This is a genomic window from Pedobacter planticolens, from assembly GCF_014172375.1.
Classification (GTDB): domain Bacteria; phylum Bacteroidota; class Bacteroidia; order Sphingobacteriales; family Sphingobacteriaceae; genus Pedobacter; species Pedobacter planticolens.
Map to the genome: position 1 here is coordinate 288,358 of NZ_WNXD01000001.1, position 57,671 is coordinate 346,028.

Sequence of the window (57,671 nt, forward strand, 5' to 3'; positions counted from 1 at the left end):
GTAGCTATACCTTTGCCAGCCGGAGCATAACTCGTACCGATAAAATGAAAGTGAATGTTTTCAAATAGCTCTGGTTCATTTTCTAGTCCGATTTTGAATGCTTTAAACAAAATTTCTATCGCATCTCGCATATCATATCCACCTCTGCCAACATATACAAGATTGATTTGATCAGTTGAAGTGGTGTAATACAATTTTAGCCGCTCGTTATTTGTTTGAGCAATTTTAAAATCGAGTTCATTTGCACCAAAAGTGATCACTTTAGTTGGGACATTTGCCAAATTAGCATACCTATCTTTTAAGGTATTTATATATTTTTCTGATACACTAATTAAACCGTCTGCATTTTTCATGGCAATTGGCTCCAAGAATTTATGTAAACGATAAGAAAACCAATATTTTTTTGGTCGTTCTGATTTTGGCTTATTTTGATAATAATCACTATGCCAAGGATCCTGCATATCAATTACATAAGGAATGTTAAATTTATTTTTCCAGTAAGAACCCAAAACACATACAGGAAATTCCGTTGTAGAAAAATAAATTAAATCGATTTTTTTACTTCTTAATAATTGATTAACCTTTTTACGATAAAACCATAATGAACGCAATGCTAAGCTTCCAAGCCCAATTTTGCTAGTCCATTTTTTAGAAAAAGCATTTACTTTATGAATGATGATATGACTAGGAATTGATTCCATCAAAAGAGAATCCTTTACCATATCTACATAATTTTCATTGACGGTAACAACTTCGGCTTCCCATTCAAGTTCTTTAAAATAAGGCAAACTCATTCTAATGCGTTGCATGTCCGCAGCATTTGCAGGAGGAAAGTGAGGCGAAATGATAAGAACGCGTTTCAATTTAAATTGTTTTTTTATAATTAATGGCAACGCGTTCTGTAAAGCAGTAAATTAGGTAAATGATGGGAGTAATTACTAAAATAGCTAATATAACATACCACAAATGATAGGGTATATCATGATTTGATTCAGAATTTACGATTATAGCCTTAAATAAACTTAGAAAAGGGGTATGAAATAAGTATAGTGAATAAGAAAATGTACCAATCCAAGTCATTTGAATTAGTAAACTATTGATAATAGAAATCTTTTCAAGTACAATTAAAGCTATAAAACCTGTAGTAATTAACCCAAAGCAAAGATCTAAAACCGGAAAATTGCTCTCTGTTCGCTTTACAAATGGATATAAAAAACATAGTAGTAATAAATAAGGAATATATTTTAATAACGCATAGGAATTTTTATAAGCTACTGCTAATAAGCTGCCTAAAGACCATACGGTCAAGGTATATGCGGCTGTACCAATGTAGGGAATACTGAAACCCAAAAAATAACTAAAATATAGACCTATTGATACAATAAAGGGCAAAAACGAGCTCTTATTAGCTAACCATAACAATAGTGGATACATCATATAGAAGAACCATTCATGCTTCAATGACCATACGGGGAAATTATTGCCCCATATGGGCGCATCGGGTATGAGGAATAAATTATATAAGAAACTGCTAAAGGTATATTTAGAGAAAATGCCTAAATTATCGGGTATAAACTTGTAAATTAAGAAATCTATCAACAGACACAATAAGAATGAAACCAGTAGTGTAGGATATATCCTTATTATTCTTTTTTTGAGGTAGGCTATTATTTTGAAATTCTCAAAATCATAATTGCTACTGGCCTGTTTTAAGTGAATAACAAAGCCAGAAAGTACAAAGAAAATAATTACAGCTTCATGTCCGAATTTAAAAAGGCCAAAGAAATAAACCAACAGTTTATCATACCATTCGTATTTTTCGGGATGCATAACTAAACCACTTTGATAGGATTGGGTTAATGCTAAACGAGCATGGTGAATTAATACATATAATGCACTCAAGCCCCGTAATCCATCTAAAGCTTTTAGAGAATCTTTCAAATTAAGATTTGATTAATTAATGTTAAAAATTTCGTTTTTTCATTATCCCAGTTTAAGGTTTCAAGAGCATAATACTTTGCCTTTGCTTGCTGATAAACCAAAAGACTTTCATCCTTAAAATAGTTGCTAATTGCTAAAGAGATCGATTGGGGATTGTTTTGATTATACACCGTTCCCATATTGGGAAAATTTTCTAATAATAATTTCTGCGCTCTAGTTGATGAGGCCAAAATGGCCAATCCTCCTTGGACATAAGTGAATATCTTGTTTGTTAAACAAATGTCCCGATTTTTAGGGGTATTGAGTTCAGTAGCCAATCCAATATCGAATTGTGAAGCGAAGGCAAATATTTCATCAGCAGGAATAGGTTTATAAAAGTGGATATTGTCTTTTTTAAGACCACTTTCATTAGCCAAGGCCATAAAATGAGTTTTTATGGCGTCATCATGATTTCCTAAAAGATGTAATTCAGCATTGAATTTACCAATTGCTCGGATTACATTTTCTAAACCCCTATTTGTACCAATGGTTTGAGAAAACCAAAATAATTTTAATACAGAAGAATCAGCCATTTTCTGTTTAATGATACTTTGTTTAGGAAATACATTTAATAAAGTTAATGGCTCTAAATTTGGATATAGCTTTTTATAGGCATTACTAATTAATGGACTTGCAGTAGTAAGATAATTTAACTGTGGAATATATTTATTTTCTATATGTGTTTTAATTATAACATCGAAATCGGTTAAATTATCACTTACTTCATTCCTGTGAAAATCTTCAGCATCGAATCCGCATTTAGCTTGATTTTTTTTGCCTGCTTTTATTGCAGCTGGCAAAGCAGCAAGGTTATGAGCAATATAAAGATCCGCTTTAATCGTCAATGCTTTTTTAATTAGGAGGGAAGTACATCTCCCAAGCGCCTGTTCTGCGAAAGTATTTAAACCAAAATTTTTAACAAAGAAGTTGGCAATTTTAAATTTAAATCTTGATTTTAGATAGAGCATTTTTTCAACCAATGGCGATCCACCGACAAGATGGTATTTCCATTTCTTGGTAGCCAATAGTTTTTTATCCAGATTTGTCGCCCAATCATTCCAGTATTGGTAAATTACAGTAACATCATATCCTGCATCGATAAGTGCATCAGCCTCTTTAACCAAACGAGGGTTAAGCGAGGGCTGCCCAGAAGTAATTAATACTATTTTTTTGCTGGTTATATCCACTTTGCTGATCATCTCAATGGATGATTTTCCTTAATAAATAAAAAATCTGATTGATAAAGTGCTTTGTCGTATGACCTATTTATCAAGGTGCAATTTTTTATGCTACCTAATTTCTTTATCACAATAGGTTTTTGTTCGTGTTTGAAGATATAATCTGTCGATATAGACTAATATAATCATTAATGATTTTTTCACTAGAGAATTTTTCTTCTACTGAACTTCTTACTGCAGCTCTTGAAATTTGATCTATTTGATGAATATAATTACACAATTCATCAAAATTATTTGCTAAAAAACCATTTACACCATGATTAATGATTTCGGGTAGGGCTCCTTTAACATGACCAATTACAGGAGTGCCACAAGCCATTGCCTCTATTGTAACGATACCAAAAGGCTCGTTCCAATCAATAGGCATTAATAATGCACATGAATTTCCTAAAATCTCATTTTTTTGTTGATCATTTACTTCTCCAACATATTGTATACTTTGAGATAAATGCGGTTTAATTTCAGTATCAAAATAACCTTGATATTCTGATGGGATATTGCCAGCAATGATGAGTTTTTTTTGAGTAGCAATTGCAGCTTTAATAGCAGTATGAGTTCCCTTAATTGGCTCAATTCTTCCTAAAAAAACCAAAGGCGCATCGTGCTTACAATTTTCTTTAAATTGATAGTATCGTGTATTAACGCAGTTATAAACAGTAGTTGCGGAGGCAAACGGCTTAATCTGATTGCTGATGTAATTGCTGCAGCCAGTGAAAAATAATGAATTTTTAGAAGAAATTTTCACTGCCTTTTTGATTTGGCTAAGTGTTGGCTCTCTTTGATAAGACATAATCTTTGGCACTTTCGATAAGGTAAAAGGAATGAGATAAGCTAACCTACTAAAACTATGAATAAGATCAGGTTTCCATTTTTTTAATTTGTTGATGGCATGTACATTTTTTAATGGCAACAATAAACTACTCTTCGATTTAGAATATATAATGAGTTCAGAAGAGACATTAGAATCAGGATGTGCTACTAAAATAACTTCATGCCCATTTTCAATTAACCCTTCAACTAACAAATAGATTATTCTTTCAATTCCTCCATAATTTAATGGTGGTACTGGAATAAATGGGTCGGCTGTTATTGCAATTCTCATTTTATTGATATCGAATTAATTATGAGCCATATACTTCTTTGATGATTTCGAGCATTTTTGATGCACTTTTTTCAAGAGATAAGTTGTTAATAACATAATTTCTTGGACTATATTCATGAAGCGTACTTTTGGCATAAAATTGATTAAATATTGATTTAAAAGATAGGAGATTATGAAATTTTTCACCACATTCTTCACTGAAATAAGGTGCTGATGATGCAGGAACCAATTCCTTTTCTCCCCAATCAAATCTATTCGAATCTAACCAAACTCCCTTATCCCAAGCTAAAATGGGAACATTCATAGACATTGCTTCTTGATAAGCTAGTCCTTGACTTTCATGTTCGCATAAAAAAATCATTCCTATGCTTTCTTGTAATAACTCTTTATAGTCTGTTAAACTATAGGAACCGTATCTAATTATTTTATAGGAAATCTGTTTGTCTTTTAAAAATAGCTCAATTGGTGCCAATAACTTGACTTCATTTTCTTCCTTGTTCCATAAAAATTTAACATAAAGTAGAAGGTGTTTTTTGGTTGAATTTTCTTTTGGCTTCCAGAAGTTTGTATCGATACCGGCAGGCCAAATTTTGCAATGATTTTCACCATACCATCGGTTATAAATAGCAGCAGTCCACTCTGAATGCTGAAGGTAAACCGAAATGGGGTATTCTTTAAAAAGATTTGGCCAATTAGAGGGATGGGTCATCAGGCCGATGCCTGCAATTATTTTATTACTTTTTTTATAACCTTTTAGTGCACTTTTCCCTATACCTAATGTAATGATTCTATCGTCTTTTCTAATTTTATGAAAAGGCAAGTTTTTGATGTATTCTACTTTTAGAAAATCAAATCCTTTGCATAAATTAATAAAAACCCTTTCTAAGCTACTCACCTTTTTTGGAAAGAGAATTTTCTTAATCAACAATATCAAATATCGATCCCCATAGATAAAAGAATCTTTTCTAGGTTCTTCTTTAAAGTAAATCAACAACCGATCTTTTTTCATTTATGCAAAAATCTAATTGATTTGGATAGCTTTAATGCTGGTTTTTCAATTAAAATATAGAATATATAAGCGACCAAAATACACCACACCATTATGATAAGGAATAGGGCAGGGATAGGAATATGATAACGCCTCAGGTATTCAAATAATAAAGCCCCAAAAAACATATGAACTAGATAGAGTGAATAGGATATTCGCCCTAAGAAATTAGTAATCGAAAATTGAAAATTTAAATAAAAAATTACCAATGAAGTAATGTAACCTAGTATTGCCGTATGAATAGAAATTGTTAGGGCAAGATACAGTGTTAATGAAAGAATTAAAATATGCCAAGTAATTACTGATATTTTATTCTTTTTTGCTAGAAGTGTAATTAAACCATATGCGAAAAAATGAGCATTATGAGTAATAAAGTAATGCGATCTTGGAACTTCGATGAAATAGCCTCCAGCGGCAATGAGTAAAATGATGGTAAGAACTATCTTGATATTTCCACTTTTAAAGACTGGAAATAACAATCCAATTATTAAATAGAATTGAAACTCAATTCCTAAAGTCCAAAATATACTTTGATACCAGAGATAAGTTGTAAAAGGAACAAAGTAGGTAATATGGCTAAGTAATTTTAAGATGTCTAATTGTTGGAGAGAAATAATTGACAATAAAATCATAACAAAATAGGGTGGATCAATTCTTAACGAACGCTTAAGGACATAAGAGAAGAAATTTTTGATCTCGTAATTTGAATTCCAAAGAGAATAGGGAATTATAAAACCTGATATTACAAGAAATGCAGCCACGCCATCTTGTCCAGCAGATAGGAATTTGAACTGTGGAAATTTTGAAAGGTTCGTTATATAATAAGTATGAACAGCACAAACACTTAAGCTCGCAATTCCACGAAGAAAATTTATAACTGGTATGAAATCTTTGGTATCTTTCAAAAATTAACCGATTAATTTATTTAGAATAGAAGGAATACTATGTTCGTTTAAAGCTTTTTGTTGACCAGCAGTTTTAATTCTTATTCTTAATTGTTTATCATTTGACAGGCGTTTACAATTTTCAATCAGTTCATCAGAAGTTTTAAAAGTTAATATCTCATGGTTGATATCATATAGATGATCAAGACCTGCAGTCCACTCAGTTAAATAGCATGCCCCAAGCATTGGAGCTTCAATATCTCTTAATCTAGAATATGTATTTGGCTTGTGAAGTGGGAAATTAAAACTAGGATATCTATTAATGCCTAATACAATTTTACTTTCCCTCGTTTTCTTAATATAATCGTTAAAATCTAAAGTAGATTGCAGTGCATTAGTTAATTGTAGACTTAGTAGCGCATTAAAATTATTCTGTTTTATTTTATTAAAATATGAACCTATTCCATGTTTGTTTAAATAACTAAATTGATTGCCAATTTTTTTGATAATAGAAGTTTGTTTAGGAGAGGGCGATTTAGTTGACTGCCATCCATTGCCATAAATTTTAATATCAAAATTGTTATCTTTTGTTAAAACGTCTTCAAAAAACAGTTGGCGTTGAATATCTTTTGATCCTATAAATGTGATTTCATCGTGTTCATACTCACTAATAGCTCTGTATTTTGGATCTACCCACATTGGCATTGGTAAATTGAAATAGGGCAGTTTAGCTTTTTGATATAATGGAATAGCTTTATATTCTGGAACCCAATTTTTATCAAAAACTTCAAATTCTTTAGGCAGTTTAGTAAATAAACGTACATGATCACAAAAAAAATTGATAGTTTGGATACCTAACTTTTTGATTGAATTGATAGCGTCTATATCAATCTGATTTGGATATAAATAACTTAAAAATACATCGGGAGTGTTATTTTTTAAATATCGAAGTGTTTTTTCCCAAGAATAGCTCTTCCAATCTGCTAATTCTTCTTTCGTTTGTGGCACTAGTCCTTTTGCCCAATCCACTTCATCACATTCTATCCATTCATAACCCGCTTCTTCAATTCCATTTTTAATATAAAATTCCCAAAAGCTATATGCTGGTATTGGGTGCTGTACTTTAGATTGTAAGAAAGAGAGGAAAATTTTCATTCGTTGATTATCGTGTAGTAAATTCCGTATTAATACAGCGGCTTTTTCTTAATAAGTTTAAATTTTTGCCCTATAACGGTATAAAAAAAGGAAACAAGTTTAACAAACGAGGTATTTCTTATGAAATTCCATTTTAAGAATACTTTTAGTATTCCAATGAAAGGATACCCAAGGATGTTCATTCTTAACAGAAATATTTTTCTGTTTCTCCATTCGATTTCTTTTTGCTGCTTTTTGGTAAGATCGCTTACTGGAAGGATATGTTTCCATTTTTCTGATAGTTTTATGGAATAATGAACCCAGTCTTTGTTTAGGCTTCCAGAAGAGAAATGTTCAATTAACATATCATTGAATACAAAAAGTTTAGCTTTTTGCCCAACTTGGATACAGAAATCGAGGTCGTAACAGTGAAATTTGTCGAAAGTGATCTCGTCAAAATTATTTTTAAGCCATGTTTCTTTGGTGGTAAATAAGAATACCCCATCTAAGGTTTTAACTTCAGAAAACTGATCAGCACTTTTTGTTGTATCCAATGTTACTGAATCATTATAGTGTTGAATTAAATTGAAATGATCTGTAGCATATAAGCCTTGATTCCAAGTGCTAGGTACAAGCGATTTATGAGCGGAGCCAGCAATTCCAATTACCCCAATATTTTTATGCTGTTCAAAAAAACGGATAATTTCTAAACCCCAGTTATCTGATTTAAATAATATATCCTCATGAATAAAGCATAGATATGGATTTTTAGCCCGATTTGCACCTAAGTTATAAGCTTTGCATATACCATAGTTTGTAATCGTATTTTCAATTCTAATTATTTCGTATTCAACTCCAATTGTTGCCATTATACTTTGAGCTACTTGGTCAAAGTTTTTGTTATCAATGGAACAAATAATAATAGAAATCATTTTAAGATTGAATAATGGTGGTATTCATAAATAATTTTCATTCATTAATTGCTGTTAAATTCTCAAATCCAGCAATCTGTCCTTCAATTCCAATGGTATCAATCAACTCTAATTTGTAGTTGCTATTTTTTAATACTCTCACAGCTGCAAATTCTATTGATGTATTTAATTTTTTGGAGAAAATAGGAAAAAAAATATTTTTTAATTGAAGGATTGAACTTCTCCAACCTACAAACCTACTTTGATAAATAAAGGCTTCATTTAATGTTTTTAGTAAAAAGTCTTCGTAAATTTCTTTGTTTTTTACAAAATAGCCTCTTGTAGAAATTGTTCCCCTTCTTTTGAAAAAGTTATAGGTGCGCAACTTAAAATCATATTCAGCATTAAATTCAAAATTAAATGACTCGTTTGGGAAATACCTGCCACTTATCTTAAAAATAGGCGTGTCTTTAGGGATTTCATCCAAAATGGTTAGCAACATTAGGAGTTCATTAATTCCTTTATTTGTAAATTGATATTGTTGAATATGTAAAATCTTAACATCATTATGAATTAATTTAATGCTATTAAAATCTACTTCATAAGAATTATCAATTAAAATAATTTGTTTAAATCCTGTAGCTTTAAGACGCTCTAAAGTGTATAAAGTTTGTTCTATTCTCTGTTTTAACGGAACAAAACTTCTAGAATTAGATGAAAGTTGTTTTGGATGAATACATGAAGTTACTATAGCAATCATTTTTTATAATATTGAATTAATCTTGCAATTCTCCATCCTAAAGTATTGGAAATGAAAAATAGGTTAGGTCCTCCGCTCATAATTGGAGTAAATTTATATTTGCCCAATTTTTTAACCTCTTTAATAATGGAGTTAGTAAGTTTTGAATATCTTGGATAAGCTTCAATAGCAATAGAAATGAGTTGACGTGCAATTGCCAATTTTGCATTATCGCTATTATTGTGCTTAAATAGTTCTTCTTGTTTTAATAATATAGATTGATAAGAATTATGTAATGCAGCATAACTTTTTAATGAACTGAGGCTGTTCCTTACAGCAAATTTCCTGTAATAATTTAATGCTTTTTCGGTGTATAGAATTCCTTTACTTGCCAAAATAATTCTACAAAAGTATTCTCCATCTTCATCTGGACATGGGGAAATACTGGTATTCCAAGGTCCTGCTCTTTTGATAACTGATATCGGTGTTAAAAAAGCATTTGGCTGGATCATTGAACCGCCATTTCCATTCCCACCCCAAAGGTTAATTAAAAATTCGACAGGATTATTCGTTGTATATAAATATTTTTCCTCGTGAGTACTGGGCAATTGTTCCAAATAATTTTGATGATATTCGAAATGAACTGTACTGCATACTGCTACATGATCTGGATGAGCTGTTAAAGTAGCAACCTGTATGGCGATTTTATCTTCACTCAAGATATCATCAGCATCTAAATACTGAATAAACTCACCATTTGCATGTTCTAATCCAATTTGTTTAGCCTTGCTAGCTCCTTCATTCTGCTTAGAAATAACTTTAATTCGCTCTGAATTTTGTGCATTGATGATTGCTACAGTTTTATCAGTTGATCCATCATCTACAACAATGATTTCTATTGGCGAATAAGATTGGGTCAATGCAGAATTAATTGTTTCTAAAATAAATTTTTCGGCATTATAGGCAGGTATAATAATGGAGACTAAGGCATTCATTTACTTAAATTATAATCTATTCTTCGTCTACTTAACCAAATGTAAAAAGCAACGCCAAAGAGTTTACTGATGTATTCAGAAAATAGTGTTCCTTTAATTGTACGAACTTTTGTTCTTAAAGCAAGATTAAGGGCTTTATTGCTTAAGTCGACTTCATTTTCTTTATAAAAATAATTGGAGAGCTTAGCGGCCTGCTCTCCAATTATTTCGAAATATTTAGGGTTTAATACGAGGTGATAGTGTTCTAAACATGTAAGCTTATCCTTCATACAGTGCAACCAATTTTGTACAGAAAATGAATCTTCACGAGTAATGTTTGTGACAAGCGCTTTATTTAAACAAATAAAATGAGCACCTACTGCCGCTAATCTTATATGTAGGTCAGGGTCTTCATTCCCTCTAATATCTTCTCTAAATCCACCTATCTTTTTAAGTAAATCTATTGGGTAACAGCCGATTAGAGCAAATCCATTGTTTTCTAAAAAATATTTAATCGCATCTTTTTCAATTTCTTCACTATTGTAAACAACTGTTGATTGAATTTCTTTATGAATGCCTCGTTTAACATCCATATTCGATAGATAGCAATTTGACTGTGTGTTTAAACTGTTTTGTATACTGTGTTTAAATTCTTCAACAAATGAAGAATCAATTAGATCATCTGCATCATGAAAATGGACCCAATTGCAGGTAGTAGCTTCAATTAATCTGTTTCTTGCAAATGCTGCTCCCTTATTTGTTATCCCCTTAATTACTTTTGCTCCTAATGATTGAGCAATTTCTGCTGAATTATCTTGACTACAATCATCATAACATATGATTTCATCAAAAAGTATAGATTGTGCATGTATCCCTTCGAAGAGATATGGAAGATAATTCTCTACATTATAACATGGAACTAAAATGGCAATTTTTATTTGTTCCAAGGTGATGGTCGTTTCCAAAATTTCTGAATAAATTCATATAATCTGGTGAATAAAATATATTTCACTCTCTTATAGCTTCTTGCTTGTGGTGGTGGGCCATGTCTTTTTTCAATAAGCATATCATCCATTCTCCAGGCTTTTTCCCATTTGTCATTGCTTGATTTTGATTCAGTATGATGCCTATAAACACCTAATGGATAGCGGATATATCTCTTTTTTTTACCTTTTAATAACCTAATCCAAAACTCTCCATCAATATTGCATTTCATCTCTTCCCATATTTCTTGATGAATTGTTTTGCTCCAGAAGGCGCTATGAGATGCGATAAGGCCACCGAATCTCAAAAAAGAATCTGCAACAAATTTTGCGTCAGTATAAGATGTATGCCCTTGATTTATTTCTAAGGAGTCTCCATAATAAAATCCAATGTTAGGATTAAAAGCCTCTGCCAATTTTAAAAAAGAATTTGGCGTATAATAATCATCACTATTTATCCATCCAAATAAATCTCCTGTAGACTTTCTAAATCCTTTGTTTATTGCATTTCCCTGCCCGTTATCGGATTCAGATACCCAATAAGTAAGTTTAGATTCGTATTTTTTTATAATTTCTATAGTTTGGTCTGTACTTCCACCATCAATTATGATGTATTCTAAATTCGGATAGTTTTGATTTAGTACAGATAGAATTGTTTCTTCGATAAAATCGCCTTGATTATAGCTGGGCGTAACAATAGAAATTTTGGGCCAGGTATTTTTTTTTGGTGATAATGGCATCTATAATTGGGACGATAAATTTTTATAATTAGCTAATTTAATAACCATTAATCGTTTATATATTTTCCTGATTTGAAAATTATACTTTAGAAAACTATTAGCTATGATGAACCAATTTCTCAAATGAATTATTTCAATTTTCCCTTCAGTACCATTAATTATTTTTGGCAAATAGAAAATTGCATATTTTAATACTCTACCATAATAAAAGAAACTTCGCTTTAGCCAATAAAACGTGCCAATTTTCTTTTCGTTTAAAACGGATTCATAAATATACAGTGGAACAAAGGCATGAGCAAAACCATCATGTAAGCGCACAAGATATTCCCATGTTAATCTACTTGCAGTAAGTTCATGTTTAAAGGATAGTTTTTCTGTATAAAACACTTTATAACCAAGTAATCTTGTTCTTAAACATAGTTCAGAATCGCCACCAGAAGAAAGCGTTTTACCTTCGCGGTCTTTCAATAAAAATGGTGTTGAAATGAATTTTGAATTTTTAACTGCACTTTTTCTTAGACCCATTCCCGCGCCATAAACTGTATTGAGGTATTGATCTTTTTCTGCTTGTTTTCCAACTGCATAACCACTATCAAATTGATCGAACCACCAAGGTTTTGTTTTTTCAAAAACAGGCTCACCTATACCCCCAACAATCGCAATGTCTGGGTTTGAATCAAAATAGGTACGTATAGTTTCTAAATAGTTTTCATTTAGCCAATTGTCATCATCGCAAAAAATAAGATAATCATATTTAGCCATTGCTATGCCCTTTTTTCTAGCATTGCTTAAACCTGGAGTTGGCTCAGCAACAATTAAAAGATGAAATGGACTGTGGTATGTCTGCCAAACTTTTTCTGCGAGAATGACCGTTTTATCAGTAGAATTATTGTTAACCAAAATTAGCTCGGCAGGTAATGAACTTGAAAGCTTTTGCCTAGCCAAATGAGCCAGCGTTTGTTCAATTCTATTTTCGCTATTGTAACAACAGATTATAACAGAAATGCCCACTTTCACCTAAAAATTTGTTTAACTTTTAACAATAATTTTTCTAATTATGGAAGATAACTTGATTTCAAATGGTTTTGGTTCATTTATGCTACCTCTATTTGAATCCAATTTTCAGGATAAATTTCAGGTGGTAATGTTTTGTCGATATGAAAACCTAAAAAGTATTTTGGAGCATAAACAATTTTATTGGGCTTGTTATTTAAATACGCTCCCCACCAACTAAAAGTGCTATTACTGATTATACAAATATCTGCGTAAATAAGATGTTGTAAATCAATTATTTCACTTTCATTTGAAATGTGTTTGTTTGGTAGGTACTCAAATTCTTTAATGATAAATGGAGTGTCATCGCTTATAAAAACGAAATATAAATTCGCATCTTTTTTACAAAGGTTTTCTATTAGATTGTGATAATAATTTAATGGAAGTGTAAGGTCATCATTACCGAGACCTAAAGTGCCAAGATTTTGATAATCTGTTCTTCTCACATGAATAACAGCAACTTTATTTTTAAGTAATCCCTTATATTTCTGCTGATATAGCTCCTTATATTTCCTTTTAATCGTTAATTTTTCTTTAATGTTAACTTCATGATCTTTAAAGAAAAGTGTAGATTGAAAATAGCCTTCATATATACTATTGTTTTTTATGGTTTTATTTACTTCGTCAAATGCTGCAGTAAAAGGAAATGAATAAATAGATTTATAATGCATCAAAAGTTTAATTGATTTATAAAACTTCTTCCTTAAATAAAGCGAAAAAAAACGTTTATAATCTTTGATTGAAAATAAGGTTTTATCCAACAGATTAAATGTGCCAGTACTAATATCAAAATATTTTATTAGAATACATTTTTCAATTTCCTGATCTAGGTAGTAACGAGTAGAAAGTTTCTTAGCTGTCGAATATGCAAATGCATACTGAAATAATTGATTACCTAATCTGCCTTGGAGTTTAACAACAATCATTGCTTCGAACAATTAAATTTGTCATTCATTAAGGGTTTTTCTTCCAATTTTCCCAAATAAAATCAAATTGATAAGTGGGCGTATGTGTTTTTTTTAATTTTTTACGGATACTTTCCATTTCTGAAATTGCATTAGGAACGAAATCATGGAATTGAATTTGTAAGTTGATAATATTATTTATTTTTCCAGAATCAATCAGATGGTTTAGTAGATTGTATTCTCCACCTTCAATATTTATTTTAATGAGATCTATTTGCTTTATTTCATTTTCATCCATAAAATTTGATGCTTTTTTAAGTTTGGCATCAACCATTATTTCTGCTTTTTTAAATGAAGAAGTACTTACCGTATCTATAGAAATTTGAATTGTTTCATCGATGGCACCAAGCCCGAAATCATAAACTTTTATTTTATCATTTAATCTGAATCTTTCTTTAATTTGTTTAGTGTAAGGTTGATAAACTTCAAAAATATAGAATTGACTCTCATAACGGCTAAATAAATCACTTGTAAATTCACCTTCATACCCGCCTACATCAAAAACAATTGAGTTTTTATTTAGGTCATAGGCATAACGTAATTCTTCTCCATTAGCTTTACAAAACTTTGTCCATCCTAAATCTTTTAAAGTAGTAGTAGGAGTGTAAATTTTATAAGCTATTTTTCTAGCTAGACCGTCCATTTTCTGACCTAAAAGAAGGATAATCCTGCTTATTGTTTTTAGCATTGGGTTTTGTAATTAGTAAAGAATTGTTTGATAATTGTACAAATTTTACTTATTTCTTTAGTGCTAAGTGAATTAGAAATAGGTAAACTTAATGTTGTATTGTGAATCAATTCTGAAATTGGGAATGATTGATTAATAAAATGTGTTTGATAACCAACTTGTTGATGAGCAGGAATTGGATAATGAATTTCAGTTTTTACTCCATGGGTAAATAGGTATTGCTGGAGTTCATCTCTTTGATTAGTTCTAATGTTGAAAATGTGATGCACATCTTTAATTCCTTCTTGCTTAATTGGTAATATTATATTTACATCTTGAAGCTCGTTAAAATAAATATTTGCCAGATTTTTTTTATGCTGATTCGCTTGATTAAGATCTTGCAATTTTATCCTTAAAAATAAAGCTTGTAATTCATCTAATCGACTATTGATTCCAATGTAATAATTATGATATTTTTTGTGGGAGCCATAATTTCGTAAGGCTTTTAATTTATTTGCAAAATCTTCATTATCGGTAATTATTGCACCTGCATCACCCAGTGCTCCTAAATTTTTTGTGGGATAAAAACTATACGCACCAAAAACTCCCCAGTTGCCAACCATTTTGCCATTTACCTTAGCACCATGAGCTTGCGCACAATCTTCAACAATTGCTAAGTGAAATTTTTCACCAATTGCCACAATTTTCTCCATCTCACAGGGCTTACCATACAAATGTACCACCATAATTGCTTTGGTGTTTTTGGTGATATATTTTGGTATTAAATTCGGGTCTATGTTATAGGTTTCTAGCTTCGGTTCTACTAAAACAGGTTTTAACCCAGCATTTATAATACTTAAAATAGTGGCAATATAAGTATTGGAAGGAACTATTACTTCAGCACCTTTTGGAAGTTCTAATGCAATAAGAGAAAGATAAAGTGCATCTAACCCATTTGCAACACCAATGCAGAATTTGCTACCACAATATTTTGCAAATTCTTCTTCAAAAAGCCTAACCTGGTTACCCAAAATGTAATAACCGCTCTCAAGAAAAGAAGTTAGTGCTTTTTTAAACTTAACTTCATAGGGTTGGTTAACTAGCTTTAAATTTTCATATTCAATCATACGGCTCAAAAATATAATCTGAAGGTTCAAAATATTCTGAAGCAAGCACCATTAGTATGGCATCCTCGCTAAACTCATGCATGGTGTGCCAATCTTCTGGATTGATAATTAAACATTTTGCAGGGTGATCTAACACAAAATTTTCAGATTCGTTACCATTATCGCTAAAAATAGTACACTTGCCTTGGATACAGATTGCAGCTTGGATAGTATTATGATGTCTATGACCACCTCTTACAGATTTATCTACACCATAGATATAAAATATCCTTTTAATGTCAAAGGGTATTATTTTTTCAATAACAGTTAGATTCCCCCTAGAATCAGTAAAGGTCTTAAGATTTATTAAAAATGACATTTAGTTTTCTCATAAAATAATTATAAACTCTTTTGATAAATTTAATATCAAAAAATAAAATCTGATTAAATATAATTAGTGCACCTATTTCACTCTCCCATATTCTAGACCATAATATTACTTTAGGGGATGCATCATTGAGCCTCAAAATTTGATTGTCGTTTACGCGATTCAGCTTAATATTAATACTATTTAAATTTTTAAGATAGATACGGTATAGTTTCTTTACAGGTTTTGAAATCGTTGAAACTCCATAAGCAAGTAATCCATGATTAATAAAGTGTTGATATATTCTTAAATGATGAAAATGGTAATAAATTAAATTACTGCCATTTACGTTTAAGTTTCCATCAATTGGAGTATCTTTTATATTCCAAGGAGCCCTTCCACAAGTTTTAAGATCAATATCTCTTACGTTGCTAAAGTCTGATTTCCAACTATCGAGGTATTTTTGATCAGCGAAATATTTAGTTTCTGGATCCAAAATATCGTAGCACCAGTTTAAGCATTTATCTTTCCAATCATTTAAAATATTTAATGAATTTGGAGTATTTGGGAACGATTGAAAACTAACATTATATCGCCCATATTCTATTAAAAATTTTAATCCATCAGAGAAGTCATGTGGCGTAATCAGAATATCATCCTGACCAAATTTTTCAAAAATAGATTTTGGGCTCGAAAAAAAATAGATGTCTGAATCTAATGAGGTAACTCTATTAAATGTAGGGTTAGTTTCTAGGATATATAATGGTAAAAAAGGGCTTAGTGTAAAATAATATTCAATTTTCGTCCGATTTGATTTCGCTTCGAGGAGTACTGGATATTTTTGTTCTATTTCATCAATCTGGATTACAATATGTTTATCTTGTTGATTTTGATGAAAGAAATTCTTTGTTTCTTGATCTAATGCTAGTATAAAAAGCTTGTAATCATCTTTAAGGGTTTTGTCTAACGAATCAATCAGGCATAAACCCCTATTTAAATAGTTGTAGTCAAATAAAGTCGCAAAAATTAGCATTAGTTTTTTATGGCCTCAATAAATAAAGAATCTGGTTTTCTAGTTTGTCCATTTTTTTGATCTAAATTATAAGTATCCCATTCAGTACAATAGCTATTTGATGCATCTCTAATTATAATTTTATCAAAACCAATGCTTTTTAAAATATAATTAAGTGAATATCGATCGTACATCCATTGATGAACCTCTCCTTGTAACCTAAATTTTCCAATTTGACTTTCAATAACCGCTTGCCTACTTTTTTTAAATGGATTTATCCTACGTAGTGCAGAATAGAAAAGAGATTTTAAGGTTCTTTTACGTGGAGTAGTGTTTTTAGGGCTTTCTAAAAAATACTGTCTTATTGCCTTACCTTCTTCTCCAATTCGTTCAAAAACAAATTCTTCATTAATTATTGTTTCTTGGAAAAGAAACTTTGCCATTTCACCCCCACCATGATTCCTAACGGTCTGATCATACATTTCTAGCATAATCCAATCGTAGTTTGCACGAATTTTTTGATTTTCCTCATCTTCAACTCCTATTTCTAATGTTTGAAGGTAAGTTTTAGCTATTCTTTCTAAATCTGGTATTGCAATTCTGATAATTCCATCTTTCTTTAAAACCCTGTAACATTCTTTCAAAAACTTTAAACCATCAAGTTTTGTAAAATGCTCGAGCACATGCGAATGATATACCAAATTGAATGTATGATCTGGAAAGGGTATTCCAGCTAATAGGTTATGTGCGATGACACCCTCACCAGTTGAAACAAAATCTAAATTGGTCCAGACTTTTTCTTGTGAAAAGTGTTGCCCACAGCCTAAATTAAGATATTTCATTTCTTTTTAGTATTAATCCGTCCCAGTATATTTTTTTTCCATTTAGTACTTGACTGTGCGTATAACCACTATCAAAATAGCCTAGAATATTATATTTATCTTGAAAATGTTTAATAAACCTTTCCTTCTCAAAAAACCAACAGGGATAACTTGCATGATAGATATAGTCTGGTACGCGTTGTAAGCAAACCAGATCTTGGCTATCCTGTGTAAAGGCTGTCCTATCAATAATAATGTAAGGAATATCTAAGCTCAAAAAATATTTAATCCATGTAATTGGATCGGCTAAATATTGGATTACACTACTTAATAATAACACATTTGGTTTGTGCTCTTTGAGACATTCTGAAATTGTATAATAAAACTTTAGTTGGTCATTTTCGAATTCTTCTTGACCACATTTTACAAAATTTTCTTGCTCTACAATGCACCATTCCAAATTTTTTAGGGGCTCTAAAAAACCCTTATTTTGGAAATAAGAGCTTCCCAAGGAACCCCCAAAATCAAGTACGCAAAGTTCATTTCCATATTCGATAGCTGCTTTTTGCAAACCTGCCAATAATCCCCAACTGTATTGAATTTCATCGAATAACATCGAGTCGCGTTCATACACTGCTTCGCCATCACGAACTTTAATCAATGATGATTTGCATTTCTCCAAAATATCTGATGCATTGTATCCTTCAGCATCATTTTCGGCATCTTGCCAATTCTGATAGAACGTAAACCATACAAATTTTTTTGGTCCAAAAAAGTAATTTTTAACCTTAAAGATTGGCGAAGGAATTATTTTTTTTAATACTTTTTTAAGACCCATTTTATTTGATGATTGATCTTGCAAACTTTTTAGTGCGATGATAATAACTTCTCAATTTATTTAAGTAAAATGTTTGATCTTTTTTAATCTTAATTTTATTTCCATAAAAATCGCCCTTGCCTTGGTAACCTAATTTCATTGCTGCATAAACCTCAGGAATTACAATTACTTCAACTTTTTCAAGTACTATTTTTTCTTCGAGCAGGGGAGGGACAACATTAAAAGAAGCATGGGTTGCATTTTCTATAAACAAATGTTGGGTAACAGCTGGATTTGGATACAATGTAAACCAATCGTTTAAAATACAAGTTGCCGTCCATTGTACATCCCAAGCAGAAACCTGATTGTTGGCTTGTGCAATTAAGAGTTCCTCCATTTTGAAAGCACCATGTCCATTAAATTTTTCGATTAGATTTTTTTCTCTTAACTCTTTCAAAAGTTTATCGGCATCAGGTTCAAAAGAACTCCATCGATTAGCCCATGTTGCCCAACCTAAACAATCAGGATATTGGATGAAAAATGTGCTTGGAAATTTATCCCCGCAGGCAAAAAAATTACAACTGCCAATTGAAGATACTTTTGGTTCGTCTTCGTAAAGATCCAGTGCATCATTAATATAGTTTAGAAAAAATGGAGATAAGTTGAGATCGTCTTCTATCACAATCATTTTCCCATGTTTATTTATAACTTCTGTAACGCCTTTTATGATGGATGGTCCACATCCTAAATTTTTTTCGGCCTCAATAAGGTGCACTTCTTTACACCAATTTTTACTTTTAACAAATTCTCGAACAGTGGTAATTTTATCCCGTTGCTCATCGGTTGCATCTTCTTTTGCGCCATCAGAATACACATATAAAATGGAATCTTTAGCCAGAGAATTCCTTAGCAAAGAATTCAATAGCGTTTGTGTATTGGTTAATCGATTATAAACAAAAAGTACGATTGGTGCTAAAGCCATTTTATCATTTTTTACGTTAATCTTGAAGACGCGATAATTGATCCGTGCTGTGGATGATAAGGAATAGTGCGTTCTGGAGTTGGGGGTTCAAAAATTTCAAATCCCAATTGATTATCCACCCAATCATATACTTCTGATTCACTCACGCCAAGAAGTGCGTATAACGAATAAAGGTCAGGGATTAGATGATCTAAAGAAATCTGACAGCTGTACGCATTTGCTTTACCATTAAACTGTATAAACTGATCTAGCGATGGATAGGCCTGAAGAATTAATCCACCTAAACTATTTTTAATTCCAAGAGCAATAAAAGCGGGTGCAGAATTAGATAAACTGTTCACTTCAAATTTCACATTTAAGACTAAATGTGGTTGCTTACCCTCCAATTGGATTTCAATTTTTGTAAAACTTGGGCTATTGAGTACTGCTGTACGTATCCATGAGCTACTCAAATATTGTGTTTGATTTTTTTGGTAATAATCAACAGCCTTATAAATATCGCCAGAAACGATCATTTTTCCCTGGTCCAGCACAATTCCTTTGGTACAGAGTTCGGTAATGGCATGCATATTATGACTTACAAAAAGCACCGTTCTCCCTTCACCTTTGCTTACCTCATTCATTTTGCCCAAACACTTCTTTTGAAACTCTGCATCGCCAACGGCTAATACTTCATCTACAATTAAAATTTCACTTTCTAAATGGGCAGCAACTGCAAATGCTAAGCGCACATACATCCCACTACTGTATCTTTTAACTGGAGTATCAATATATCGTTCTATCCCTGCAAATGCTACAATTTCGTCAAATTTTCTTTTAATTTCATGTTTTCTCATGCCCAAAATTGCACCATTTAAGAAAATATTTTCTCTGCCTGAAAGCTCTGGATGAAAACCTGTACCTACTTCTAATAAACTTGCTATGCGACCATAACCTGAAATTTTACCTGACGTTGGAGCAGTAACTTTGCTTAAAATTTTAAGTAAAGTACTTTTTCCTGCCCCATTTCTTCCTATAATACCTACTGCATTACCCTGTTCAATTTCGAAATTTAAATCTTTTAAACTCCAAACAATATCACTATTTCCCTTTGTATTTCGATCATTGGTTTCTCCAATTCGAAGAAATGGGTCTTCTTTGCCCCGTATTCGAGCATACCATCTCTCCAAGTCACGGCTAATTGTTCCTGTTCCAATATCACCTAATTGATAGGCTTTGCTTAAATTTTCTACTTTTATAGCGATGTTTGACATGAGTTGAACTAAGATTGAAAGTTAAAGGCCTTTAAACCGTATCAATAAATGTTTTTTCTACTTTATTAAATACAATAATCCCTATAATTAAAAGAACTGCTGTTACTGAAGTGGCATAGCCTAAACTCGTCCAACTAAAACTCCCTTCGCCTAAAAAGCCATACCTAAAAGTTTCAATTATTGGAGTCATCGGATTAAATTCAATTACCCAACTATATTTCGGATATTTTTCGATGGCAGATGATAAAGGATAGATTACAGTAGTGGCATACATTAATAATTGTACTCCAAAACCCACTAAAAAAGCTAAATCCCGGTACTTAGTAGTCATGGCAGAAATAATCATACCTGCACCTAATCCTAAAAGTGCCATTAAAACAATGATAAATGGGAACAATATAATTGCCCAACTTATGCTAAATTGAGCGCCATTAACATAATAATAAAGTATCATGAGGATAAACAAAATCATTTGCACTCCAAAACGAACTAAATTGCTTGCCACAATACTAAGAGGCATAATTAATCGCGGAAAATAAACTTTACCAAAAATTGCCGCATTGTCTTTAAACACAGTCGATGTTTTAGTTAAACAATCAGCAAAATAATTCCAAGCAGTAATTCCTGCCATGTAAAAGAGTGGCTTTGGCAATCCATCTGTAGATATGCCAGCAAGATTACCAAAAATAAAAGTGAAAATTATAGTGGTAAATAAGGGCTGTATAAAAAACCAAAGCGGACCAAGGATAGTTTGTTTATAAAAAGAAACAAAATCTCTTCTTACTAATAAGCCTAATAAATCTCTGTATGCCCAAACTTCTTTTAGCTTAAGCTCAAAAAGTTTACTTGATGGAAGAATTTCCCAATTTTTTAATGATTTGTTTATTTCGTGATTGACCAATGTACTGCCATTAATACTAAGTTGCTAAATTTTAACTATTTATTTAAAGTCGCTTAACCTGAAAAACACAGTGTTTCCAGTTTTAGCATAAAAATTATAATCTCTTTCAATTAAAAATAAATAAGGTTGCGTTTTTAAAACCTCTATGATATCGGTATCATTAATTTCTAATAAAATTACTTTAGGCTTAAATTTCCAATCATTAGAGTTTAACACTTGCATTTCAGCCCCTTCTACATCGATAGACATAAAGTCTATTTCCTGGTCAGGTTTCAAATAAGTATTTAAAACATCTCCAAGACGCATTGATTTAATTTTTTTTGTTTCAAGAAACGTACACCATTCTACTTTTTTATATTCTTCCATTACTTCATCAGAAATTGTATTCATAGAGGGTTGATTAAACATATGGAAATTTACGTTACCATTTTTTTCGGAAATCAATAAGCTTAAGTTAATATCTCTAGGACGTTCTTTATCAAATAGCTCTTTCGCATTTGGATTGGGCTCGATATTAATGCCGTTCCATCCCATATTATAAAATAGTTTTGTGTTTGAAGCATAACTTGGATGATGAGCACCAATATCAACAAAAAAACCCGAAATTTTATTTGGGAACAATCGTGTAAGCATAATATCTTCCCCTTCCGCAGAAAAAGAACGAGCACTAAAAGCTAGCTTTTTGTGTTCTTCATGAGTATAATACAAATGATCTACTAGTTTTTTTGGTAAAAATTTCAATAAACTTTTAAATATTGACTTCATTTTATTGTTGGATTAATTTCCTAATGCTTTCGCGATATTTTTCATAGCTAAATGCCTTTAAAACACTTTTTTGTAAAGCAATTTTTTCTTCGTGATCTAAAGGAGATTTCAAAAGTTCATTTAATGTTTTTTCAATTTCATTCGAATCATCAGGGTTAACTAATTTACCTAATTCTCCATTTTTTAAGGCATCCACACTACCATCTTTATTGCCAGCTACAACGCATAAACCGCTTGCCATTGCTTCAATAAATACAATCCCAAAACCTTCTTTTTTACTTGGCATTACAAAAATATCCGACAACAAAAAATGATCGGTAATCTCGGCTTCATCTATAAAACCGATTAATTTAATGTGATCTGCTATTTGATGTTTGATGATTAACTTCTCCAGTCTTAACTTTTCTTCTTCGTCAGATTTGCCAGCTATTAAATACACAACTTCAGGATATTTTTTAATTAACTGGGGTAAAATGGAAATAGTATTATCGTAACCCTTATATTTTTCTGAAGATACGACTCTAGAAAGCGACATTAATATCTTTTGATTTGGGTTAAGTCCATATCTTTTTAACAATGGCTCGGGTTTGCTGAAATTTTCGGGAAAGAAATAAAATGGATCAATACAATTATTAAGTATTTCTATCTTCTCTGCCTTAATTCCATGTATGCTTTTTATCTTTTCTGCTGTAAAATGGCTAACGGCAATAATTTTATCTAATCTGTTAAGTGCTTTCAGCTTAGGTTCGGGTAGTTTTCTCCAAATTTCTATCCCATGGGCGATTAAGTAAACCTTAGTCTTTGGGCTAAATCGTTTAATTAGATAACCCACAGATAATAAGTTAATATGACTTAAAATAATAACATCAGATCTTATGCCTTTTAATAAAGATTTAATCACAAAATACTTTCTATGTTCATTAAATCCTTGATACTGTTGCTTTTTTAAATACCTCGAATCGCGTTCAAAATATTTATCGTACATAGAATAAACAGTGGGTTCAAGCGTATTTTCTTCTCCCAAATCATATAAAGCACGACAAATAGAACGGCATACTTTTTCAATTCCACCAGTAAATCCGAAAACTTTTAAGGTTAAAAATAGAACTTTAGGAGGCATGAAATACTTTGTAAAGTGCAAAAGCTGAGGACCAATGCAGGTTATTGTTGTTAAAAGAAGTGATTAACTTTTTAGCTTTTTTATTTTGATAAAGATCAGGAGATGAAATGTCTTTGTTTTTTTTAATCCACTCTTGAAAAGGAAAAGTAAAACCCATTTTAGACCGATTCCAGATTTGCTCTGGAAGTTCTTTTTTATAAGCCTCTATCAATAATCGTTTTTTCTGATAAACCCCAAACTTTATCGAAGGATGTATCGAGGTTACTAGATTTACAAAATTTACATCCAAAAATGGAACCCTTACCTCCACACCATGGCTCATACTCATAAAATCGGTGTCCTTTAATAATTGGTTTTGCATATACATATTCATCTCAAACCAACTCGCTCTTTCTTCATCGTTTAAATAACGAATGCTATCATTTAAGGGAATGTTTTGCAAGCAATTAATAACTGTTTGTACATCTATTTCTAATAGTTTGGCTATAATATCGGGCGTGTATAAACCTCTTAAACATAAATATTCGCCAACTGGCGATTGAAAACTCAAATAATAGAGTCTATTTAATTTAGTGTTTTTCAGAAATCGAGCAGATTTAATTAATTCCTTGCTCAATTTTCCTAAATTTTGAATTTTTCTAATTCTATCAAATGATGGATATCCACCAAATAATTCATCAGCACCTAAACCAGAAAGCACCGACTTCAACCCATTTTCTTTTGCACATTTACAAACAAACCAAGTATTAATGCCATCATTAGTAGGTTGATCCATATTTTTTAAAATGGTATCAAAATTATAAACGAAATCGCGATACGTAATCATATGCTCACGATGACTTGCCTCAACTCTTTCAGAAATAATTCGGCGATAAGAGCTTTCAGAAAAATCTATTTCATCAAAATTAGCAGATATAGAAGTTAAATTTCCTTTAGCATATGTATCCGCCAGTACAGTAATGATACTAGAATCGAGCCCACCACTAAATAAAACACCAATAGTTGAATCAGAAATTAATTGAAGTTTAATCGCCTTATTTAGTTCTTCCTTAATTCTAATTATTGCTTCATCTTCATCTATTATTTGAATAGCAGAGCTAAATTGAAAATAGGGTTGAATTTTAAATGAACCATCATTTAATTGATATTTTAAAAAACTGCCTTTCGGAAGACTATATACATTTTTTAAAGTAGTAAAAGGTTCGGGAATATGCCCAAAGGCTAAATAATATATTTTCCAATTTTCATTTGGCTGCTGAGTAATACCCGAATATTCAAATGCTTTTACTTCAGAAGCAAATGTAAAATGATCAATACTATTACTATAATACAATGGTTTTACACCACTTTGATCTCTTACTAAATAAAAGCAATTCTTTATTTTATCGTGTAAACAGAAAGCAAAAATCCCATTTAATTTTTCGAAAGCATTTTCTCCCCAAAATTGATAAGCCTTAATAATTACTTCTGTATCTGTGTCGGTTTTAAATTGAAAACCATTTTGAATAAGTTGATCTCTTAGAATTTTGAAATTATAAATTTCTCCATTGTGGGTAATTGCAATTTGTTCATCGTCATTAAACATGGGTTGATGACCCGCAGAACTCAAGTCTAAAATAGAGAGTCTTCTATTGCCTAAACCTACCTTTTTCTGTTCATCAATAATTACCCCAAAATCATCAGGACCACCATGAATCATACTATCGCACATTAAGGTAATTTGGTGTTTTAATTGTGTTGAAGAAAAATTTGGAGCAATTATGCCGGCAATTCTACACATGTATTAACTATTCGTTAAACTATTAAAGTGGTAATTGAAATGATGAATGGGATTTGTATTTTTTAGCAAAATAATTGATGAAATGGGGTGTAAATCAGGCGCAGCTTCGCCCTCTCAATCACATTAATTTTTTGTAACTGCTTAGTATTTTGGTATTTAAACTATAGGCTCAATAAAAGCCATAGAAGTATTAATTTGTATAGAATAACCTAATTCTTGTAATCGTAAAACGATATTTTTTTTGCTTTTTAAAGATACTAATTCTGCAATTATTCCCTTAAATGGGCCTGCCTTAATTAAAACTTTTTCTCCTGGAGAAATATCATATTCAATTACTTCAAGATCTGTTTCGTTAGCTAATAATAACTTCAAATCTTCTAGCTGCTTATCAGGAATAGAAGCAATTTTTCCAGAAAAATAAATAAAACGACTCATGCCAGATGTCATTAATACTTCTGCATATTCTTTGGCCGAGATATAAACAAAAAGATAGGATTTTAATAAAGGTTCCTCAACAATTTTCTTCCGATCACTCCATTGTTTTAAGACCTTTTTTAAGGGCAAATAAGATATGATATTTTTTTTTGCTAATGCTATCTGTGTGGTTTTTTCAGCCCTAGAACGTGTGTAGACAGGGTACCATTTGTAACTACTGTCTATCATATTTGGTATCCTTCGTATACATTATTTCTTCTTCCAAAATTCCCACCATTTTTTCGGATCCTCTTCATAATACCCAGATCCAGCGTAGCCAGAATAATCAGAATAATAATATGTGCTGTTACCACCACCCCTAGCGTAGTCGGTTGTGTAATAATTAGAATGAAGAGCATCATCACCAAAAGCATTTAAAACGATAGCTAAATTACTTAAGCCGTATTCGCGAGATAGCCTTTCGGGTATTGCTGCGGCTCTAAATTGTGATTTACCTGAGCGAATTACAAATAGGTTTACATCAGATTGTCTAATTAATGGGATAGCGTCTGAAACCAAACCAACTGGAGCAGTATCTACCAATACATAATCATATTGAGGAGCTAATATTTCTAACAATTTCTTCATAGATTCTGTATGCAATAACTCCGAAGGATTTGGCGGAACAGGACCAGAAGGTATAAAATCTATATTATGGACATCATCATGAATAATAACTTCTTCTAACGTTTTTTGTCCAGTTAAATAAGAACTTAAGCCATTTTTATTATCGCTACCAAAAACCTTATGTAGTTTCGATTTCCTTAAATCGGCAGCAATTAGAATTACTTTTTTATCAATTAAAGCCAATGTGCCAGCCAAATTAACCGTTACAAAAGATTTTCCTTCTCCAGAAACCTCAGAAGTTATACAAATAGTTTTACTTTTCTTGTTACTTGCTAAAAAGCTAAGGTTTGTACGAACGGAACGCACTGATTCTGCAAAAACAGATTTTGGTTTCGAGATGGAAAGTGCTTGTCTACTATCTTTATCAATATACTCTGGGAATTTTCGAATAACCCCAATAATAGGTGTGTTGGTTAAAGCTTCAACCGTTTCTTTATCATAGATATAAGGATTTAAGAAGCGTACCAACAAAATAAGACCAAAACCACAGGCTAATCCTATCATCGCTGCGAAAGAATATATTTTATTTTTTAAAGGAGAAATTGGAACATTTGATGGAAATGCTTTATTTACAATTGCAGCTCCAGCAACAATTGCAGCGGCATTTAGCTCAGATTCTAATTTTTTCTCTGATAAATAAGTTAAAACTTTATTATTTACATCAAAATTAGATTGAAATTGCACAAAATCTTTTTCCTTACCTGGTATTTGGCTAATACTTTGATTAACTAAAGCAATTTGATTATCAAAATAACGCATCAATTTAAGATTGCGCTCTTTTAAAGATTTAATGTTGTTTTTAATTGCAGCCTTAACGTCTGAAATCTGTTTATCAACCTCTTGAATTGGTTCTGAGTTTGGTCTAAATTGAGTTAACTTTAGTTCTCTAGAACTAATTAATGTATTAAGTTGACCAACTAAACCACTTAATAAACCACTTATGTTGCCTTCTAAATCAAAATTAATTTTGATTTTATCTCTATTATTATTGATTTGATTTTCTAACTCATTAATGCCAATCAATTCTATATTTACTTCAGATTTTTGAGTTTCAAGTGCGCTTAATTTGCTTGCATTTAGTTGACTACTAGCGCTTAAATCAACCATTTTGTTTTTTATTTTATAGTTGGCTAAGTTAGACCCCGCTGTATCTGCTTTTTTGCTTAAAAAACCTAACTGACTTTCAATAAACTCAATAGTTTGCTCTGCTGATCTCCGCTTTTCAATGATGTCATAAGCCACATATTCCTTCATGATAGAATTCAAAATATCAGCAGCAAAAACAGGATTAGAGTCTGTTTGTATAAGCTGCATAATATTAGTGAAATTGCCCATTTCACTAATGGTAATATTGCCTGCTCTACCTATGAAATCTTCTTTTGAGTTAAATTTAAAACTATATGATCCTGCTGGGATTTGACTTTTAATCCTGAATATCATATTGCCCATTTTTAGCGTGTCGCTATAATGATATTCCTTTTTAGGTCCGTTATTTTCAGAAATTAAAGTATATGTTGTAGGGTTTACGGCTTCTACTTGATATAAAAACCGACTAAAATCAACCGAATCTTGTTTAATAATTTCTATTTCAAATGGTTTTCTCGGATATAATTCCGTAGTTCTAATCGTACCTTTTATATAGTAAGATATTTTATAATCCAAATTGGAAATTGCATTTAAAATAACATCATTACTCTGAATAACAACTCCCTCTGACTGTATCTTGTCGGTATAATTGTAAGCTTGCGAGGGATCACCTCCCATTGTATTAAGTGTTGGTCTGTTTTCTTGTAATTTTAAAGAAGCGCTCGTCTGATACATTGGGGGCGTATACAGGATATTAATTCTAGCTATTATCAATGAAATAATTACACAGCCCGCAATCCAATACCAACGACTAAAAAAAACCTTGAAAATCTTATAAAAGTCTATATCCTGCCTAACAGATTTATTATGTGGTAAAATTTCTGGATTGCTCATTAACGTGTAAATGTAAATATTAGTACGGCTAAATTAATTACAACAAGCAAAGGTTGTATAATATTATTAAAGCTCTGCAGTTTTTCGCCAAGAACACTGCTTTTAGTAGGTTGAAGTACAATTATATCGTTGTTTTGTAAAATCAATTTTTTGCTAGCTAAGCTATTGATGTCATTTAAATTAACATAAATAATTTCTGGATTGCTTCTATCGCCACGTATAATTTTTAGCGTTTTAGGATCGGCAGTTTTTGTAATACCCCCAGCTTCACCTAAAATATCTATTAAAGTTGTGTTATCTCTTTCTAATAAAAAATTGCCCTGTTTCATGAATTCACCCAATAAAGTAACCTTAACATTTACAATTGACACCTCAATAATAGGGTCAACTAATTGTTTTTCTTCATAAATTGCTTGTAATTTGGCAGTAACCTCTTTTCGGGTCAAGCCAGCAACTGCGATTTTTCCAATTGCTGGGAGATTCACTTTGCCGTCATTATCAACAGGGTAAGCTGTAACATTTGTTGCAGATCCACTAGAAGAAGCTGCGGTCGAACTTGTAGATCCAAACTCTTTATTTTGCACATTTCTAACAGCCAAAATATCATTTACTTTGATTTTATAGTACAAATCACCCAGCCCTTGATCATTTACTACATAAACTTGCTTAATTGTATCAGTAACTATATCTGTTGAAGCGTTAAAAAGAGTTTTTTCTTTGCGAGCTGAGCAAGCTGATAACAATAAAAGGATTGTGAAAATTAAGAGTGAGTTTTTAATATAAATGGTTTTCTGCATAGTATGATATTCCTTTGTAGAATTATAATCGTCTACATATATTGTAAAACTATTAAATACATGTTAAAGATGCTGAAAAAATATGGTAATAAAAAAGCGCATTTTTAACTTTAACTAAATAAAATTTCTCAAATTATTTCGGCTTAAAATTTGCTTTTAGAGATCAAACTTAATTTGTCAATACCTACCCTCTTAGGATTTATATAGTATTTTTATTCCTGTTTCTAGTCGCTTCTCAGCATTGAATGAACTCTCTTGAACTTTAATTATTTAGGGCATAAGTTTTGGATGTTTTTTCTTTATAGAAGAACTCATTTAACTTTTAGTTAAATTGGATTTTGAATGCCATATTTTGCGGGTATAATTGAGTAAAATCGAGTATTTAATTTCCCATTTATACTCACTTAAATAGAGGTGTGATGCTTGTTTATAGACTATAATTTATATGATTTTTTAAAATTATAATTTAACATCTATTAAATTATAGGTATAAAGTCTATTTTTATCAATTTTTGTCTTAATTAATGAAATGGTGCAATTATTGAGTTCGTAAGTACTAGCGAAATCCTTTTATGTTAAAATATTTCTTTATACTATTTCTAATTTTTGTAATCACGGATAATAGCAATGCTGCTATTGGTTGTGTAGTTGGATCTACAAACTATACTACGCTTAAGAGTGGCACTACATATAGAAAGTCTGGAACAAAAGTAACTTTAGGTGCGGGTTGTACATGGTATTATACTACACCATCTACTTGTTCTGTTGATATGGGTATAGGCACCGGATTAAAAGCATACGATACGCCACAAAGTTGTCCAATTGATGATTATGTTGGATTAATTATAATAGTTTTTGCTGGATTAGGCTACTTTTTTATAAAAAACAAAAACTTTTTATCGTGTTAAACCAATTTCTCTTTCCTTAATTAATTTTCCTTTTTAGAAATTCCATAATAAATTCAAAAGGATTTAACCTAACTTTCATAACGCTAACGCATAAATATTTTCTAATGAAAATAAGTTTAATCACAGTCGTATATAATGGAGAGAAATACATAGAAGATTGTGTTAAATCGATTATTTGTCAGGCATATAGCGATATCGAATATATAGTAATTGATGGAGGATCAACCGATTCGACTTTAACCATATTAGAAAAATATAAATCAAATATTGACTGTTTTGTTTCTGAAAAAGATAAGGGAATGTATGATGCGCTAAATAAGGGGATTAATTTAGCCACTGGAGATATTATCGGAATACTTAATGCCGATGATATGTTGGCTTCAAAAGATGTGATTTCAAATATCGTTACATGCTTTAAAATAAATAACTCAGATGCAGTATATGGAAATTTGAATTATGTTCATCCAGAAAATGCAAATCAAATTATAAGAAAATGGATTTCTAAACCATTTACAAAAAAAGATATTAAATTAGGTTGGATGCCCGCACACCCGACTTTATATCTAAAAAGAGAATTATTTAACCGTTTAGATAATTATTCTCTCAACTTTGGTTCAGCTGCAGATTATGAATTAATGTTGAGATACCTATATCGTTATCAAATTAAAGCAGTATTTCTTAATCAATTAGTTGTGAATATGAGAACTGGCGGAATGAGCAATGCTTCTTTTAAACAACGATACCATGCTTTAGTTAACGATTATAAAGCGATAAAGGCAAATAATATTTCATTTCCAATAGTAACTTTATTGGTAAAAAAATTAAGTAAGCTTAAACAATATTTACATTAAATTAATAAAATTAACTTTCAATAAATATTTAATAAGTATTTTTGAAATACATGACAAATCAATTTATTGTGGATTTTTTGCAAGGAAATTTAATATACTATATCTCAATTGTTGGTTTATCATTTCTATTATCAATAGCTGGCATTCCCTCCATTATTTTTACAGCCATAAAATATCGTTTATTTGATAATGCTGATGGATATAGAAAAGCACATCGCATTCATATTTCTAGGTTAGGTGGAGTTGCTATTTTTTGCAGTTTTACCATAACTATATTGCTGTTTGCTACGACTGTAAATTATCAACAAGCTAATTTTTTAATCACCTCGTGCATTATCTTGTTTGGTTTAGGCTTAAAAGACGATTTGTATGGGGTAAATCCTAGCACTAAATTTTTATTGCAGTTAATAGTAGCCATAATTTTAGTCGTGTTAGGAGGGTTTAAACTAACCAGTTTATATGGTGTTTTTTATACATGGGAGGTCAACTCAGTATGGGGAAGTTTGTTTTCTATTACCGTAATTATTTTTGTAAACAATGCATTTAATTTAATCGATGGTATAGATGGTTTAGCGGGAACTTTAGGAGTAATTGCCACATTAAGTTTTGGAATATTTTTCGCAATAGCTAATGCATTACCTTATGCTTTTATTGCTTTTGCAATGTTCGGTGCTATTGCTGGGTTTTTAACTTTTAATTATTCGCCTGCTAAAATTTTTATGGGTGATACAGGTGCGTTAATCATAGGATTGGTCTGTGTGGTTTTAGCAATTAAATTTATTGAACTTAACAAGGTTGGCTCTCTACCGAAACCTTATTTTTACTCAGCCCCATCTATTGCAGTTGCAGTTTTATTAGTCCCAGTTTTTGATTCATTAAGGATATTTTTTATCCGTATACTTCATAAAAAATCTCCATTTAAAGGAGATCGTAATCATGTCCATCATCGTTTACAGCGTTTAGGTTTTAACTCCAATCAAATTGTAATGATTTTAGGTTTTTTTAATGTAGCCATGATTTTCTTAGCTGTTGTACTACAAGATGTCGGAAATTTCACTTTAATCACGCTATTAATATCAATTTGTATAGTAATGAATGTAGTAATAACCTTTGCAATTGGTAAAAAGATCAACAAAAATTATAAATTAATTGATGTTATTTTTAAGGATACCTTTAATCCTTCTACTGATTAAAATTTAAATCAAAAAACGACAAAAAATAACATTTCCTTTAAAAGAATATAGGTAATTTTGCTGCATGAAGTTAGCAATAAATGGTTTTGGTCGAATTGGCCGAACTTTTTTACGTACCGCAATAGAACGTCAACTTAATGTAGTAGCAATTAATGATCTTTCCTCAGCTGCAACTTTAGCGCATCTTTTTAAATACGATTCTGTTCACGGAGTTTACAAAGGCGAAGTTACTTATGAGGATGACTTGTTAATTATTGATGGTAAAAAGATTAAGATTTATGCAATTTTAAATCCTAGTCAATTGCCATGGGCAGCATTAGAAATAGATTTAGTGATTGAATCTACAGGTAAATTTACTAATCGAGCTAATGCATCCTTACATCTCCAAGCAGGAGCAAAACAAGTGTTAATTTCTGCACCAGCAAGCGATGCAACAATTCCAATGGTAGTAATTGGAGTAAATGACCATGAAGTTAATCTTAAATCAGAGATATTATCCAACGCCTCATGTACTACAAATAATGTAGCACCAATGGTGAAAATTTTGGATGATAACTGGGGCATAGAAGACGGATATATTACTACTATTCACTCTATGACAGGCGATCAAAACCTACATGATGCGCCACATAATGATTTACGTAGAGCGAGAGCAGCATCTTCTTCAATAATTCCAACAAGTACGGGAGCAGCAAAAGCAATTACCCATATTTTTCCTCACTTAGATGGAAAGCTTGGAGGAGCAGGAATTCGTGTGCCAGTTTTAAACGGTTCGTTAACGGATTTCACGTGTATCCTTAAAAAGAAAACAACAATAGAAGATATTAATGCTGCCTTTAAAAAAGCTGCAGAAGGTAAATTAAAATCAATTATTGAATATACAGAAGACCCAATTGTTTCAGTTGATATTATAAATAATACGCATTCTTGTATATTTGATGCGCAACTTACCTCTATCGTTGGCGATTTGGTAAAAGTGGTAGGTTGGTACGATAACGAATCGGGATACTCGAATAGACTTGTGGATTTAGTTGAAAAAATAGCAATTGTAAATGGTTAAGTTTATTCCATTTGAACTCACTTTGGGACTTAGAAGTAAAATTCTAAGAAATGGTTTACCTCCAGAACAGTGCATATTTCCTACAGACCAAGTAGAAGGGGCGTTTCATTTAGCTTTTTATGTTGATGAAGAAATAGCTTGTATTGCATCTTTTTTTCCTAATAACTATAAGGATAAAAAAGAGTTAGGTTATCAATTAAGAGGAATGGCAAGTGATACTATATTTGCAGGAAAAGGATACGGTTCGCAGTTAATAAAATTTGCAATTGAATATATCAAAAATACAAACGCACAATATATATGGTGCAATGCTAGGAGTTCGGCCACCAAATTCTATAAAAAACTAGGCTTCAACCTTGTTTCTGATGAAGTTGAAATAACAGGAGTTGGACCACATTATGAAATGATTTTAAACTTATACTAATATAATGAACACAATAGACAAATGTAATTTTAAGGATAAAAAAGCACTGGTAAGAGTAGATTTTAATGTGCCTTTAGATAAAGATTTTAACATTACCGATGATAAAAGAATGCGTGCCGCCTTACCAACAATTAATAAAATATTAAATGATGGTGGTTCAGTGATTTTAATGTCGCATTTGGGTAGACCAAAAGGTGGACCAGAAGAAAAATATTCTTTAAAACATATTTTAGGTGATTTATCAAGAATGCTCGATTTAACCGTAAAATTTGCTGAAGATTGCATTGGTGCTGATGCAGAAAATAAAGCTAAAAATCTTTTTCCAGGAGAGGTTTTGTTATTGGAAAATTTACGCTTTCATCTAGAAGAAGAAAAAGGAGATGTTGCATTTGCAGAAAAACTATCAAAACTAGGTAATGTATATGTTAATGATGCTTTTGGAACTGCTCATCGTGCTCATGCTTCAACAACTATTGTAGCTCAATTTTTCCCTAATGCAAAATATTTCGGCTATTTAATGGCTGAGGAATTGAAAAATGCCGAGAAAGTAAATAATGGTGCTGCAAAACCATTTACAGCTATTATGGGTGGTGCAAAAGTTTCAGATAAAATTTTATTAATCGAAAGTTTATTAGACAAAGTTGATAATCTGATTATTGGCGGAGGTATGGCGTACACTTTTGCTAAAGCGCAAGGCGGAGAAATCGGCACATCACTTTTAGAAGAAGATCGCATGGCTTTATGTCTCGAATTATTAGATAAAGCAAAAGCTAAAGGGGTAAATTTAATTTTACCAGTTGATACTGTAATTGCTGATAAATTTGATAATGATGCAGCTAAAGAGCAAGTAGATACAGGAAAAATTCCAGCAAATTGGATGGGTTTAGATATTGGCCCAAAAACGATAGAATTATTCAGTGAAACTGTTAAAAATTCTAAAACATTACTTTGGAATGGACCGATGGGCGTTTTCGAAATGGCAAATTTTGAGCAAGGCACAAAAGCTGTCGCTTTAGCAGTAGTTGAAGCAACAAAAAAAGGCGCTTTCTCTTTAATTGGTGGCGGAGATTCGGCTGCTGCGATTGCTAAATTTGGTTTAGAAGATCAAGTAAGCTACGTTTCTACTGGTGGTGGCGCTTTACTAGAATATATGGAAGGTAAAGAATTACCAGGCGTAAAAGCTATTCAAAACTAGATGTAAACAACTCATAATTAGCACTTAAAAGGCGGTGTTTCGGAGATAATTCGAAATACCGCCTTTTTGATTCCCACTAATTTCCTTCAAAAAACACTCAAAAAAGAAGCGAAATGGGGATTTTAAATATGTTGAAAACTTTTTGTGGTAAGAAGTGGTAAATTGTGGTAGAAGTACTTATTTTTACACTACATAAAAAGTGTTGGTGGTAAAATGATACAGCTATTAGGAGAGTTTGATTGTAAATTGGATGCGAAGGGTCGCTTAATGGTGCCTTCGAGTCTAAAAAAACAATTGCCTAGTATAGAGCAAGAGGGCTTGGTCATTAACCGCGGATTTGAAAAACACTTAGTGATTTATCCGAAAAAAGTGTGGGAAGGTATTGTAGCTGAGTTAAGTAAGTTAAATCAGTACGAGAAAAAAACCAGAGAATTTATTCGCTTTTTTACCCGTGGTGCTACAGAGTTAAGCTTAGATGCTTCGGGTAGAGTTTTATTGCCAAAATCTTTATTAGAGTTTGCTGGCATTAATGGCGATGTAGTTTTGGCCTGTCAGTTTGATAAAATTGAAGTGTGGTCTAAAGCTGCTTATGATAATTTATTAGATAACGAGCCAGAGAATTTTGCAAATCTTGCAGAAGAAGTAATGGGTGGTAAAGATAGGAGAGATGAAGATGGAAAATAATTACCACGTACCAGTTTTATTGAAAGAATGCATCGAAGGATTAAATATTAAACCATCTGGAGTATATGTGGATGTTACTTTTGGTGGCGGAGGTCATTCTAAAGAAATATTAAAAAATTTAGGCAAGGATGGAGTCTTAATAGCTTTTGATCAAGATCCGGATGCACAAAGAAATAAGATTAACGATCCACGTTTCATTTTTGTAGATCAAAATTTTGGCTTCCTTAAAAACAATTTACGTTTATTGGGTTACAAACATGTTGATGGTATTTTAGCTGATTTAGGCGTTTCCTCTCATCAATTTAATGAGCCTAGTCGTGGGTTTTCAACTCGTTTCGAGGCAGATTTAGATATGCGTATGGATAAGCAACGTCCATTGACTGCTGCGGTAGTTTTAAATACTTATGCGGAAGATAAATTGCATAAAATCTTCGGGATTTATGGAGAAGTTAAAAATGCGAAATCATTAGCAAGAACGATTGTAGCTAGTCGCATAAATCAGCCAATAGCTACGCTTGCAGATTTTAAAAGTGTAATTGCGGCTCATATTCCAAAGGGAAAAGAGAACAAATACATGGCGCAGGTTTTTCAGGCTTTACGCATTGAGGTAAATGCAGAAATAGAAGTTTTAGAAAGTTTTTTAGAGCAAAGTGCTGTGGTTTTAAATCCAGGTGGTCGATTGGTGGTGATGTCTTATCATTCATTAGAAGATAGACCAGTGAAAAACTTTATCGCTAAAGGAAAATTTAGAGGTGAGGTTGATAAGGATTTCTTTGGTAATGAAGAAAAGCCTTTTAAATCAATAACCCGTAAAGCTGTAATAGCTGATGAAGAAGAGTTGGCAAGGAATAGTCGTGCTAGAAGTGCAAAATTAAGAATTGGAGAAAAAATATGAATAACCAATTCAGAAAAAGGATAGAAGAGCAAGAAGAAGAATTGGAAGCTCAAAAGGGGCAAGAGGTTTCGGAAGAACCTGAGAAGGAAGATGGTCCGACAACGGCCTTTTTTAGAAAATTATTTACAGAAGGAGTTGTAAGTAAAGAATCGGCAACGGATATGCTTCCATTTTTGATTTTTTTGTGCGTTTTGGGGATGATTTATATTGCCAATAGCCACATGGCAGTAAAAAATATACGTGATATAGATAAGTTAAGTAAAGAAGTTAAAGAATTAAGCTGGGAATATAAATCGCTAAAAGCGGATTTAATGTTTAAAAGCAAATTAACTGAAGTGGCAAAAAAAGTAGATACACTAGGCATAAAAGAATTAATAGAGCCGCCTAAAAAAATTATAGTAAACAATCAATGAACATAAGAGCAAATATATTACTGCGTGTGTACTTGGCTTTCGGGCTAATTGTACTTTTCGCCTTTGCTGTTTTGTTGAGGTTGGGCGACGTGCAATTTATTCAGGGGCATAAATGGAAGGCAATGGCCGATAGCCTTTCTACAAAGGAATTTGATATTGAGGCTGCTCGTGGAAATATCTATTCTAACGATGGTAGTCTGTTGGCAACATCAGTTCCTGAATACGAATTACGTATGGATATGTTGGCAGGCGGAATTCAGGATAAAGAAGTATTTGATAGTAAAGTAGATTCTTTAGCTATGAAATTATCCCAATTTTTTGAAGATAAAAGCGCTAAAGATTATTCTCGTTTTTTACGTAAAGCTAGACAAGATAGTGCTCGTTATGTGCTAATTAAACGCAAAGTTTCTTATCAGGATTTAAAAGTAATTAGAACTTTTCCATTGTACAATATTGGAAAATATACTGGCGGTTTAATGGCTATACAGCAGAATAAACGCATTTTACCATTTAAAGATTTAGCAGCAAGAACCATAGGTTATAAAAATGCGAACGTTAAAAATGGTGTTGGTTTGGAAGGTGCTTATGGTAATTATATTAATGGAGAAAGTGGTAAGCAACTGATGCAAAGAATTAGTGGTGGAGTTTGGATTCCAGTAAATAATGATGCTGAGGTTGCACCAAAAGATGGAGCAGATATCATTTCTACTATTGATATTAACATGCAAGATTTAGCTCAAAGTGCATTAAAAGAAGGATTAATTAGAAGCAAGGCACATCATGGAGCTGTAATTGTAATGGAAGTAGCTACTGGCGAAGTTAGAGCAATTGCAAATTATACAAGAATAGAAGAAGGTGTTTATAAAGAGGCATTCAACTATGCGATTGCAGGTAATCAAGATCCTGGGTCAACTTTTAAATTGGCTTCTTATATGGCTTTGCTAGAAGATAAATTGGTGGATACCAATACAATGATTCAAACTGGTTATTATCAAATTCCTGGCCATTTAATTAAAGATTCGCACCCTAAAATTGAAATGGTAACGGTTAAAAGCGCATTTGAAAATTCTTCTAATGCAGCTATTGCAAAATTGATCAATGTAAATTATGGGCAAGATCCTATGAAATTTACAAATCATTTATACAAATGGGGTTTAAATGAAATGATGAAATTGCAAATTCCAGGTGAAGCAAAACCAAATATTAAAAATATTGAAGCAAATAAAAGTTGGAATAAAAATATGACTTTGCCGCAAATGGCTTATGGTTATGAAATGGAATTAACTCCATTAAAGATGCTTTCATTTTATAATGCGGTTGCAAATAATGGGAAATATATTGCTCCAATTTTTGTAAAGGAAATCAGAAGACTGGGCAATCCGATTGAGCAATTTAAGGCAAGAGTAATTAATGAAAAAATATGTTCTGACGTTACTTTGTCTAAGATTAAAAGCATGTTAGAAGGTGTTGTAACAGAAGGAAGTGGAAAGCAAATAGTTTATAATCCACTTTACAAAATTGCTGGTAAAACAGGTACAGCTCAAGTGGCTGATGGTAATTTGGGATACAAAGCTAAAAAGCAATATCAAGCATCTTTTGTTGGTTATTTTCCAGCGGAAAAACCTAAATATTCAATGATTGTAGTAATTAATGATCCCATTGGTGAATATTATGGAGCATTGGTTTCTGGACCAGTTTTCAGAAAAATTGCAGATCGTATTTATGCTGGAGATGTAAATATGTTTAGTAGTGTAAAACAAAATGTAGTTGGAAATACAGTTGCGCCAGAAGCAAAAGCTGGTCAAAGTAAAGCGACGAAAAAAGTGTATAACGCATTTGGCATTAAAGCACTTTATGCAGCAAAATCAGATTATTTCAATTCGGTAGATACAAGTAACGGAATTGCTTATCAAGAAAATACACCAGTTAAAGGTATCATGCCAAATGTAAGTGGTATGGGTTTAAAAGATGCCATGTATTTAATTGGGAATGCTGGTTTAAAAGCAAGAGTAAAAGGTAATGGAAAAGTGAAAAGCCAATCTATACAGCCTGGTAGTAGAATTGGTAAGGGATTAATGGTAGAAATAGAATTACAGTAAGATGCAGTTGCAAGATTTATTATATGGCGTAGCAATTAAAAGTTTGACGGGAAAACCTAATCAAGAGGTTGGTTCTTTGGCTTTTGATTCCCGACAGGTAAAAGATAGCACCTTATTTTTTGCAATAAAAGGAACTGTAGTAGATGGTCACGAATATATAGCGCAAACTATAACTGCTGGTGCAACTGTAGTTATCTGCGAAACTTTACCTACAGAAATAGTATCGACCGTAACTTATGTTGAAGTAGATAATTCTTCGATTGCTTTAGGTGTTGTTGCTAGTAATTTTTATGGAAATCCATCAACCAAACTTAAACTAATTGGTATAACAGGCACCAACGGAAAAACAACAATTGCAACGCTTTTATTCCAACTATTTCGTGGTTTAGGTTATAGTGTTGGTTTAATTTCTACTGTTCAAAATCACATCAATGAAGATATAATTCCTGCAACGCATACCACACCAAACCCAATTGCTTTAAATTCTTTATTGCAGGATATGGTGAATGCAGATTGCGAATATTGTTTCATGGAAGTAAGTTCTCATGCGGTAGTTCAACATCGCATTGCGGGATTAACTTTTGGAGGAGGAGTATTTTCTAACATTACTCACGATCACTTAGATTTTCATCAAACATTTGATAATTATTTAAAAGCTAAAAAGGAATTTTTCGATCATTTACCAAAATCTTCATTCGCATTAACAAACTTTGATGATAAAAATGGTAAAGTGATGCTGCAAAACACAAAGGCAACTAAAAAGACCTATGCTTTAAAACAAATGGCCGATTTTAAAGCGAAAATAATCGAAAATAAGTTTAGCGGATTGAATTTGAACATTGATGATATTGATGTTCATTTTAGAATGGTAGGCTCATTTAATGCTTATAATTTATTGGCAGCGTATGGAACTGCAATTTTATTAGAGCAAGATAAATTAGAGGTTTTAACCATCTTAAGTACACTCGCTGGCGCCGAAGGCAGATTTGATTATACCGTTTCGAAACAAGGAATTATCGGGATAGTAGATTATGCACATACACCAGATGCCGTTCAAAATGTATTAAGTACAGTTGCAAATATTAGAAAAGGCACAGAACAAGTGATTACAGTTTTAGGCTGTGGCGGCGATAGAGATAAAACTAAACGTCCAATTATGGCGCAAGTTGCATGCGATTGGAGCGATAAAGTAATTCTTACATCGGATAACCCGAGAACAGAAGATCCACAAATTATAATTACTGAAATGGAAAAAGGTGTTTCGCCAACTAATCAGCGTAAAACCTTAAGCATTTTAGATAGGAAAGAAGCGATTAAAACAGCCTGCCACATTGCAAAACCTGGAGATATTATCCTAGTTGCAGGAAAAGGTCATGAAAAATACCAAGAAATTAATGGTGTAAGGCATCATTTTGACGATAAAGAAGTACTAATCGAACAACTAAACCAAATCAACTAATGTTATATTTATTATTCGAATATCTGCATAAGCACTATGATTTTCCTGGATTAAGGTTGTTCCAATATCTTACTTTCAGAGCGTCGTTATCAATTATTTTATCGTTGATTATCACTACAGTTTATGGTCGCAGAATTATAGATTATTTACACCGTAAACAAGTTGGCGAAACCGTTAGAAACTTAGGTTTAGAAGGTCAAATGCAAAAACAAGGTACACCTACAATGGGTGGTATTATGATTTTGTTGGGTATTCTAATTCCCACTTTGTTGTTTGCCAATATCACCAATGTGTATGTTATTTTAATGATCATTACCACAGTGTGGATGGGTGTAATTGGTTTTGTTGATGATTATATTAAGGTTTTTAGGAAAAATAAGGAAGGTTTAGCGGGAAGATTTAAAGTAGTAGGACAAGTTGGTTTAGCGGTTATTGTTGGTTTAACTATGTTTTATAACTCAAATATTGTAGTAAGACAAACTGTTGATGAAACTACTGTTTCTAAGAATACAGCTCCGATGATTTTGAGACAAAAAGAAGGTAAATTTTACTATAGTCAAGATGTAAAATCGACGAAAACCAATGTTCCTTTTTACAAAAATAACGAGTTCGATTATGCTAAAGTACTTAAATTCTTAGGTAAGGATTATGAGAAATATGCAATCATTGTATTCCTGTTTTTTGTAATCACAATAGTTACGGCCGTATCAAATGGAGCAAATTTAACAGATGGAATTGATGGTCTGGCGACAGGAACATCAGCGATAATTGGAATAACGTTGGGTATTTTGGCCTACGTTTCTGGTAATACGGTAATTGCCGATTACTTGAATATCATGTACATTCCTAATTCTGGAGAGCTCATCATTTTTGCAGGTGCTTTTGTAGGAGCTTGTGTAGGTTTCTTGTGGTATAATTCTTATCCCGCTCAAATTTTTATGGGCGATACTGGAAGTTTAACTATTGGAGGTATCATTGCTGTTTTTGCAATCATGATTCGTAAAGAATTGTTAATTCCAATTTTGTGCGGTGTGTTTTTGGTCGAAGTTTTATCAGTTACACTTCAAGTAAGTTATTTCAAATACACTAAGAAACGTTTTGGCGAAGGGCGACGGATTTTCTTGATGTCGCCATTGCATCATCATTATCAGAAAAAAGGGTACCACGAGGCAAAAATCGTAACCCGTTTCTGGATTATCGGCATTATGCTGGCAATTATCACATTCGTAACCTTAAAACTACGCTAAATGAAAACAAAGAGGATTGTAATTCTTGGAGCAGGCGAAAGCGGAGTAGGTGCGGCAAAGTTGGCGCAAAAACATGGTTTTGATGTTTTTGTATCAGATTTTGGCGCTATTGCTGATCGCTATAAATCAGCTTTGCAAGAATTAAAAATCTCTTTTGAGGAAAAACAACATACTAATGAGCTGATATTGAATGCAACAGAGGTGATAAAAAGCCCAGGTATTCCAACTACCGCACCAATTGTTAAAGCATTAGTTAAAAATAACATTCCAGTAATCTCGGAAATTGAGTTTGCGAAAAGATATACCACTGCCAAAACTATTTGCATTACAGGTTCAAATGGTAAATCAACGACAACGATGTTGATTTATCACATTCTTCAAAATGCAGGTGTAAATGTTGGTTTGGGTGGAAATATCGGTCAGAGTTTTGCCGCTCAAGTTTGTGAAGCAGAATACGATTGGTATGTATTAGAAATATCAAGCTTTATGCTGGATGATATGTATGATTTTAAAGCAGATATCGCTGTTTTGTTAAACATTACTCCAGATCATTTAGACCGTTACGATTATAAATTAGAAAACTATGCTGCATCAAAAATGCGCATTGTTCAAAATCAAACTGATAAAGATTTTTTCATTTACTGCGCTGATGATGAAGAAACTCTAAAATCCTTACAAAAAACTAAAATAAACGCTAAGCAATATCCTTTTTCAATTCGTAAAAAAGTAGAAGAAGGTGCTTACTTAGAAGACCAAACTATACACATCAACACACACCTTAAACAACCATTCACCATGTCAATTTCAGAGTTAGCCTTACAGGGCAAGCACAACATTTACAACTCTATGGCTTCGGGCATAGTAGCCAAAGTTTTAGAGTTACGTAATGAAACCATCCGCGAAAGCATGGGTAACTTTAAAAATATTGAGCATCGTTTGGAGTTTGTTGCCAAAATATCTGATGTGACCTACATTAATGATTCTAAAGCAACGAATGTAAATTCTACTTGGTATGCCTTAGAAAGTGTGGGCTCGGATGTGGTTTTAATTATGGGAGGAGTTGATAAAGGAAATGATTATAGCATGTTGAAAGATTTAGTGCGTAGTAAAGTTAGTGCCATTGTGTGTATGGGCAAAGACAATAAACGCATTCACGAAGCTTTTGAAGATGATGTAGATATTATTGTAAATACGTTTTCTGCAGCAGAAGCAGTTCAAGTGGCGTACCATTTAGCAAAAAAAGGAAATACAGTGTTGTTATCTCCAGCTTGTGCAAGTTTCGATTTATTTAAAAACTACGAAGATAGAGGCAACCAATTTAAAGCAGCGGTAAAAGAATTATAAGATGTTTAATATCAATGCACTTTTAGAAAGAACCAAAGGGGATCGATGGATTTGGTTGATAATTATCATGTTATCACTGATTTCTATTATGGCTGTTTATAGCGCAACTGGAGCTATTGCTTATAAAAAGGGAATAACTGTAGAAAAATATTTGCTGTATAAACACGTAATTTTTGTGCTTTTGGGTATTGCAATGATTTATATTTCGCACCTGCTGGATTATAAATATTATTCAGGAATTTCTAAAATATTAATGATTGTTACCATTCCATTATTGTTCTACACTTTGATATTTGGAAGCAGTATTAATGATGCGTCTCGTTGGGTAAAAATTCCAGTAATTGGTTTAACTTTTCAAACATCCGATTTAGCAAAATTAGCTTTGATTACTTTTTTAGCAAGGATGTTAACTAGAAAACAAGAAAATATCAAGGATGTAAAAAACTCGTTTGTGCCTATTATGGGTTCGGTTTGTGTAGTTTTCATTCTAATCGCGTTAGCCAATTTATCTACCGCATTAATGTTATTTGGTGTAAGTATTTTACTGTTGATTATAGGTCGTATTAGTATTAAACAAATTGCAATAGTTTGTGCGGGGGGGATTGTTTTATTAATGTTTGTGGTTTTTTTAGGCCCTAGAAGGGAGACCTATAAATCTCGTATTAATTCGTTCATGCATCCAGAACGACAAACTTCTGATAAAAATTACCAGGCAAATCATTCAAAAATTGCCTTAGCAACTGGTGGGTTATTTGGTAAAGGACCGGGTAATAGTACGGAGCGTAACTTCCTACCTCACCCATATTCTGATTTTATTTTTGCCATTATTATCGAAGAATATGGAACAGTTGGAGGTTTAGCCATTGTAGTGCTATACCTGGTTTTGCTTTACCGATGCGTTCGGATTGTAACTCGAAGTCCCAAGGCATTTGGTGCATTGCTGGCAGCAGGGCTGAGTTTTAGCCTAACCATACAAGCTTTTGCCAATATGGCTGTGGCAGTTGGTTTAGGTCCGGTAACAGGTGTGCCATTGCCATTGGTAAGTATGGGCGGTACATCCATGATATTTACAAGTATAGCTTTTGGTATTATTTTAAGTGTAAGCCGAGATGTAGAAGAACATAGTAGTAAAAAAGAAAAAGTTATTGTTGGAGAAATTCCAGCGATGGCATAAAATAATAACAATGAATAATTTCCCAAAAATTATCATATCTGGAGGTGGCACAGGCGGGCATATTTTTCCCGCTATTGCCATTGCCAATGCTTTAAAAAGTATTTCGCCCAATTGTGAAATTCTTTTTGTAGGCGCAATTGGCAGAATGGAAATGGAAAAAGTTCCAGCCGCTGGATATAAAATTGTGGGTTTAAATATAAGTGGGATACAAAGAGGCTCTATTCTAAAAAATTTAGGTTTGCCTTTTAAAGTAATTTCAAGTGTGCGCAAGGCGATAAAATTAATTTCAGATTTCAAGCCAGATGCTGTTGTTGGAGTTGGAGGTTATGCTTCTGGTCCGTTATTGTATGCAGCATCATTAAAGAAAATTCCTTATCTGATACAGGAACAAAATTCATACGCAGGCATAACCAATAAATTATTAGGTAAAAGTGCTGCTAAAATTTGTGTTGCATTTGATGGAATGGAAGCATTCTTTCCGGCAGATAAAATACTGAAAACTGGAAATCCTGTTAGAACAAGCATTGTTGATATTGAAGGAAAACATCATGCAGGTGCAGAATTATTAAAATTAGATCCTTTAAAGAAAACGATATTAATTACTGGCGGAAGTTTAGGTGCTGGAACGTTAAATAAAAGCATTGAAAAACATTTGCCAGAGATTATCGCACAAGATGTGCAAATAGTATGGCAAACGGGTAAGTTTTATTACAAAGGCATTATCGAAAGATTAGGTTTAGACTACCACCCAAATGTTTGCATTTTGGAATTTTTAAATAAAATGGATTTAGCTTACGCAGCTGCTGATTTAATTATTTCTAGAGCTGGCGCAGGAACAATTGCCGAACTGTGTTTAATTAAAAAACCAGTGATTTTAGTGCCGTCGCCAAATGTTGCAGAAGATCATCAAACGAAAAATGCAATGGCATTGGTTAAAAATGATGCAGCAATTTTAATTAACGATCGCTCGGCTGAAGATACATTAGTTGCCGAAGCGTTGAAATTATTGGAAAATACAACACGTTGTAAATCACTAAGTGAAAATATAGGTAAAATGGCATTAAAAGATGCCGACATAATTATTGCAGAAGAAGTATTGAAATTAGTTAATAGATCATAAAATGGAATTGGCAAATATAAATAGGGTGTATTTTGTGGGTATCGGTGGTATCGGTATGAGTGCGCTTGCTCGCTATTTTGCCAAACGTGGTGTTGTAGTTTGTGGATACGATAAAACGCGAACTAATCTAACAATTGAATTAGAACGTGAAGGGATTTTGATTACGTATTTAGACGAAGAATCTGCAGTTTCAATTTGCTTTCAAAAGAATCACGATGATACGTTGGTAGTTTATACACCAGCAATTCCTAAAAATTCTAATATCCTAAATCATTTTAAAAACAATGGCTTTAGTTTAAAAAAACGTTCTGAAGTTTTAGGAATTATTAGTCAAGGAATGTTTTGCATTGCTGTTGCTGGTACGCATGGTAAAACTACAACTTCATCAATGATTGCGCATCTGTTAACAGATACAGGTTTTGGCTGTACTGCATTTTTAGGTGGCATAACAAGTAATTATAACAGCAATGTTTTATTCGGAAAGAATAATGTGGTAGTTGTAGAAGCTGATGAATACGATCGTTCTTTTTTAACGCTTCACCCAGATGTGGCTGTTATAACATCAATGGATGCAGATCATTTGGATATTTATGGAGATGAAAGTCATTTGCACGAATCATTTCACCTATTTGCTAATCAGTTAAAAACAGATGGTAAATTATTCGTTAAAGATGGTTTGCCTTTAGATGGAATAACATATAGTGTAACTGAAAATTCTGCATTAAGAGCGAGTAATATTCATGTAGAAAATGGAAATTTTGTTTTCGATTTCGAAGATGGTTACACTACAATTAAAGAGTTGAACTTGGCAATGCCAGGAAAACACAATGTAGAAAATGCAGTTGCAGCAATTGGTGTTGCCTTGAGTTTGGGTATTCATCCAAAAAGTATTAAAAAGGCAGTTGCTTCATTTAAAGGGGTAAAACGCAGATTTGAAAAACAAGTAAATACATCAAAACATATTTATATTGATGATTATGCGCATCATCCTGAGGAATTAAGAGCGTGCTTTGATGCAGTTAAACAATTACATCCTGATAAGAAATTAACTGTAATATTTCAACCTCATTTATTTACACGTACTCGTGATTTTGCCGATGATTTTGCAAAAGTTTTAAGCACAGCTGATGATGTAGTTTTATTAGAAATTTATCCAGCAAGAGAATTACCAATTGAAGGTGTTAATTCGCAAATGTTACTAGACAAAATTACAAGTGCAAACAAAGAATTATGTGGAAAAGATTCGGTGGTAGAACACATAAAGAACAAAAATCCTGAACTACTTTTGACAGTTGGTGCTGGAGATATTGATACGTTGGTAGAACCATTAAAAAATGCCTTAAATCATGCTTAAGAGAATAAATTGGAAAGCGATTTTTAAAGGATTTGCTTGGCTTATTTGCCTAGCAGGGATGGTTGTGCTCATGAGTTTTATCGAAAATAAAAAACATGGAGTAAAATGTACTAATGTTAAAATATTAATTCCAGGAGCTGATAATTTTATTGAACGAGAAGAGATCGATGCAATTTTAAAACAAAGTCAAGGAGAATTAATAGGTCGAAATTTAGAGCAGATAAACATCCATCAAATTGAAAAAACCTTAAAAGCTAATCCTTACATCGCATTTGCAAAAGTTTATGCAGATATGAATGGGATTATAAATATTGAGGTTAAACAACGTCAACCGGTGTTAAGAATTTTGAATGCTGGCGGACAAGATTATTACATTGATAGTGATGGTTTGAAAATGCCAATGTCGCCAAACTTTACCGCGAATGTTTTAGTAGCTACGGGAAATATTTTAGAAGGTTTTGGTGGTAAAGTAGACACTTTATTTACACCACTTGCATCAGATTTGTATAAAACTGCTTTGTTTATAAAGAAAGATACATTGTGGGATGCTCAGATTGAGCAAATGTATGTGAACGATAAAAATGATATTGAATTAGTTCCTCGTGTAGGAAATCAACGTATTATTTTGGGAAATGCCGATTCACTTGAAACGAAAATGAATAATCTATTGGCTTTTTATAAACAAGCAATGCCACTAGTTGGATGGAATGCGTATAAAACCATCAATTTGAAATACATTAATCAAATTGTTTGTGAAAAGAACGATTCGTTAGCAGTTAAAAAAACTGCACCAATAGTAGTAAGCGATAGTACAGTTGTAGCGAAAAAAGAAGTTGATTCACTGATAAAAGATGCGATACAAGATGAAATTAAAAAGGCATCAGCCGATGCTGCAACAGTTAAGAAAATAACACCAAAAGCTAGTACACCTACAGTTACAAAACCAGTAAGTGTAAAAGAAAAACCAGAAACACCAGCAAAAATAGTAGCCACGAAGGAAAAACCTAAACCAGTTGCTACAACAAAAGAGAAAACAGATACCAAGAAAAATAAATAAACAAACTCAACAAAATAATAAAGTTATGGGCAAAGAAAAATCTACCATTCAATCTCCAATCGTAGTAGGATTAGATATTGGTACAACAAAGATTTGTGTTATTGTGGGGCGCAGAACACAACACGATAAAATTGAAGTTTTAGGCATCGGAAAAGCAGAATCTGCAGGGGTAACTCGCGGTGTAGTTTCCAATATTCAAAAAACGGTTCAAGGAATTGCCTCGGCAGTAGAATTGGCAAGCGGTCAATCTAATGTAGAAATCCGTGTGGTAAACGTAGGTATCGCTGGTCAGCATATTAAGAGTTTGCAACATCGCGGAATTTTAACGCGTAGAGAGCTAAATAATGAGATTAGCAAAAAAGACATAGACAAATTGGTAGATGATATGTTTAAGCTGGTTATGCCCCCTGGCGAAGAAATTATTCATGTATTGCCCCAAGAATTTACTATTGACAATGAACCTGGTATCAAAGACCCAATTGGTATGGCAGGCGTTCGTTTAGAAGCGAATTTCCATATTATTTCTGGTCAAGTAACTGCGGTTAAAAATATTATGCGTTGTGTAACCAATGCAGGTTTACAAACACAAGAGCTTATTTTAGAGCCTCTTGCATCTTCAGAATCGGTGTTGAGCGACGAAGAAAAAGAAGCAGGTGTGTGTTTAGTTGATATTGGTGGTGGTACCACAGATATTGCTATTTTCCACGAAGGAATTATTCGCCACACGGCTGTAATCCCATTTGGTGGTAATAGCGTAACCGAAGATATTAGAGAAGGTTGCTCGGTTATGCGTAATCAAGCAGAGCTGTTAAAAACTCGTTTCGGATCAGCATTGGCTGAAGAAAATAAAGAAAACGAAATTATTTGTGTGCCAGGATTGAGAGGTAGAGAACCAAAAGAAATTTCGGTAAAAAACTTAGCGTATGTCATCCAGGCCCGTATGGAAGAGATAGTTGAGCATGTTTACTACGAAATAAAATCTTCTGGATATGAAAAAAAATTGATTGGTGGTGTAGTAATTACTGGTGGTGGAGCGTTATTAAAACATCTAAACCAATTAGTAGAATATGTAACTGGATTAGATTGCCGTGTGGGATATCCGAACGAGCATTTATCAAAATATGAAGATATGCCGAAAACAATTTACGATGATTTGAAAAGCCCAATGTATGCAACCAGTGTTGGTTTGTTGATAAAAGGAATTCAAAAAGCGGAAGAATTGTTAGAGGAAATGAAACAACCGGGAGTTTTTGTAGAACAGCCTACTGTAGCAAAAGAAAAAGTAAAACGCAGCGGTGGATTGTTTGATAAACTACTGAAAAAAACTACAGATTTCATCAAGGATGATATGAATGTAAGCGACGAAGATTACATTAAACCGTAATATTTTTCCACAATTTGGGATTTTTCCACATTATTAACACTTGTGGAAAACGCCTGTTAAAAAAGTGTTAATATTACAAAAGAGATGAACAGAAAATTTCAATTTTTAAACAACTGATTCATAACGATATGAAGTTCGAAATGTTAAAAGATAAGTCGTCAATCATCAAAGTAATTGGTGTTGGTGGCGGTGGAGGTAATGCGGTAAACCATATGTACCGTCAAGGAATTACTGGTGTAGACTTTATTATTTGTAATACTGATGCGCAAGCATTGGAGTTTAGCCCAATTCCAAACAAGGTACAATTAGGTTCTAGCTTAACCGAAGGAATGGGTGCAGGCTCAATTCCAGAAGTTGGTAAAAACTCGGCTATTGAAAATATAGACGATATAAAAGCCATGCTTGGTAGCACAACCAAAATGCTTTTCATTACAGCAGGCATGGGTGGTGGTACTGGTACAGGCGCTAGTCCGATTATTGCACAAGCTGCAAAAGAACTTGATATTTTAACGGTTGCTATCATTACAACACCTTTTGCTTTTGAAGGTAAAAGACGTAAAATGCAAGCTGATGATGGTTTAGATGAATTGAAAAAATATGTAGATTCATATTTAGTGATCTCTAACGACAGATTGCGTGAAATCTTTGGAAACTTAACCTTAGGTTCAGCTTTCGCACAGGCAGATGATATTTTAACAACTGCCGCAAAAGGAATTGCAGAAATTATTACTGTTCCTGGTTATATCAACGTTGATTTTAAAGACGTACGTACTGTGATGAAAGACAGTGGTGTATCTATAATGGGTAGTTCTGCTGCTGAAGGTGAAAACCGTGCATTAGCAGCTGTAGAAGGTGCATTAGCATCTCCATTATTAAAAGATAATGAAATTGAAGGAGCAAGATATATCTTATTAAACATTAGTTCTGGTTTACGTGAAGTAACAATGGACGAAGTTTCTATCATTACTGATTTTATCCAAGATAAGGCAGGCCTTTCTGCAGATTTAATTTGGGGTAATTGTATTGATGAAAACTTAGGTGATAAATTATCAGTAACTATTATTGCTACTGGCTTCCAAACGACAGAACAAAGAGCAAAAGATAAACAGAATGTTAAAAAAATCTCTTTATTAACTCCTGAAGAGGCTCCATTAGTTAGACCTGTTGAACCAGTAAATTCTTTTATTGAAGCTAAACCAGAACCCATTAGTACAGAGCCTGTTTTAAAAGTACAAGAAGAGCAAAAACAATCTGATTTATTTGGTGATTTATTTAACTTAAATAGAGCTCCTAAAGTTGAAGAGCAAGAAAACTTAACCATTGTTCATCAATTAGCTGCAGAAGAAGAAATTCCAGTTGCTGAAGCCGCTCAAGAAGCAGGTTTCGAATTTGAAGTAAAGCTTTCAGAAACTGATTTTGTATTTGAAACTCCGGTTGCAGAACTTGAAGTAGAAGAAGAGATTTATGTTCCTGAGCCAATTGCCGAACTAGAAGAAGTTGGTGCAGATGATGATAAAAATGATGAATCGATTGAAGATCAGTTGAAAAAATCTAAGGAAAGAATTTTAAGACTGAAAGATTTGAGCATGAAATTGCGCACTACAAATGGTTTGCAAGAGTTAGAAAATGAACCAGCTTATAAACGTAAGCAAATGCAATTACAGCAAGTTCAACATTCTTCAGAGTCACAAGTTTCGAGATTTACATTAAGTAATGATGAAGATGGATCAACAGAGATTAGACCAAATAATTCATTTTTACACGATAACGTTGATTAATAAACCAAATAAATAAATATACGAAGCCTTAACAATGAAAATTGCTAAGGCTTTTTTTGTGCTATAAATCTGCCCTTAACGAGTTGTTAAATAGGTATTTTAAGCGTAAATTTGCACCATAAAAAATCAGGTAACACTAAAAATATATAACATTGGATATTTTCGATAAAGTAGCAAAACGCATGGGCCCAATCGGGCAACACCAAAAATGGTCTCATGGATATTTCTCTTTTCCTAAATTAGAGGGAGAGATTGCACCACACATGAATTTTAGAGGTAAAGAGCATTTGGTTTGGAGTTTAAACAACTATTTAGGCCTTGCTAATCACCCAGAAGTTAGAGAAGCAGATGCAAAAGGAGCAGCAGAATTTGGTATGGCTTACCCAATGGGTGCACGTATGATGTCTGGTAATTCTAAATATCATGAACAATTAGAACAAGAATTAGCTGAGTTTGTAGGTAAGGAAGATGCATTTGTACTGAACTATGGCTACCAAGGTATGGTTTCTATTATTGATGCTTTGGTTGATAGAAATGATGTTGTTGTTTACGATGGTGAATCTCATGCTTGTATTGTTGACGGTTTGCGTTTACACATGGGCAAGCGTTTTGTATATAAACACAATAACATTGAAGATTGCAAAAAACAATTAGAAAGAGCTAAAAAATTAGCCGAACAAACTGGGGGGGGCATTTTAGTAATTACCGAAGGCGTTTTCGGAATGTCTGGTGCTCAAGGTAAATTAAAAGAAATTATCGAACTTAAAAAAGATTTTAATTTCCGTTTATTGATTGACGATGCGCATGGTTTTGGTACTATGGGGCCAACGGGTGCAGGTACACATGAAGCACAAAACTGTATTGATGGCATAGATGTTTATTTTGGAACATTTGCTAAATCTATGGCAGGTATTGGTGGATTTGTTGCATCAACTGCAGAATTAACCAATTACTTTAGATATAATTTACGTTCTCAAACCTATGCGAAAGCATTGCCAATGCCTATGGTAATTGGTTTGTTGAAACGTCTAGAATTGCTGAAAAATAATCCTGAATTAAGAGAGAAATTGTGGAAAGTTGCAACAACTTTGCAAAATGGATTGAAAGAAAGAGGTTTTGATATCGGTGTAACGGATACAGTGGTTACGCCTGTTTTCTTAAAAGGGGAATTATTAGAAGCTACAGCATTAACCATGGATTTGCGTGAGAACTATGGTATTTTCTGTTCAATTGTAGTATATCCAGTTATACCAAAGGGGATGATTGAGTTAAGGTTAATTCCTACTGCTGTACATAGCATGGAAGATGTACAACGAACATTGGATGCCTTTAGTGAAGTGTCTGATAAATTAAAAAGTGGCCACTACAAAGAAGCTAAAATACCCACAACATCATAAAAAATAATTAAAACATAAAAAATGCCCTCACAATACTGTAGAGGGCATTTTTATTTTAAAATTAATGTAAATTACTGAAAATCAATTAAATAACTATATTTTTAGATATCTCGGTTGTTCATAACCATCTAAAATGTGGAAAAAAACAGCTGTTTAAGCACTTTTTTATTGTTGCAAAAATTTTTTTATTAAAATAAACCTCTTACTTTAGTATAGAGTATTAATCAAAACCTTAAAAAAAACTAAAAAGGAGTAATTAAAAAATGAAAAAATTTAACGAAGTTAAAGCACTTGTTGCAGCTTTAGAAGCTGATGCAGACAAATTCTACAACAAAGCAAACAGCGCAGCAGGTACACGTGTGCGTAAAGGTATGCAAGATCTTAAAAACTTAGCTCAAAGCATTCGTTTAGAGATTCAAGACACTAAAAACAAAGCTTAATTAGCATTTTTGTTAAAAAAGAAAAGCGCCCATAACCGAGGCGCTTTTTTTATGCTATATTTTTTGAAATTTATACTATTACCGATAAACCTTCTAATTGTGCAGCTAAACTTTTATTAAGCGTTGTAGAAGCTTTAACAAGTGGAAGTCGTACAATGTCATCGCAAATATTCAATTGCTTTAAAACAGCTTTAACTCCTGCAGGATTTCCTTCTGCAAACATTAATCTTGTTATTTCTAATAAACTTAAATGTGTTGGTAGAGCCGATGAAAAATCTCCTTTTAGACAAAGATTAATCATTGATGATAATTGTTTAGGCAAAGCATTTCCAATTACTGAAATTACACCAACTGCTCCAATTGAAATCATGGGTAAAGCAATCGGATCATCTCCAGAAATTAATAAAAAATCTGCAGGTTTATCTCTCATAATCTGATTGAACTGTTCAAAACTTCCAGAAGCTTCTTTCGTTGCGATTACGTTTTTAAAATCATGTGCTAAACGACAGGTAGTTTCTGCACTCATATTACTTCCAGTACGACCAGGTACATTGTATAAAATGATTGGCAACTCACTTAACTCACTAAGATATTTGTAATGCTGATAAATTCCTTCTTGCGTTGGTTTGCTATAATAAGGGCTAACGGAAAGTACAGCACTGTAATTGTTGTTCTCAAATGTTTTAATTGTATCGCCGATGGCAAATGTATCATTGCCGCCAATACCAGCAACTAAAGGCAAGCGACCATTGTTAATTTCAGCAGTAAAATCCCACACCTTCTTCTTCTCGTCCTTGTTTAATGTAGCTGTTTCGCCTGTTGTACCTAAGGATACAAGGTAATCTATACCTCCATCAACCAAGTGATTAATCAGATTTTTTAAACCCTGATAATCTACCGTTCCGTCTGTGTTAAAAGGTGTAACTAGGGCTACACCAGTACCGTGAAATTTGTTCATTTTTAATTAGTCAGTTATTTTATTTAGTATCAAAACAATGTCTTGATGTTTTATTCGAGTATTTTCAAAAGCTCATCTTCGCTAATTAAAGGAACATTTAATTTTGTCGCCTTTTCTAGTTTAGAAGGCCCCATGTTATCGCCAGCGACTAAATAATTTAACTTTGCTGAAATTCCGCTTAGAATTTTACCGCCATTTTCTTCAATAAGTGCCTTTAATTCTTCTCTGCTGTACTTTTCGAAAACGCCCGAAATTACGAAAGTTTTTCCTAATAATCTATCACTTTGATAGACTATTGTCGTTTCTTCTACTTCAAATTTTAAACCAGCTGTTTTTAGTAATTCAATTTGCTTTAAATGATCGGATTTGCTAAAATATTCTTGTATGCTTTCTGCAATGCGACCACCAATTTCATCAACGGCTGTTAATTCTTCAATCGATGCATTTGCTAAATTGTCTATATTTTTTAAACCTTTGGCTAATTTTTTAGCGACAGTTTCGCCAACATATCGTATTCCTAAACCAAAAAGTACTTTTTCAAAAGGCATCTGTTTTGAATTTTCAATGCCTTTTAACATGTTTTCTATCGATCGTTCACCAAAACGTTCTATCAATTTAAGTTCATCGGCTTTTTCATGTAACGTATATAAATCACTAATGTGAGCTACTAATCCTCTTTGATAAAAAGTTTCTATCGTTTCATCACCTAATCCATCAATATTCATCGCTTTGCGCCCAATAAAATGCTGTATTTTGCCTACAATTTGTGGTGGACAACCCTCATCGTTTGGACAATAAAATGCAACTTCTCCTTCTTTTCTAATCAACTCTGTTTCGCATTCTGGGCAATGGGTAAGATAGACGATTGGTTGAGAATTTGGCTTTCTCAACTCTAAATTGACCTTAATTATTTTTGGGATAATTTCTCCGCCTTTTTCGACGAAAACAGTATCGTTTTCATGTAAATCCAAGCGGATAATCTCATCTGCATTGTGCAAAGTTGCCCGTTTAACAGTTGTACCAGCTAATAAAACTGGTTTAAGATTAGCAACTGGTGTAACAGCTCCAGTTCTTCCAACTTGGTAAGTTACTTTTTCTAAAACAGTTTGTACTTCAGCAGCTTTGTATTTATAAGAAATCGCCCAACGGGGCGATTTAGCTGTAAAACCTAGCTCTTGTTGTTGCGCATAACTATTTACTTTAATTACGATGCCATCAATATCATAACCTAATTTAAAGCGATGTTCTTCCCAATAGACGATGAACTCCAAAACATCATTTATGTTTTTGCTTAAACGAGTATGTTCACAAACATTAAAACCCCATTTTTTAACAGAATTTAAGCTTTCCCAATGTGTTTTAAATAGTTGTTTATCACTATAAAGTGCGTATAAAAAACAGTCTAACGGGCGTTTGCTTACTTCTTTTGAATCTTGCATTTTTACAGTTCCACTTGCAAAATTTCGTGGATTTGCATACGGCACTTCGCCTAATTCTTCACGTTCTTTATTTAAACGTTCAAACGCAGCACGATGCATAAAAACTTCACCACGAATTTCGAAAACTTCAGGAATATTTTCTCCTTTTACTTGATGCGGAATGGTATGAATAGTTTTAATATTTGTAGTTACATCATCGCCTTGCATACCATCACCACGTGTAACTGCTCTTGCTAAAACTCCATTTTCATAGGTTAAACTAATCGATAATCCATCAAATTTCAACTCACAAACATATTCAAAATCATCGCCGATGGCTTTTTTTACACGTTCATCAAAATCACGTAAATCTTGCTCATTATACGTGTTACCCAATGATAACATGGGCCATTTGTGTTTTACAGTTACGAAATTTTTGGTAATGTCGCCGCCAACTTTTTGAGTAGGAGAGTTTGGATCAGCAAATTCTGGATATTCTTTTTCTAGTTGAGCAAGTTGCTCTAATTTTTGATCAAACTCGTAATCGGCAATGGTAGGCATTGCTAATACATAATAATTATAGGTATGCTGATTTAACTCAGTAACCAAGGCTTCCATTTGTTCTTTTACTGCAAAAATCGACATACAACAAATATAAAAAAACGGCTTAAACCACTAGCTTATTTTTTCAAAAGCTTGCTTTCTATTTCATTAAAAATGGATATATAATCTTTTTCGATGGAAGTTTTATAAATCACTAACTGTTCATTTAATAATCCAACAGTTGTTTCATTTAAAGGATGAGGCCATAAACGCATACAAATTCGCTGTAAAGCATAGCTGATATTTTCTAATTTTTGGTAGCTTAATAAATACCTGCTTGATCTGAAACTGTTTAAAAAACCAAAGAATTTATCGGTATCATCACATCCACATTTCTTTAAGAATGTATTTAAAAATTCATCATCAACTTTGTTTAAATGATCATAAAATGAATTGATATTTATGATATTATCTTCGACCAATAAATGATCTAAAACTAATTCCACTCCAATATGTGCTAAAAATGATGGACGTACTGGACTATCTTGAAGTATTGGGATAAGTAATTTTTTAAGCTTTGCAGTTTCGGCATTAAAAAAATCAGATGAATGGAATAATAGATCGACTTCTAAATGCCTTTTCCATCCTTTTAGTAAAGAATTCAGTTGATTATCATCTGTAAAAAGTTCTTCCTTTTTTTGAGGATAAAAATTCCAGTCTTTGTGCGCATTTTTAACCAAGTCGGGCAAAACCGTTCCGATAACCATGTTTTCATCTTGGTTTTTTCTTTCAAAATAAAAATGCGAAAGGAAGTTCATGTCGTAAAGATAATTGTTAAAGTATAAAGTAGCATGTATTGAATATCAAGATAAGGTCAGTTTCAACTTTGGGCTTTCTGCTTAAAAAACTATCTTTGCGAGCTAAAATAATTAATAAATGACATCCATCATCATCATATTGAATGTATTTAATGTGATGAGGATAGCTTGAATGCCATTGAAAATAAATAATAACTGATGAAAAACTTTGTTGATGAATTGCGTTGGAGAGGAATGTTGCATGATATCATGCCAAATACCGAGGATAAGCTGAATGAAGGTATGTGTGCTGGTTATATTGGCTTTGACCCGACCGCAGATTCTTTACACGTTGGACACTTAACTCAAATTATGACGTTAATCCATTTTCAAAGAGCTGGCCATAAACCTGTGGCTTTGGTAGGCGGTGCAACGGGTATGGTTGGAGACCCATCGGGTAAATCTGCTGAACGTAATTTGCTGACAACAGAGATACTAAATCACAATTTAGCACAGCTAGAAACACAATTAGGTCGTTTTTTGGATTTTGGAACCGGAGCTAATGCTGCTCAAATGGTAAACAATGCCGATTGGTTCAAAAACATGAACTTTTTAGATTTTATTCGTGATGTTGGTAAACACATTACGGTAAACTATATGATGGCAAAAGATAGCGTTAAAAAACGTTTGGAAGGTGAAACTGGTATGTCATTTACCGAATTTAGCTATCAATTAGTACAAGGGTATGATTTCTATTATTTATGGAAACATCATAATTGTGTAATTCAAATGGGTGGTTCTGATCAATGGGGAAATATTGTTACAGGAACAGAATTAATTAGAAGAAAAGATGCTGGAACTGCGTATGCAATTACTACTCAGTTAATTAAAAAAACCGATGGGACTAAGTTTGGTAAAACAGAAAGCGGTGCTATTTGGTTGGATGCTGAGAAAACTTCTCCATATAAATTTTATCAATTTTGGTTAAATTCTTCTGATGAGGATGTGAAAAAATGGATTAGAATTTTCACATTAAAAACTCAAGAAGAGATAGAAAAGTTAGAACAAGAACATGACGCTGCACCGCACCTGCGTATCTTACAAAAAGCGTTAGCTGAAGATATTACGGTCAGAACGCATTCGAAAGAGGCTTTAGAAACTGCTATTAAAACTTCAGAATTTTTATTTGGAAATGGAGCTTTAGAGTTTTTACAAACATTAGATTCAAAAAGTGTGTTAGAAATATTTGAAGGCGTTCC

The 57,671-nt window shown here is 32.6% G+C and carries 54 protein-coding genes (2 of these 54 only partly in view); 22 read left to right on the forward strand and 32 right to left on the reverse strand.

The annotated features are described in order from the left end of the window. The 29 genes from GM921_RS01215 to GM921_RS01355 form a co-directional block, all read right to left on the reverse strand. Positions 1 to 863: the 5' portion of a glycosyltransferase gene (locus tag GM921_RS01215; protein ID WP_235969755.1), read on the reverse strand. The gene continues 424 nt to the left of window position 1, outside the view; only the first 863 of its 1,287 coding nucleotides appear in the window; its start codon is at positions 861 to 863; its stop codon lies beyond the left edge, outside the window. A 1-nt stretch (position 864) separates the two neighbouring features. Then, the gene (locus GM921_RS01220) at positions 865 to 1,941 is read right to left on the reverse strand and encodes an acyltransferase family protein (RefSeq protein WP_182920793.1); all 1,077 of its coding nucleotides are present in this window, start codon (positions 1,939 to 1,941) and stop codon (positions 865 to 867) included. After that, positions 1,938 to 3,179: a glycosyltransferase family protein gene (locus tag GM921_RS01225; protein ID WP_182920794.1), complete on the reverse strand. Its 1,242-nt coding sequence runs from the start codon at positions 3,177 to 3,179 to the stop codon at positions 1,938 to 1,940. The genes GM921_RS01220 and GM921_RS01225 overlap by 4 nt, the downstream gene beginning before the upstream one ends. A 106-nt stretch (positions 3,180 to 3,285) precedes the next feature. Then, the gene (locus GM921_RS01230) at positions 3,286 to 4,320 is read right to left on the reverse strand and encodes a glycosyltransferase family 4 protein (RefSeq protein WP_182920795.1); all 1,035 of its coding nucleotides are present in this window, start codon (positions 4,318 to 4,320) and stop codon (positions 3,286 to 3,288) included. Positions 4,321 to 4,339: 19 nt separating this feature from the next. Further along, positions 4,340 to 5,329 carry a glycosyltransferase gene (locus tag GM921_RS01235; RefSeq protein ID WP_182920796.1) on the reverse strand — a complete coding sequence of 330 codons (990 nt, stop codon included), beginning with the start codon at positions 5,327 to 5,329 and terminating at the stop codon, positions 4,340 to 4,342. Then, positions 5,326 to 6,273, reverse strand: a complete 948-nt coding sequence (locus GM921_RS01240; RefSeq protein ID WP_182920797.1) for an acyltransferase family protein — start codon at positions 6,271 to 6,273, stop codon at positions 5,326 to 5,328. The genes GM921_RS01235 and GM921_RS01240 overlap by 4 nt, the downstream gene beginning before the upstream one ends. Before the next feature lie 3 nt (positions 6,274 to 6,276). Further along, positions 6,277 to 7,407: a glycosyltransferase family protein gene (locus GM921_RS01245; protein ID WP_182920798.1), complete on the reverse strand. Its 1,131-nt coding sequence runs from the start codon at positions 7,405 to 7,407 to the stop codon at positions 6,277 to 6,279. Positions 7,408 to 7,436: 29 nt separating this feature from the next. Continuing rightward, positions 7,437 to 8,318 (reverse strand): glycosyltransferase, encoded by an 882-nt coding sequence (locus GM921_RS01250; RefSeq protein ID WP_182920799.1) that lies wholly within the window; start codon positions 8,316 to 8,318, stop codon positions 7,437 to 7,439. Between the two features lie 37 nt (positions 8,319 to 8,355). Beyond that, positions 8,356 to 9,057, reverse strand: a complete 702-nt coding sequence (locus GM921_RS01255) for a hypothetical protein (protein WP_182920800.1) — start codon at positions 9,055 to 9,057, stop codon at positions 8,356 to 8,358. Further along, positions 9,054 to 10,031, reverse strand: coding sequence for a glycosyltransferase family 2 protein (locus GM921_RS01260; protein WP_182920801.1), 978 nt, complete (start codon positions 10,029 to 10,031; stop codon positions 9,054 to 9,056). Before GM921_RS01260 ends, GM921_RS01255 begins: the two co-directional genes overlap by 4 nt. Then, entirely contained in the window at positions 10,028 to 10,975 is a 948-nt protein-coding gene (locus GM921_RS01265) for a glycosyltransferase family 2 protein (RefSeq protein ID WP_182920802.1), read from the reverse strand. The genes GM921_RS01260 and GM921_RS01265 overlap by 4 nt, the downstream gene beginning before the upstream one ends. After that, the gene (locus GM921_RS01270) at positions 10,945 to 11,733 is read right to left on the reverse strand and encodes a glycosyltransferase family 2 protein (protein WP_182920803.1); all 789 of its coding nucleotides are present in this window, start codon (positions 11,731 to 11,733) and stop codon (positions 10,945 to 10,947) included. Before GM921_RS01270 ends, GM921_RS01265 begins: the two co-directional genes overlap by 31 nt. After that, positions 11,734 to 12,750, reverse strand: a complete 1,017-nt coding sequence (locus tag GM921_RS01275; protein ID WP_182920804.1) for a glycosyltransferase family A protein — start codon at positions 12,748 to 12,750, stop codon at positions 11,734 to 11,736. A gap of 77 nt (positions 12,751 to 12,827) precedes the next feature. Beyond that, on the reverse strand, positions 12,828 to 13,712 hold the full coding sequence (locus tag GM921_RS01280) for an alpha-1,2-fucosyltransferase (RefSeq protein WP_182920805.1): 885 nt from the start codon (positions 13,710 to 13,712) through the stop codon (positions 12,828 to 12,830). A 28-nt stretch (positions 13,713 to 13,740) separates the two neighbouring features. Next, positions 13,741 to 14,439 carry an FkbM family methyltransferase gene (locus tag GM921_RS01285; RefSeq protein WP_182920806.1) on the reverse strand — a complete coding sequence of 233 codons (699 nt, stop codon included), beginning with the start codon at positions 14,437 to 14,439 and terminating at the stop codon, positions 13,741 to 13,743. After that, entirely contained in the window at positions 14,433 to 15,545 is a 1,113-nt protein-coding gene (locus tag GM921_RS01290; protein WP_182920807.1) for a DegT/DnrJ/EryC1/StrS family aminotransferase, read from the reverse strand. The genes GM921_RS01285 and GM921_RS01290 overlap by 7 nt, the downstream gene beginning before the upstream one ends. Beyond that, entirely contained in the window at positions 15,538 to 15,903 is a 366-nt protein-coding gene (locus GM921_RS01295; protein WP_182920808.1) for a sugar 3,4-ketoisomerase, read from the reverse strand. The genes GM921_RS01290 and GM921_RS01295 overlap by 8 nt, the downstream gene beginning before the upstream one ends. Beyond that, on the reverse strand, positions 15,881 to 16,924 hold the full coding sequence (locus GM921_RS01300) for a hypothetical protein (protein ID WP_182920809.1): 1,044 nt from the start codon (positions 16,922 to 16,924) through the stop codon (positions 15,881 to 15,883). The genes GM921_RS01295 and GM921_RS01300 overlap by 23 nt, the downstream gene beginning before the upstream one ends. Further along, positions 16,924 to 17,745, reverse strand: a complete 822-nt coding sequence (locus GM921_RS01305; protein ID WP_182920810.1) for a class I SAM-dependent methyltransferase — start codon at positions 17,743 to 17,745, stop codon at positions 16,924 to 16,926. The genes GM921_RS01300 and GM921_RS01305 overlap by 1 nt, the downstream gene beginning before the upstream one ends. Next, on the reverse strand, positions 17,732 to 18,562 hold the full coding sequence (locus GM921_RS01310; protein WP_182920811.1) for a methyltransferase, TIGR04325 family: 831 nt from the start codon (positions 18,560 to 18,562) through the stop codon (positions 17,732 to 17,734). The genes GM921_RS01305 and GM921_RS01310 overlap by 14 nt, the downstream gene beginning before the upstream one ends. A 1-nt stretch (position 18,563) precedes the next feature. After that, complete coding sequence (locus GM921_RS01315; RefSeq protein ID WP_182920812.1) at positions 18,564 to 19,523, reverse strand: glycosyltransferase family 2 protein; 960 nt, start codon at positions 19,521 to 19,523, stop codon at positions 18,564 to 18,566. A gap of 11 nt (positions 19,524 to 19,534) precedes the next feature. Further along, a complete protein-coding gene (locus GM921_RS17465) occupies positions 19,535 to 20,776 on the reverse strand; it encodes an ABC transporter ATP-binding protein (RefSeq protein ID WP_235969756.1) in 1,242 nt (413 codons plus the stop codon). 31 nt (positions 20,777 to 20,807) lie between these two features. Beyond that, positions 20,808 to 21,677, reverse strand: a complete 870-nt coding sequence (locus GM921_RS01325; protein WP_202985617.1) for an ABC transporter permease — start codon at positions 21,675 to 21,677, stop codon at positions 20,808 to 20,810. A 39-nt stretch (positions 21,678 to 21,716) separates the two neighbouring features. Further along, positions 21,717 to 22,442: an FkbM family methyltransferase gene (locus GM921_RS01330; protein WP_182920813.1), complete on the reverse strand. Its 726-nt coding sequence runs from the start codon at positions 22,440 to 22,442 to the stop codon at positions 21,717 to 21,719. A gap of 1 nt (position 22,443) precedes the next feature. Beyond that, positions 22,444 to 23,562 carry a glycosyltransferase family 4 protein gene (locus GM921_RS01335; protein ID WP_182920814.1) on the reverse strand — a complete coding sequence of 373 codons (1,119 nt, stop codon included), beginning with the start codon at positions 23,560 to 23,562 and terminating at the stop codon, positions 22,444 to 22,446. Beyond that, positions 23,552 to 25,342 (reverse strand): asparagine synthase (glutamine-hydrolyzing), encoded by a 1,791-nt coding sequence (asnB, locus tag GM921_RS01340; protein ID WP_182920815.1) that lies wholly within the window; start codon positions 25,340 to 25,342, stop codon positions 23,552 to 23,554. Before asnB ends, GM921_RS01335 begins: the two co-directional genes overlap by 11 nt. A 156-nt stretch (positions 25,343 to 25,498) precedes the next feature. After that, positions 25,499 to 26,005, reverse strand: a complete 507-nt coding sequence (locus tag GM921_RS01345; RefSeq protein WP_182920816.1) for a UpxY family transcription antiterminator — start codon at positions 26,003 to 26,005, stop codon at positions 25,499 to 25,501. A 21-nt stretch (positions 26,006 to 26,026) separates the two neighbouring features. Continuing rightward, positions 26,027 to 28,423 (reverse strand): GumC family protein, encoded by a 2,397-nt coding sequence (locus GM921_RS01350; RefSeq protein ID WP_182920817.1) that lies wholly within the window; start codon positions 28,421 to 28,423, stop codon positions 26,027 to 26,029. Beyond that, the gene (locus GM921_RS01355; protein WP_182920818.1) at positions 28,423 to 29,220 is read right to left on the reverse strand and encodes a polysaccharide biosynthesis/export family protein; all 798 of its coding nucleotides are present in this window, start codon (positions 29,218 to 29,220) and stop codon (positions 28,423 to 28,425) included. The genes GM921_RS01350 and GM921_RS01355 overlap by 1 nt, the downstream gene beginning before the upstream one ends. A 572-nt stretch (positions 29,221 to 29,792) precedes the next feature. Between GM921_RS01355 and GM921_RS01360 the strand changes: the two genes are divergently transcribed. The 21 genes from GM921_RS01360 to GM921_RS01460 all read left to right on the forward strand — a co-directional run bounded on the left by GM921_RS01360 (position 29,793) and on the right by GM921_RS01460 (position 52,696). Further along, entirely contained in the window at positions 29,793 to 30,128 is a 336-nt protein-coding gene (locus GM921_RS01360; RefSeq protein ID WP_182920819.1) for a hypothetical protein, read from the forward strand. 104 nt (positions 30,129 to 30,232) lie between these two features. Further along, positions 30,233 to 30,979 (forward strand): glycosyltransferase family 2 protein, encoded by a 747-nt coding sequence (locus GM921_RS01365; RefSeq protein WP_182920820.1) that lies wholly within the window; start codon positions 30,233 to 30,235, stop codon positions 30,977 to 30,979. Between the two features lie 50 nt (positions 30,980 to 31,029). Further along, the gene (locus GM921_RS01370; RefSeq protein ID WP_182920821.1) at positions 31,030 to 32,172 is read left to right on the forward strand and encodes an MraY family glycosyltransferase; all 1,143 of its coding nucleotides are present in this window, start codon (positions 31,030 to 31,032) and stop codon (positions 32,170 to 32,172) included. Positions 32,173 to 32,236: 64 nt separating this feature from the next. Next, positions 32,237 to 33,232: a type I glyceraldehyde-3-phosphate dehydrogenase gene (gene gap / locus GM921_RS01375; protein WP_182920822.1), complete on the forward strand. Its 996-nt coding sequence runs from the start codon at positions 32,237 to 32,239 to the stop codon at positions 33,230 to 33,232. Beyond that, positions 33,225 to 33,656 carry a GNAT family N-acetyltransferase gene (locus GM921_RS01380; protein ID WP_182920823.1) on the forward strand — a complete coding sequence of 144 codons (432 nt, stop codon included), beginning with the start codon at positions 33,225 to 33,227 and terminating at the stop codon, positions 33,654 to 33,656. Before gap ends, GM921_RS01380 begins: the two co-directional genes overlap by 8 nt. 4 nt (positions 33,657 to 33,660) lie before the next feature. Continuing rightward, positions 33,661 to 34,851, forward strand: coding sequence for a phosphoglycerate kinase (locus GM921_RS01385; RefSeq protein ID WP_182920824.1), 1,191 nt, complete (start codon positions 33,661 to 33,663; stop codon positions 34,849 to 34,851). 213 nt (positions 34,852 to 35,064) lie between these two features. Next, entirely contained in the window at positions 35,065 to 35,535 is a 471-nt protein-coding gene (mraZ, locus tag GM921_RS01390) for a division/cell wall cluster transcriptional repressor MraZ (protein ID WP_182920825.1), read from the forward strand. Beyond that, positions 35,525 to 36,430 carry a 16S rRNA (cytosine(1402)-N(4))-methyltransferase RsmH gene (gene rsmH / locus GM921_RS01395; protein ID WP_182922212.1) on the forward strand — a complete coding sequence of 302 codons (906 nt, stop codon included), beginning with the start codon at positions 35,525 to 35,527 and terminating at the stop codon, positions 36,428 to 36,430. The genes mraZ and rsmH overlap by 11 nt, the downstream gene beginning before the upstream one ends. Further along, positions 36,427 to 36,843, forward strand: coding sequence for an FtsL-like putative cell division protein (locus GM921_RS01400; protein ID WP_182920826.1), 417 nt, complete (start codon positions 36,427 to 36,429; stop codon positions 36,841 to 36,843). The genes rsmH and GM921_RS01400 overlap by 4 nt, the downstream gene beginning before the upstream one ends. Beyond that, positions 36,840 to 38,942 (forward strand): penicillin-binding protein, encoded by a 2,103-nt coding sequence (locus GM921_RS01405; RefSeq protein ID WP_182920827.1) that lies wholly within the window; start codon positions 36,840 to 36,842, stop codon positions 38,940 to 38,942. Before GM921_RS01400 ends, GM921_RS01405 begins: the two co-directional genes overlap by 4 nt. 1 nt (position 38,943) lies before the next feature. Beyond that, positions 38,944 to 40,401 carry a UDP-N-acetylmuramoyl-L-alanyl-D-glutamate--2,6-diaminopimelate ligase gene (locus GM921_RS01410; protein WP_182920828.1) on the forward strand — a complete coding sequence of 486 codons (1,458 nt, stop codon included), beginning with the start codon at positions 38,944 to 38,946 and terminating at the stop codon, positions 40,399 to 40,401. Further along, positions 40,401 to 41,648 carry a phospho-N-acetylmuramoyl-pentapeptide-transferase gene (gene mraY / locus GM921_RS01415; protein ID WP_182920829.1) on the forward strand — a complete coding sequence of 416 codons (1,248 nt, stop codon included), beginning with the start codon at positions 40,401 to 40,403 and terminating at the stop codon, positions 41,646 to 41,648. The genes GM921_RS01410 and mraY overlap by 1 nt, the downstream gene beginning before the upstream one ends. Continuing rightward, positions 41,649 to 42,992 (forward strand): UDP-N-acetylmuramoyl-L-alanine--D-glutamate ligase, encoded by a 1,344-nt coding sequence (gene murD / locus GM921_RS01420; protein WP_182920830.1) that lies wholly within the window; start codon positions 41,649 to 41,651, stop codon positions 42,990 to 42,992. Between the two features lies 1 nt (position 42,993). Continuing rightward, positions 42,994 to 44,166: an FtsW/RodA/SpoVE family cell cycle protein gene (locus GM921_RS01425; RefSeq protein WP_182920831.1), complete on the forward strand. Its 1,173-nt coding sequence runs from the start codon at positions 42,994 to 42,996 to the stop codon at positions 44,164 to 44,166. 10 nt (positions 44,167 to 44,176) lie between these two features. Continuing rightward, positions 44,177 to 45,286 carry an undecaprenyldiphospho-muramoylpentapeptide beta-N-acetylglucosaminyltransferase gene (murG, locus tag GM921_RS01430; protein ID WP_182920832.1) on the forward strand — a complete coding sequence of 370 codons (1,110 nt, stop codon included), beginning with the start codon at positions 44,177 to 44,179 and terminating at the stop codon, positions 45,284 to 45,286. Position 45,287: 1 nt separating this feature from the next. Beyond that, on the forward strand, positions 45,288 to 46,640 hold the full coding sequence (gene murC, locus GM921_RS01435; protein ID WP_182920833.1) for a UDP-N-acetylmuramate--L-alanine ligase: 1,353 nt from the start codon (positions 45,288 to 45,290) through the stop codon (positions 46,638 to 46,640). Continuing rightward, positions 46,633 to 47,697, forward strand: coding sequence for a cell division protein FtsQ/DivIB (locus GM921_RS01440; RefSeq protein WP_235969757.1), 1,065 nt, complete (start codon positions 46,633 to 46,635; stop codon positions 47,695 to 47,697). The genes murC and GM921_RS01440 overlap by 8 nt, the downstream gene beginning before the upstream one ends. Before the next feature lie 25 nt (positions 47,698 to 47,722). Beyond that, positions 47,723 to 49,081: a cell division protein FtsA gene (gene ftsA / locus GM921_RS01445; protein WP_182920834.1), complete on the forward strand. Its 1,359-nt coding sequence runs from the start codon at positions 47,723 to 47,725 to the stop codon at positions 49,079 to 49,081. 128 nt (positions 49,082 to 49,209) lie between these two features. After that, positions 49,210 to 50,859, forward strand: a complete 1,650-nt coding sequence (gene ftsZ, locus GM921_RS01450; protein WP_182920835.1) for a cell division protein FtsZ — start codon at positions 49,210 to 49,212, stop codon at positions 50,857 to 50,859. A gap of 152 nt (positions 50,860 to 51,011) precedes the next feature. Beyond that, positions 51,012 to 52,256, forward strand: a complete 1,245-nt coding sequence (locus tag GM921_RS01455) for an aminotransferase class I/II-fold pyridoxal phosphate-dependent enzyme (protein WP_182920836.1) — start codon at positions 51,012 to 51,014, stop codon at positions 52,254 to 52,256. A gap of 263 nt (positions 52,257 to 52,519) precedes the next feature. Continuing rightward, positions 52,520 to 52,696 carry a histone H1 gene (locus tag GM921_RS01460; protein WP_182920837.1) on the forward strand — a complete coding sequence of 59 codons (177 nt, stop codon included), beginning with the start codon at positions 52,520 to 52,522 and terminating at the stop codon, positions 52,694 to 52,696. Positions 52,697 to 52,766: 70 nt separating this feature from the next. On the opposite strand, the gene dapA is transcribed toward GM921_RS01460, so the two are convergent. From dapA to GM921_RS01475, 3 genes are read right to left on the reverse strand one after another with little or no spacing between them, the layout of a single operon-like run. Next, complete coding sequence (gene dapA, locus GM921_RS01465; RefSeq protein WP_182920838.1) at positions 52,767 to 53,654, reverse strand: 4-hydroxy-tetrahydrodipicolinate synthase; 888 nt, start codon at positions 53,652 to 53,654, stop codon at positions 52,767 to 52,769. A gap of 50 nt (positions 53,655 to 53,704) precedes the next feature. Beyond that, positions 53,705 to 55,717: an NAD-dependent DNA ligase LigA gene (gene ligA / locus GM921_RS01470; protein ID WP_182920839.1), complete on the reverse strand. Its 2,013-nt coding sequence runs from the start codon at positions 55,715 to 55,717 to the stop codon at positions 53,705 to 53,707. A 35-nt stretch (positions 55,718 to 55,752) separates the two neighbouring features. Further along, positions 55,753 to 56,433 (reverse strand): ACP phosphodiesterase, encoded by a 681-nt coding sequence (locus GM921_RS01475; protein WP_182920840.1) that lies wholly within the window; start codon positions 56,431 to 56,433, stop codon positions 55,753 to 55,755. 198 nt (positions 56,434 to 56,631) lie between these two features. Between GM921_RS01475 and tyrS the strand changes: the two genes are divergently transcribed. Further along, on the forward strand, positions 56,632 to 57,671 hold the 5' portion of the coding sequence (gene tyrS, locus GM921_RS01480; RefSeq protein WP_182920841.1) for a tyrosine--tRNA ligase. The gene runs 247 nt beyond the window's last position; 1,040 of the gene's 1,287 nt are visible here — the first part of the coding sequence; it begins with the start codon at positions 56,632 to 56,634; its stop codon lies off the right edge, out of view.

What these genes read in the sequence shown, in the direction of transcription:
- GM921_RS01225 (WP_182920794.1), bottom strand. Translation starts at nt 3,179, where the DNA reads ATGATCAGCAAAGTGGATATAACCAGCAAAAAAATAGTATTAATTACT.
- GM921_RS01230 (WP_182920795.1), bottom strand. Translation starts at nt 4,320, where the DNA reads ATGAGAATTGCAATAACAGCCGACCCATTTATTCCAGTACCACCATTA.
- GM921_RS01235 (WP_182920796.1), bottom strand. Translation starts at nt 5,329, where the DNA reads ATGAAAAAAGATCGGTTGTTGATTTACTTTAAAGAAGAACCTAGAAAA.
- GM921_RS01245 (WP_182920798.1), bottom strand. Translation starts at nt 7,407, where the DNA reads ATGAAAATTTTCCTCTCTTTCTTACAATCTAAAGTACAGCACCCAATA.
- GM921_RS01250 (WP_182920799.1), bottom strand. Translation starts at nt 8,318, where the DNA reads ATGATTTCTATTATTATTTGTTCCATTGATAACAAAAACTTTGACCAA.
- GM921_RS01255 (WP_182920800.1), bottom strand. Translation starts at nt 9,057, where the DNA reads ATGATTGCTATAGTAACTTCATGTATTCATCCAAAACAACTTTCATCT.
- GM921_RS01260 (WP_182920801.1), bottom strand. Translation starts at nt 10,031, where the DNA reads ATGAATGCCTTAGTCTCCATTATTATACCTGCCTATAATGCCGAAAAA.
- GM921_RS01270 (WP_182920803.1), bottom strand. Translation starts at nt 11,733, where the DNA reads ATGCCATTATCACCAAAAAAAAATACCTGGCCCAAAATTTCTATTGTT.
- GM921_RS01280 (WP_182920805.1), bottom strand. Translation starts at nt 13,712, where the DNA reads ATGATTGTTGTTAAACTCCAAGGCAGATTAGGTAATCAATTATTTCAG.
- GM921_RS01285 (WP_182920806.1), bottom strand. Translation starts at nt 14,439, where the DNA reads ATGCTAAAAACAATAAGCAGGATTATCCTTCTTTTAGGTCAGAAAATG.
- GM921_RS01290 (WP_182920807.1), bottom strand. Translation starts at nt 15,545, where the DNA reads ATGATTGAATATGAAAATTTAAAGCTAGTTAACCAACCCTATGAAGTT.
- GM921_RS01295 (WP_182920808.1), bottom strand. Translation starts at nt 15,903, where the DNA reads ATGTCATTTTTAATAAATCTTAAGACCTTTACTGATTCTAGGGGGAAT.
- GM921_RS01300 (WP_182920809.1), bottom strand. Translation starts at nt 16,924, where the DNA reads ATGCTAATTTTTGCGACTTTATTTGACTACAACTATTTAAATAGGGGT.
- GM921_RS01305 (WP_182920810.1), bottom strand. Translation starts at nt 17,745, where the DNA reads ATGAAATATCTTAATTTAGGCTGTGGGCAACACTTTTCACAAGAAAAA.
- GM921_RS01310 (WP_182920811.1), bottom strand. Translation starts at nt 18,562, where the DNA reads ATGGGTCTTAAAAAAGTATTAAAAAAAATAATTCCTTCGCCAATCTTT.
- GM921_RS01315 (WP_182920812.1), bottom strand. Translation starts at nt 19,523, where the DNA reads ATGGCTTTAGCACCAATCGTACTTTTTGTTTATAATCGATTAACCAAT.
- GM921_RS17465 (WP_235969756.1), bottom strand. Translation starts at nt 20,776, where the DNA reads ATGTCAAACATCGCTATAAAAGTAGAAAATTTAAGCAAAGCCTATCAA.
- GM921_RS01330 (WP_182920813.1), bottom strand. Translation starts at nt 22,442, where the DNA reads ATGAAGTCAATATTTAAAAGTTTATTGAAATTTTTACCAAAAAAACTA.
- GM921_RS01335 (WP_182920814.1), bottom strand. Translation starts at nt 23,562, where the DNA reads ATGCCTCCTAAAGTTCTATTTTTAACCTTAAAAGTTTTCGGATTTACT.
- asnB (WP_182920815.1), bottom strand. Translation starts at nt 25,342, where the DNA reads ATGTGTAGAATTGCCGGCATAATTGCTCCAAATTTTTCTTCAACACAA.
- GM921_RS01345 (WP_182920816.1), bottom strand. Translation starts at nt 26,005, where the DNA reads ATGATAGACAGTAGTTACAAATGGTACCCTGTCTACACACGTTCTAGG.
- GM921_RS01350 (WP_182920817.1), bottom strand. Translation starts at nt 28,423, where the DNA reads ATGAGCAATCCAGAAATTTTACCACATAATAAATCTGTTAGGCAGGAT.
- GM921_RS01355 (WP_182920818.1), bottom strand. Translation starts at nt 29,220, where the DNA reads ATGCAGAAAACCATTTATATTAAAAACTCACTCTTAATTTTCACAATC.
- GM921_RS01360 (WP_182920819.1), top strand. Translation starts at nt 29,793, where the DNA reads ATGTTAAAATATTTCTTTATACTATTTCTAATTTTTGTAATCACGGAT.
- GM921_RS01365 (WP_182920820.1), top strand. Translation starts at nt 30,233, where the DNA reads ATGAAAATAAGTTTAATCACAGTCGTATATAATGGAGAGAAATACATA.
- GM921_RS01370 (WP_182920821.1), top strand. Translation starts at nt 31,030, where the DNA reads ATGACAAATCAATTTATTGTGGATTTTTTGCAAGGAAATTTAATATAC.
- gap (WP_182920822.1), top strand. Translation starts at nt 32,237, where the DNA reads ATGAAGTTAGCAATAAATGGTTTTGGTCGAATTGGCCGAACTTTTTTA.
- GM921_RS01380 (WP_182920823.1), top strand. Translation starts at nt 33,225, where the DNA reads ATGGTTAAGTTTATTCCATTTGAACTCACTTTGGGACTTAGAAGTAAA.
- GM921_RS01385 (WP_182920824.1), top strand. Translation starts at nt 33,661, where the DNA reads ATGAACACAATAGACAAATGTAATTTTAAGGATAAAAAAGCACTGGTA.
- mraZ (WP_182920825.1), top strand. Translation starts at nt 35,065, where the DNA reads ATGATACAGCTATTAGGAGAGTTTGATTGTAAATTGGATGCGAAGGGT.
- rsmH (WP_182922212.1), top strand. Translation starts at nt 35,525, where the DNA reads ATGGAAAATAATTACCACGTACCAGTTTTATTGAAAGAATGCATCGAA.
- GM921_RS01400 (WP_182920826.1), top strand. Translation starts at nt 36,427, where the DNA reads ATGAATAACCAATTCAGAAAAAGGATAGAAGAGCAAGAAGAAGAATTG.
- GM921_RS01405 (WP_182920827.1), top strand. Translation starts at nt 36,840, where the DNA reads ATGAACATAAGAGCAAATATATTACTGCGTGTGTACTTGGCTTTCGGG.
- GM921_RS01410 (WP_182920828.1), top strand. Translation starts at nt 38,944, where the DNA reads ATGCAGTTGCAAGATTTATTATATGGCGTAGCAATTAAAAGTTTGACG.
- mraY (WP_182920829.1), top strand. Translation starts at nt 40,401, where the DNA reads ATGTTATATTTATTATTCGAATATCTGCATAAGCACTATGATTTTCCT.
- murD (WP_182920830.1), top strand. Translation starts at nt 41,649, where the DNA reads ATGAAAACAAAGAGGATTGTAATTCTTGGAGCAGGCGAAAGCGGAGTA.
- GM921_RS01425 (WP_182920831.1), top strand. Translation starts at nt 42,994, where the DNA reads ATGTTTAATATCAATGCACTTTTAGAAAGAACCAAAGGGGATCGATGG.
- murG (WP_182920832.1), top strand. Translation starts at nt 44,177, where the DNA reads ATGAATAATTTCCCAAAAATTATCATATCTGGAGGTGGCACAGGCGGG.
- murC (WP_182920833.1), top strand. Translation starts at nt 45,288, where the DNA reads ATGGAATTGGCAAATATAAATAGGGTGTATTTTGTGGGTATCGGTGGT.
- GM921_RS01440 (WP_235969757.1), top strand. Translation starts at nt 46,633, where the DNA reads ATGCTTAAGAGAATAAATTGGAAAGCGATTTTTAAAGGATTTGCTTGG.
- ftsA (WP_182920834.1), top strand. Translation starts at nt 47,723, where the DNA reads ATGGGCAAAGAAAAATCTACCATTCAATCTCCAATCGTAGTAGGATTA.
- ftsZ (WP_182920835.1), top strand. Translation starts at nt 49,210, where the DNA reads ATGAAGTTCGAAATGTTAAAAGATAAGTCGTCAATCATCAAAGTAATT.
- GM921_RS01460 (WP_182920837.1), top strand. Translation starts at nt 52,520, where the DNA reads ATGAAAAAATTTAACGAAGTTAAAGCACTTGTTGCAGCTTTAGAAGCT.
- dapA (WP_182920838.1), bottom strand. Translation starts at nt 53,654, where the DNA reads ATGAACAAATTTCACGGTACTGGTGTAGCCCTAGTTACACCTTTTAAC.
- ligA (WP_182920839.1), bottom strand. Translation starts at nt 55,717, where the DNA reads ATGTCGATTTTTGCAGTAAAAGAACAAATGGAAGCCTTGGTTACTGAG.
- GM921_RS01475 (WP_182920840.1), bottom strand. Translation starts at nt 56,433, where the DNA reads ATGAACTTCCTTTCGCATTTTTATTTTGAAAGAAAAAACCAAGATGAA.